The following is a 56,251-nucleotide window of genomic DNA, read 5'->3' on the forward strand; positions in this document are numbered from 1 at the left end:
CCGGTAGTAAGTCTGAACCGTCACACCGATTTGCCGAACGGCTTCCTGAACCGAGCTCCCTTGTCCTTGCAGCACCTCAACCTGTCGCAGCTTCAGCACGATGTCCTCGGGCTTCTCTCGTTTGCCTGACATCTCGTCGTCCTCCTGAAAACGGGATATTCCTATCCCAAAAGGTGGACCACTTCAGTGGGGGCACTCCACAGAGCTCCCTCGGGTTGCCGTCCAGCTGCAGCACCAGCGCCTTCGCCCAGTTGTAATAGATCTTGTCACCGAAGGACTGGCTATCATTTGTCGCGATCAATTCGGGGAAGAGGGCCGTGGCACCGCGCATGCGCATGTCGTCGACATGCCTTATAAAGCCCAGTTCTATCAGATGCGCGTGAATGGGAACCAGGCGCTCCGAGCTGAAGGTCTTGACCCCTCGGTGCATGTTGTCGCGGATGTGGTAGCAGGGAATGCCGTCGACGGACACGACATCACTGGGTTCCAGGCCGAGAACTTCCTCCCGCCGGGCGCCGCTGTAACCAGCCAGGATAGGCCCCCAGTAGAGCCCATCCGCCTTTACGATGTTGCCGCGCTCATGGCGCCGCGACGTTGACCTGCACCCCGTCCAGATCGGGTGACGGAAGACCCGCTGGAGTTCCGGCAGGGTGAAGGCTTCGCGCTTGTCGCGGTTGCGCTTGTCCTCCCGGACGCGGAGCAAACCGAGCTCGATCGAGTCCGAAATCGGGATGCTTTCGCTTTTGGCGAACTGGAAGATGAGCTTGAACCGGTCAAGGTGGCCGTTGATCGTGCGCGGCGAGAGCCCGACCTTCTTTTCGGGAAGATCCTCGGCGCGTGCCAGAAGCTCATCGATGGTTCTCTCCGCGTCCTTCGGGCTTTTCCCGTAGCTCGTCGGAAGGCGTTGCAGTACCGACTTGTAGAACTTGAGATGGCCCTGCGTGATACCCCGAACGTCGGTGACGCCCGTAGCCTTGATGAACAGGTGCGCCTGCGATGAAAGCTGCTTTCTGGTGTCTTCCTTGATATGCTCGCGGTCCTTCTCGGCGTTGATGCGCTCAACGAGTGCGACAATGTCCGGATCGAAACTGAACGCGGGCCTTTGGGTAGGGACTTGAGGCGGGACAGGTGCTTCGATCAGTGTGGTTTCCCCGGAGATGTGAAGGGGCTCTCGGGATTCGGTGTTCTCGGCAGCCGCGCCGTCGAGGATTTCCCGCGCAAGGGCGCGCGCTTGTTCAAGGCTCGGATCTTCTCGACTGTCAAATGCGGACCAAGCCGCGGCCTTTCCGGCCAGGAGCAGTTGCCGTAGATAGAGAACCGTTTCGGCCGCAGGATTTAAGGTCTCGCCTGTAGCCGTCTGAATGCTGTCCCGCGCGGCGCGACGCATCTTGTTGACGCCCGCCTCGGACAGCACGTCGCGCGACAGGATGCCAAGCATCGTCTCCAGCGACGCGATGTCTGTCTCACTCGAACCTTCGTTGAGTACGGTGCGTCGGTCGTGAGCGGAGAGCTCCGGATGCAGTCCCTTGCTCGCCAGGTGAGACCAGGCGCGCGCCGTCGCCCAATCGAGACGCTGGTCTTCTTCGGATGAGCCCACCGGGTCCATCCGGCTGATCATGCGCTGGCGCTCGATGCGGTCAAGCTCGCTGCGCACAACCGAGGTCAGCCAGGCCTTGGCCTGGGCGGGGGGCAGCTTTTTATCGGTGATTGCATCCAGCATCCGGTCGCACTCGTAGTTCAATCTGCGTGCGATGATACACGCGATCGACCGGTCCGTGGTGCGCAGAGACAGCTGCCAATGTCGGGTTTTTGTGGAAAACTCAGGCACGCGCCGACGCCAGCTCCAGGTGGAGCCGCGTTGCAGGAGGTAAGGGGTGGTTGCCAAGATGCGGCCTCCAGGCTTGGAGACGAGCGACCCGCATTTCAGGAACTTGTGCTACAGTGCTGTGTGACACTGTATTTGCCAAATTTAGCCTATTCCTTGATTATCAGGGGCTTAGGTGGTGAATTGGCTCCGGCGGTAGGGATCGAACCTACGACCAATTGATTAACAGTCAACTGCTCTACCGCTGAGCTACGCCGGAGTGTGGCGCTCGTATAACGGGGTCGTTTTCGGGCGTCCAGAGCGAAAACGACCCCAAGATAAAAAAATCAACTTTTGATGGCGAAGGTTGCTGTTTCCGACAGGTCGTTGATCGGGTGGACCGCGCCGCGCTGTGTAAGATCCACCAGATGAGAAAGCACATTGCGTTCGGCAGCAGGAAGCAAAGCAGCCGGCGTGTCAGTGTAGATCGCAAGGGTGAGGTCGGCAGCCGTGCAGGGGGCCTCGCGCAACCGGTCAAGGATGGCGGTCTCGCGTTGCCGGCGATGGGTGATGAGCCAGACGAGGCGGTCATGTGGATCGAGAATTGGCGCTCCGTGCCCCGGCAGGAATTGCGACCACTCGCGCTGTTGTAGCTTGTAGCAGGACAACATGAAATCCGTCAGATCTCCGTCCGGTGGCGACACCAGAGAGCTGGCCCAGCCCATGACATGGTCGCCCGAGAACAAGATGTCACCAAGCGCAAAACACAGGTGATTGCCGATGTGACCCGGGGTGTGGATCGCCTCCAATTGCCAGTCCGGCCCTGTCAGCATCGCGCCGTCAGCAAGGCGGTGGTCGCAGTCAAAAGTCTGATCTATCCCTTCACCGCCGCCTGCCAACCCGCGCGCGGCCAGATCCTGCATGATCGCACTGCGTCCCGCATCCGCGGTGCCGAAGGCGAAAACAGGCGCTCCGGTCTTGGCACGCAGCTGTGCCGCGAGAGGGGAGTGATCCAGATGGCTGTGCGTCACTAGGATATGCGAAATGCGCCGTCGCGGCCCGCAGGCGGAGAGGATCGCCGAGAGATGCGCCTCTGAGGCGGGGCCCGGGTCGATCACGGCCAGATCGTCTTCGCCAATCAGGTAGGTATTGGTGCCTCGGAACGTCATCGGCGAGGGATTGGGGGCAAGAATGCGGGTAACACCCGGAGCGATTGTTTCTGGTAAACCGGGTTTTGGGTTGAACCCATCTTTGGCTTGCGATCTGCTCATGACGTTCCTCCTTGAGGGGCGCTGTTCTGTCTTATCTGCTCCGCTCTAGGCTTAGTTATGAAGCTCTTTCGTCTCAAACACTATCTGCCCAAGCTCCCTACGGGGATTTATGGCCGTGCTGCACTGATCCTGCTGATGCCAGTGGTGGTGTTGCAGCTTGTGGTGTCCTTCGCCTTTATCCGGCGCGATCTTGAGGACATTACAAAGCAGATGTCGCAGACCATGGTGCGGGAGTTCCTGCTGATAGAGGATCAGATCCAGCTCTCAGCGACGCAGGAAGAGGCGTTGACGCGCCTGACGCCAGTGCTGGCGCCGCTGAATGTCGGGCTGCGTTTTCTGGACCCGACGGAGGCAGTGCCGGGTGATGAAATCCCATTCGAGGATTTCTCGGGCCGGGTAGTGCGGGAGGCCTTCACTATCGGCTTGCCCCGGTTCCAGTCGATCCAGCTGCCGCGGTCGCGGCCGGTCCGCATGGTCATGGAGAGCGACCTTGGAATGGTGGAGCTTGAATTCAGCCGGCGCCGCGTGACGGCCGCCGCGCCGCACCAGTTGATCGTCACCATGGCGGTCTTTGGGTTCATGCTGGTGATTATCGCAATGGCATATATGCGTAACCAGCTGCGCCCGATCAAGCGGCTGGCCGATGCGGCGCAGGCCTTTGGTGTGGGCCGTATGATCCCCTATCAACCGCGCGGCGCCACCGAGGTGCGGGCCGCAGGCGCGGCTTTCATCGACATGCGGGCGCGGATTGATCGGCAAATCGAGCAGCGGACGCTCATGCTGTCAGGGGTCAGCCATGATCTGCGGACCCCTCTGACCCGGCTGAAGCTCAGTCTTGCCATGCTGGATGAGGAGGAGGCAGAGCCAATGCTGCAGGACGTGAAGGAGATGGAGGATATGGTGGACGCCTTCCTCGACTTCTCACGCGGGGTGACGACCAGTGCAATGGAAGAAACCGATCCCTGCGCGCTGGTTGAGGAAGCGGTGCAAAGCTGGACCCGGCAGGGAAAGACCGTGCATCTGGTCGAGGCTGTGGGAAATCGTATGATCCCCCTGCGCGCGGCTGCTGTGCGGCGGGCGGTGGACAACCTGATCTCTAACGCGGTGCGCTACGGCACGCGGGCGCGGATCTCGGTGGCTGTTCTGCAGAAATCCCTGCGCATCCGGGTGGAGGACGATGGTCCCGGTATCCCTGCCGAGCTGCGCGGTGACGCAATTCGCCCCTTTACCCGGCTCGATCCTTCTCGCAATCAGGATCGTGGCACAGGTGTCGGGCTCGGTCTGGCAATCGTGGCGGATATCGCGCGCGCTCATGGTGGAACGCTGCGTCTGGGCACCAGCGAAGAGCTGGGCGGACTGCAGGCGGACATCGTGATCGCGCTTTGATCGCGCCACGTCAGACAGGGGCCGGTTGTGTCGCAGGGCGCAACGCCTGAATGCCGGATGACACTGGAAGGGGCGGTGGTGGGAGATCAGAGATTCGAACTCTGGACCAAAGCGTTATGAGCGCTCTGCTCTAACCGCTGAGCTAATCTCCCACAGGCTGGTTTATAGAGTCGTTCCACAGGCCTCGCAATCCGTCCCGTGCAAGAAATTTGCCGCATTTGCGCTTCTGCACTCAGGCCCGCCGGCACTCTGTCCGCGCCGTCCTTGGGTCCAGGGGGCAGGTCGCGCGCTTGTGTCTTATGCGGCGCTATCCGGTGACGGCATGGAGGTGCGGGGCAGGGCGCTTGCGGTGGATGTCGTCGAGGCGCGCAACAATCCCGTCGATCACCAGATCCCGACGCCTGTCGACACCATGGCGCGACGGGTAGACGGCAAAAATGTCCTTTTGCGGCGCCGACCAACCGGGCAGAACTTGCTCAAACACTCCCTCGGCCAGCATGTCCTGAACAAAGAACAGCGGCACCCTGGAATAGCCCGCCCCGTTCGTAACGGCATGCTGGATCAGATCCGGGTCATCGGCGGTAAAGCCGACGCGAACCGGCGCAAGGACTTCGGTGCCGTCGCGGGTCAGCGGAAAGAACCCTTTGGTCTGTTCTTCATGGTGCTGGATGAATTTGAGACGCTTCAGATCTTCCGGGTGCTCGGGCCTGCCCATGCTGTCCAGATAGGCGGGTGTCGCCAGCAGGACGGTTTCCATTGTGGCAATGCGACGGCCAACGCCATCTGTCTCTCCAAGCCGTCCGGTGCGGATGGCAAGGTCGTAATTCTCTCGCACCACGTCCACCAGCCGGTCCTCAACGCGGACAATGATGTTCAGGTCGTCATGATCCCGATCCAGGTCGAGCAGCATCGGACCGATCAAATGGCGCCCGAGGAAACTGTTCACACTCACCCGGAAGTCACCGGAAAAACTGTCGTTCAGCTGATCGAGCTCAGCAGTCATCCGGTCAAATCCGCTCAGCAGCCCTTGGGCGTGAGCATAGATAAGCTCGCCGGATCGCGTCGCCCGCACCCCTTGTGCGGTGCGGTGCAGCAGCTGATGACCGATCAGGCTTTCCAGCTGCTTGATCTGCTGGCTGATGGCCGATTGCGTCATGTCACGACGTTGCGCGGCCCGGTTCAGGCTGCCTTCGTCGAGGGCCACAATCAGCGTTTCCAGAAGCGACAAACGATCCATGAATTTCCCTATCAGAGATGCTAATAACCCCTATTAGATGATGCTGGCTGTGGGGCACCAGCAAAAACGCCTATTTCCCAATCATGCGCAATCAGCGCCAATCAGGATATCGGAGCCACTTATGACTTTTTCTCGCCGAACGTTGTTGAAAACCCTTGGTGTTGGCACCGCATCGCTGGCGCTGCCGACGCTTTCCACAATGGCGCAGGCCGCCCCAGCCGGACCGGCGCCTGTCTTGCATCAATTCCGCTTGGGGGATGCCACGATCACGGCGTTGCTTGACGGTCATCTTCCGGTGCCGGCCACGATGTTCACCGGATATGATGCGGCGCGTGCGCAAGAGACTCTGGAAGGCAGCTTTTATCGCGAAGGCGCTCAAGGGCTGGAGATCCCGGTGAACGGCTATCTGGTCGAGCGCGGCGGCAAATATACGCTGGTCGATACAGGCACAGCACAGCTGATGGGGCCGGATCTCGGTGGTCTGATGGCGGCGCTGGCGGCGACCGGAGTTGGTGCCGGCGATATCTCGACGATCCTGCTGACCCATATGCATCCTGACCATGCCGGAGGTCTGCTCGCAGCGGACGGCAGTGCTGCCTTTCCTAATGCGGAGCTGGTGGTCGCCGAGACCGAATGGGACTTTTGGTACGATGATGCGATCATGGCATCGGTCGACGAGGGCAGCCGTGGATTCTTCCAGATGGCACGCGATGCGGTGGCACCCTATGCGGACCGGAAAAAGCCGTTCACGGGCGAGGTCGAGGTTGCGCCCGGCTTTACCGCCATGCCGTTGCCGGGGCACACGCCGGGGCACAGCGGCTTCATGCTGGACGCGGGTGATGAACAATTGCTGATCTGGGGCGATGTGGTTCACAGCACCGCATTGCAGTTCGCCAATCCGGACTGGACCATTCCCTTTGACACCGATCAGCCGCTGGCGGCCCAGACCCGCAAGGCGATGTTTGATCGGGCTGCGGCCGACCAGCTTCTGGTGACTGGCATGCATCTGGATTTCCCCGGTTTGGGGCGGGTGGTGCGGGATGGTGCGGCCTATGCCTTCCATCAGGCACCGTGGCAGTTCGGGCTCTGATCCGACGTCCTGATCGCTGTAGTTTGCAGTGATCGATCAAATACCCCTCCCATTGTGCAGATTTGTGCAGGGGGAGGGGTGCATTCCCTAGTTTCCTTCACCCGTCCTATAGGCTAAATGCTCGTCAACCATTGCGAAGGAGCCAAGCGATGACCAGCGGCAAGAACGGGTTGACCTATGCGGATGCAGGGGTGGACATTGATGCGGGCAACGAACTTGTGGACCGGATCAAACCGGCTGCAAAACGGACCAACCGTCCCGGAGTGATGAGCGGCCTGGGTGGATTTGGCGCGCTGTTCGATCTCAAGGCCGCCGGATACGAGGATCCGATCCTCGTGGGCGCCACCGACGGGGTGGGCACCAAGCTGCGCATCGCCATCGACACCGGCCATGTGGACGGCGTCGGCATCGACCTTGTTGCCATGTGCGTCAATGATCTGGTGTGTCAGGGCGCGGAGCCGCTGTTCTTCCTCGACTATTTTGCCACCGGCAAGCTGGAAACAGATGTTGCGGCGCGAATCATCGAAGGCATCGCCGAGGGCTGCGTGCGGTCGGGCTGTGCGTTGATCGGCGGCGAGACCGCCGAGATGCCGGGCATGTACCCCAAGGGTGATTTCGATCTGGCAGGCTTTGCCGTTGGCGCGATGGAGCGCGGCAGCGCGCTGCCAGTTGGTGTCGAAGCAGGCGATGTGCTGCTTGGTCTTGGCTCCGACGGGGTGCATTCCAACGGGTACTCGCTGGTGCGCCAGATCGTGAAATACTCCGGCCTTGGCTGGGACGCGGACAGCCCGTTTGGCGAGGGCAAGCTGGGCGAGGCGCTGCTGGCCCCGACGCGGCTGTATGTCAAACAATCGCTCGCCGCGGTGCGTGCTGGTGGCGTGAATGCCTTGGCGCATATCACCGGCGGTGGCCTGACCGAGAACTTGCCGCGCGTCCTGCCTGAGGGGCTTGGTGCCGATATCGATCTCGGTGCGTGGGAGCTTCCCGATGTCTTCAAGTGGCTTGCGGAAACGGGCGGCATCGAAGAATCCGAGATGCTGAAGACCTTCAACTGCGGCATCGGCATGATCCTCGTGGTCAAGGCGGACCGAGCTGAAGCGCTGACTGAGCTGCTGGCGGGAGAGGGCGAGCGCGTTTCCCGTCTGGGCACCGTGACCGCGGAAGAGGGCGTGCGCTATACAGGCGGGCTGCTGTGAGCGACAAGAAGACCGTCGCCATTCTGATTTCCGGCGGGGGCTCCAACATGGTGACCCTCGTCGACAGCATGCTGAATGATCCCGACCACCCCGGCCGGCCCTGTCTGGTGCTATCGAACAATGCGGATGCCGGTGGTCTGACCAAGGCGGCAGAGCGGGGCGTGGCCACAGCTGTGGTTGACCATCGCCCCTTTGGCAAGGATCGGGCCGCATTCGAGGCGGAGCTGGTCAAGCCGATCCTGAACGCGGGCGCCGATGTGGTTTGCCTGGCTGGATTCATGCGTGTTCTGACCGCCGGCTTTGTCAGCCAGTTCGAGGGGCGGATGCTCAATATCCATCCCTCTCTGCTGCCAAAATACAAAGGGCTTCATACCCACGCCCGTGCGTTGGAAGCTGGCGATGACCGTCACGGCTGTACCGTGCATGAGGTCACGCCGCGCCTAGACGATGGTCCCCTGTTGGGGCAGGCGGAAGTTCCGGTGCTGCCTGGCGATACGCCGGAGGATCTGGCGGCCCGTGTTCTGGTCCAGGAACACCGTCTCTATCCCGCAGTTCTGGCGCGCTATTTGCGCGGGGAACACGCGATGTTGCGGCTGAGCTGACACGGCACGGTGTCTTGTCGCAGACAGGTGTTTGCAACCGGTGCGTCGTCGTCGTATCAACGGGGTGCCCGAGCGGTAGAAACCCTAAAAAAGACGCTATTGATGAAAACTCTTACAACCACCGACGAACTGCGAGCCTTTTGTGAAGAGGCCGCGAAGCATCCCTACGTGACGGTGGATACCGAGTTCCTGCGCGAACGGACCTATTATTCTAAACTCTGTCTGCTGCAGATCGCCTTTGCGGGTGATGGTGAAACAGATGCCGTTCTGGTGGATCCGCTATCTGCAGAATTGTCGCTGGAGCCGCTCTACGACCTGTTCCGCAATGAGAATGTGGTCAAGGTGTTTCACGCGGCGCGTCAGGATCTGGAAATCTTCTGGGTCGATGCGCAGGTGTTCCCAAAGCCTCTGTTCGACACTCAGGTCGCGGCCATGGTCTGCGGCTTTGGCGAGCAGGTGGGCTATGAAACTCTGGTGCGCAAGATCTGCAAGCAGGGTCTGGACAAGACCTCGCGCTTTACCGATTGGTCGCGCCGTCCGCTCAGCGATGCGCAAAAGACCTATGCGCTCGCGGATGTTACCCATTTGCGCCAGATCTACGAGCACCTGCGCAAGGAGCTGGACAAGACGGGGCGCAGCCATTGGGTTGCCGAAGAGCTGCAGGTGCTGACCGATCCGGCCACCTATAACGTACAGCCCAGAGAGGCGTGGCGCCGGGTCAAGACCCGCACCAACTCCGGTCGGTTCCTGGCTGTGGTGCGCGAATTGGCAGCCTTCCGCGAAGAATATGCGCAGAGCAACAACGTGCCGCGCAACCGGGTCTACAAGGATGATGCGCTGGTCGAGCTGGCCTCGACGAAGCCCAGTTCAGGGTCTGACCTGAGCGGCTCTCGTCTGTTGTTGCGTGAGGCGCGCAAAGGAGCGATCGCCGAGGGCATTCTGAAGGCCGTGGCGCGCGGCGTGAACTGCCCGCAGGACGAGATGCCGCAACCGGATCGGTCGCGCGAGAAGATGCAGATCAACGGAGCATTGGCAGACTTGCTGCGGGTTCTGCTGAAGGCCAAGACCGAGGCGTCCGGTGTCGCGGCAAAGCTGATTGCCCCCTCGTCGGACCTTGATGCGATCGCCGCGGGAGAGCGGGACGTTCCGGCGCTTCAGGGATGGCGGCATGAAGTGTTTGGTGCAGATGCGCTTCGTCTTTGCAACGGTGAAATCGCCTTGGCTGCCAAGGGGCAGATGGTCAAAGTCGTCAATATCTGACGCTCATATCACTTTAAATCACAAAAAAACGCGCCCAGTGAGGCGCGTTTTTTGTATCGAATTGTTCAGGGCTCAGCTTTGTCAGCGCCGGGTTTCGCGGGCGTTTTCCTTACCGATCACCCGCAGCACACGCACGCCTGCAAGATCCTGGTTCGACAGGCTGACAGCGGCGCGAATGGTGCGGGTTGCTGGCGTGCCACGATAGGTGGCGTTCTTGGGGTAGTTCACCCGGAAGGTATATTCCAGCCGCCCCGGTTCCTGTGTGATGCTAGGGACCAGCTGCGCGTCATAGGCGCCATTGCGGGCGGCTTCACCTTCTACCGTGAGGATTGCACCAACCGAGGTGCGCTCGATCCGCATGTCCTTGATCACCGCGATCGGCAGGCTGTTGTCGACCTCTTCATCATCGCCGCGCCCGAGCAGGTTCACTCTTTCCTCTTCCTGTGGAATCAGGGGGTTGAGGTTTTCGTCGGTCTCAACCGGGGCCTCGCGAGAGTTGCCGAACCAGTTTGTCGGGTTGACGCGGGAGTCACGCCAGCCGCCGCAGGACGACAGGGCCAATGTGCTAATCAAGAGGGCGCCGAGAGTAATACGCATGAATACCTGCCGCAGTGAGAGTTACTTGCAAATGTGACTACCCGATTGAAGCGGCGTTGAAAAGCGGTTGAAAACCCTTCGATGCTGGCCTAGGTCCGATCTGTTGCCCCTGCACAGCGAGATGAGGATTGCCATGGCCAGCGCCGCCTTTGAGGAAATCGTCGATGACTTCGAGTTTTTTGAGGATTGGGAAGACCGCTATCGTCATGTAATCGAGCAGGGCAAGGCGATGCCACCGCTGGAGGATGCGCTGAAAGTGCCCGCAACCAAGGTGGACGGCTGTGCCAGTCAGGTCTGGCTGCATCCGCAGATCAGCGATGGAAAGTTCTACTTCGATGGTGATAGCGATGCGATGATCGTGAAGGGGCTGATCGCGCTGCTGCGCAAGCTCTACAACGGTCTCACCATGGCTGAGGTTCTTGCGGTTGATGCGCGCGCCGAGATGGAGCGCCTTGGCCTGAACGATCATCTTTCCGCGCAGCGGTCCAATGGGCTGCGCGCGATGATCGAGCGTATTCGCGAAACCGCCGCCGCGCAGGTCCGATGACCCTGGTTGCCATTGCGGCGTCTTGGGCAAGGCGTCTGTGATGCCTACTACAGTAGTCTAGTCAGAAGTAGATCGCTGTGCCGCCCAGCTGGTGAGCGTGCTCTGCAGATCGCCGTATCCGGTGTGGCGATGCTGAAACGCCAGCCCCATGCGGTCGGCGCAGACGCGGGCTTTCTCCACAAGCTGCGGGTCGGTGACCTGTGACTGATAGACCAGCGTCGTGTAGTTGCCAAAGATCATGTCACGCAGCTCGGGGTTCTTGTCGAGGCCCATCGGGCGCCAGATAAAGGCGTCGAACTGTTTCACCAGGAAATCGGTCAGGTAGAAGGCAGTGATCTCGCCTGCTTCTGTACGCTCTGCAAACTGCGCATTGCCTTCGAAGAACGCATAGCAATGCGGGCCGGGGACCATCTCCACGCCCAGTTCGGCGCATTTCTGTTCCAGCAGGCCGCCGGTGCCGCAATCGGCATAGACCACGTAGATCTGGTCATAGACCGCACGATGGGTTTCTACCGCGGCCTCCACATGGGTGACGATCTGATCGGGGTAGAGGTGCAGCTTGGCCGGCAGGCAGGTCAGATCCATGTGATCGAGACCGTTGAGCGCCTTGATATCCAGGATCTCACGCGCGAGCGCGCCACAGGCGATCAGCAGGATGCGTCCAGTCTTGCGTTCTGGTGCGGCCAGGCCGTCTTCCGACAGGCTATGCGCATCCAGGGTCTTGCCACGGGGCAAGGGAAGGGCGGCCCGTTGCGTGAGCCGGGCCGCCCGGCCGCGTCGCTGGGACGCGGCAGACATATCAGGCGGTCATGGCGTTGTGCTTGCGCGCCACGTATTCCTTGGCGGTTTCCACGGCTACGGCCGCATCGCGGCAATAGGCGTCGGCGCCAATGGCCTTGCCGAACTCCTCGTTCAGCGGCGCGCCACCGACCAGCACAATGTAATCATCGCGCTTGCCCTGTTCGATCATCGTGTCGATGACGACTTTCATATAGGGCATGGTGGTGGTCAGCAGGGCGGACATGCCGAGGATGTCTGGCTGGTGTTCTTCAAGCGCCTCAAGGTAGTTTTCCACCGGGTTGTTGATGCCGATGTCGACCACCTCGAACCCGGCGCCTTCCATCATCATGGAAACGAGGTTCTTGCCGATGTCGTGAATGTCACCTTTCACCGTGCCGATCACCATGGAACCCATGCGCGGCGCGCCGGTCTCTGCCAGCAGCGGTTTCAGGATGAACATGCCGCCCTTCATGGCGTTGGCGGCCAGCAGCACTTCGGGCACAAACAGGATACCATCGCGGAAGTCGGCGCCCACGATGGTCATGCCGCCCACGAGTGCTTCGGTGAGGATCTTGTAGGGCGCCCAGCCGCGCGACAGAAGGATATTTACCGACTCTTCGATCTCTTCCTTGAGACCGTCATAGAGGTCGTCATACATCTGTTGGACCAGTTCCTCGTCATCGAGTTCTGAGAGGATGATGTCTTCTTCTTCCGACATATCTGTATTCCTTAGCTGACGGGCGCGCCCGGTTTGGCCGTTCTTTATTGTTTTGTGACAGATGCGACGATCTGCACTGTTTCGATTGCGACACTGGTGCGTTTCGAACCGACCAAACCGATGAAAGCGATGCGATTCTAGGGGCGGTTTTGCATGATTTTGTTCGCTTATCCTTGTTTGTTCTTTATTTGTTCTGGTTCGTGTGCCATATCAACATTATGCACGACAATGGTTCCCAAAATCTCAAACGTCGCAAATCGCGCGCTGCGCTTAGCAATGCGGCAGGACGCTTCGATCTGGGGCGCGAAGAGGTCGACGACGGCTGGCATCAGGAGGAGGCTGTGACCTCCGTTGCGACAGAGATTCGCTGCGAGATGGCCCGCAGCCTGATCTCCTACAACCGCTCGCCGGATCTGCCATTCGACCGCTCGATCAATCCCTACCGGGGGTGCGAACACGGCTGCATCTATTGTTTCGCGCGACCCAGCCATGCCTATCTCGGGCTCTCACCCGGGCTTGATTTCGAAACTCGGCTTGTGGCGCGGCCGAACGCGCCGGAGGTGCTGCGCAAGGAACTGTCTGCCCGCAGCTACAAGGTCGCGACCCTGGCGATCGGCACCAACACCGATCCCTATCAACCTTGTGAGCGGGATCACGGCATCATGCGCGCCTGTCTGGAGGTGCTGCGGGAGTTCAACCACCCGGTGGCCATTGTCACCAAGGGCACCTTGATCGAGCGTGATATCGACATCCTGTCCGACATGGCCGCCCGTGGGCTGGTCCGGGTTGGCGTCTCTGTCACCACGCTGGATGCAGATCTGTCGCGCCGGATGGAGCCGCGGGTGCCGGTGCCCGCGCGCCGTTTGGCGACGATCAAACGGTTGAGTGATGCCGGCATTCCGGTGCGGATCATGACGTCACCCCTGGTGCCGGGGCTGACGGATCACGAGTTGGAGGCGTTGCTCGCTGCCGGGGTAGAGGCCGGGGCGGATGCGGCCAGCTGGATCATGCTGCGCCTTCCGCGCGAGGTGTCGGGGCTGTGGCAGGACTGGCTTCAGGAACATGAGCCCGGTCGGGCGGAGAAGGTAATGGCCCGCCTGCGCGAGATGCATGGCGGCCGTGACTATGATCCGCGTTGGGGGCAGCGCATGCGGGGCGAGGGCGAATATGCCGAGGTGATTGCGCGCCGGTTCAAACTGGCCTGTGCCCGGCTTGGGCTGGCTGAAAAGGCGGAGCCGCTGCGGAGTGATCTCTTTGCCAAACCGGCACAGGCGGGCGACCAGCTCAGCCTGTTTGGCTAGGTCCGGTTTGGTGGGTCAGGCAGGCAAGAAATAAGGGCCGGACTTGCGTCCGACCCTTTCGGGAGTTCGAAATTCGGCTGGATCAGCTGCGCCGACGACCACGGCGGTTGCGTCGCTCGCTGCCATCGTTTGCGCCCTCTTCGGTGCCATCATTGGCAGAGGTGAAGGGGCCCAGCACCTCGACGATCCGCTCCAACGTGGGACGTTGTTCGCCGCGGGGCCGCGTGTCGAGCGCCTCGCGCATCTTGCGCAGGTGGTCCGGCATGGTGCCGCAGCAGCCGCCGATGATCTTGGCGCCAGAATCCCGCGCCAGCACGGCGTATTCGCCCATCAGTTCTGGCGTGCCGTCATAGTGGATGTGGCCGTCGACGTATTTCGGAATGCCCGCGTTCCCCTTCGAGATGATCGGACGCTCCGTGCCCTGCGCGGCAAAGCCCAGAACGGTACGCAGGATGTCCGACGCGCCGGTGCCGCAGTTGGCGCCAAAGGCCAGCGGCGGCTGTTCGTAGCCTTCGACCAGCTTGGCCAGATCGGCGGAGGTCACCCCCATCATGGTGCGCCCGGCGGTGTCAAAGCTCATGGTGCCACACCAGGGCATGTCGGCCAGTTTGAAGGCCTCTGCGGCGGCGGCAAATTCCTCCGGCGCGGAGATCGTCTCCAGCCAGAGCACATCAACGCCGCCTTCTTTCAGCGCGTCGGCCTGTTCGTGGAACATCTCTACCGCCAGCGCATGGCTCATCTCGCCCACGGGCTGCATGATCTCGCCAGTGGGGCCCACAGACCCGGCAACGGCGATTTTGCGCTCAGCGGTGTCGGCGACCTCACGGCCCAGCTCGGCGGCCACGCGGTTCAGTTCACGCACCCGGCCTTGGGCATCATGCAGTTTCAGACGCGCGGCCGTGCCGCCGAAACTGTTGGTGAGGAACAAATCGCTGCCCGCATCAACAGAGCCCTTGTAGAGCGCTTTGATCTTTTCCGGCTCATCGGTGTTCCACAGCTCTGGCGCGTCGCCGGACTGCAGGCCCATGTTGAACAGGTTGGTGCCGGTTGCCCCGTCGGCCAGCAGCACATCACGGCTCTCCATGAGGTCGAGGAAACTATTGCTCATCTTGGTATCCACTTACCAGGTCAGTGCCGAGGGGCCACATGCCCTCTGCAGGATGGGTTCATCTGTCACGCAGAGCGTTTTCCCGCAACTGCATTTTCGTCAAGTTCTACATGAGGTGCGCGCATGATCATGTCCGGCTGCGGCATCTCGATCTCCGGGCGCGCCGGGCGATGGACGAGTCGGATCATCTCCGCCAGCGCGAGAGCCAATTGCGGCCAGGTTGGTGCCGCAATGTAGCGGGGTTGCCAGCTGGGGGCAAAGCAGGATTTGAACTGCCGCAGGCCCCGGTCGAAACGGTCTGCAAACCTGTGATCGGGCACGGCGGCAAGCGACAAACGCGTGACACCGGCATCTCGGGCCGTCTCAATGGCGGCGCGCAGCAGCGCATGACAGGTGCCATCCGGCGCTCCCGGCAGCTGGCGCATCAAATCGAGACACCACTCGTCCGCCGCGCGGTGAAAGGTGATGAACCCGATCAGACGTTCCTCCTGCCACGCCAGAAACGTCATCTGAATCGCCACATACCCGGGTTCGAACTGCCCCATGGTGGTACCACGTGCGCAGCCATGTTGCCGGGTCCAGGCGTGATCGACCTCGGCCATATCGTGCAGGGGCAGGGTGCTCCATGCAGGTTCGACCCGCAGGCCTGCCTTTTCAGCGTTGCGGAGCTTGCGTCTCAGTTGGCGAAAGGAAGATCCTTTGTCAGAGAACTCTGATGGGTCAAGAATGGCATCCTGTGCAATGCGCAGCACCTTCCACCCTTGTTGGCGGGCGGCGATTGCCAGTCGCGCGCTGCATTTATAGAGGCAGGCGGCTGCATTGCGCGCGCGGGCATGGCGGTTGAGCGCATCGGGGATTTCAGGCCTGCGCCCGCTTATTGGGTCAAACAACACGGCCGAGATCTGCGGCGTGTCCAGCATGGCCACCTGATTGAGGCCAAAGGCCATGACGTGACCGCCGTTCTGCAAGATCACCCCGGTTTCCGCCTGCGGGCGGTCAAAGGGCTGGCTGGCGGCAGGACGGACGTCTGAGCCAAGCAAGTCTTCCTCGTCTTCTGGCTCAGCCGCCAGGCCTTGCCGCATCAGCGAAGGCCAAAGCAACAGCGCCCCCGCGAGCGCCGCAGGTATGGCATAATAGACCAGGCGGAAGGCCAGCAATCCAGCAACCAGCGCCGCAGGCTCCGCGCCCGGCAGCAGCGCCAGCATGGCCAGCTCCAGCGGGCCGGCGCCACCGGGGGAGGACGAGATTATTGCCAGCCCCAGCGCCAGAAAATAGGCAGGCAGCAGCGCGGCCAGTTCGATCCCATGCCCCGAGGGCAGCAAGAACCAAAGCGCGATCCCGGCAAAGCCGACATCCATTAGCGTCCAGAGCATAAGGGCGAGGATTGCTTGTAGGGACGGCGGGCGCAGTCTTAGTCCACGTAGCCGCCATTCCGGATGCAGGAAGCACAATGCGCAGGCAAGGGTCGCAAGTATCAGTATGCCAAGACCCAGCCCGCGCAGCGCCAGGGATGGCGCGATCAACAGCAGCGAAAGTCCGCAGATCACCGACAATGCGGTCATGAAGGTGATCCCGACAAAGGCAGTCAGCTGAGCTGACTGCAACGGGGACAAGGGCGAAAGCAAGCGCCAGCGGGCAAAGGACCCCGACAGCAAGCCAAACCCGACAGCCTGAGAAAACGCGATCGAGGCCATGCCGGCGCGCCGTGCCACCGGAGCGTCAAAGTTGGTGCGCAGATGCCGGTGGGCGACAGCATCATACCGTCCAAGTGCCCAGAAGCTGAGCGCAGTCGCTCCGAACGCGCCAATCCAATTGGGCAGCGGAACCTGCCGCACCAGCGTTATCAGTTCCGGCAGGCCCGGTAGATCCGCGTGGCCCGCCAGCGTTATCAGGCAGGCCACCATGATGCCAAGCGGCGCAATCACGCGCAGGAGGTTTGCAACGGTCTGTTTGCGCGTGGTGCGTGAAGTCATGTCAAGCGTCCGCCAGATGAGCAGACATCGCCGGTCGCGTACCACCGTGATATCTGTCGGGTCAGGGTCAGACGGACATGCCCTGTGCCGTGTTCTGGGGCGGGTCCGTCGGGGTCAGGGAACCGTAGGGGAGACTTCTTCCGCCACCTGCAGCATGAGCGCCGTCATCTTCTCCCGGATCGCGCCACGATCAACCTTGCCCTCAAGGTCGCGGGTCAGCTTTTCCAGAACATCTTCCTCTCCAGGTTCTTCCAGATCGGCGATGATGACGGTTTGGGCATAGGCTTCTGCCGCTTCATCCCGGTGCCCCAACAAACCCGCAGCCCAGAGGCCAAGCAACTTGTTGCGGCGCGCCTCAGCCTTGAACTTCAGTTCGGCATCATGCGCAAATTTGTACTCGAACGCCTTCTCTCGGTCGTCAAAGGTTGTCATTTTCGGTCCTTCCCACAGTGAGCGATGCCGGGGCCGATGCTGAACGGTGTCTGGCCCCGTATGCCAGTCTACCACATCAGTGGTCGGGATCGCTTTCACATCTAGGCAAGGAGTGCGGCGTGCCATTCTGTGCACTGGAACCGCAGCCCCGAGTCCCACCACGGGAGGCCGGATATCCGCAGACATCCGTATCTGGTTGAAGTCAGCCTAGCCTGCGTTCTTGAAGAAAGCGTCAACGCAAAGGGAGAGAATGGCTGCAAATTTGGCCAGCCCTGCTGAATTGCGTATATTTGACGCTCGCGTCCTGCTCGGGGAGGAGACGTCTAGGCAGGTAATCCGATCACGACTGGCGGCGCGCTTGCGGGACGTGCCCCCTTGCACTAAGAGAACGCTACGGATCGGGGCAGATTCCCGGTGGTCCATACCGAAAGGCTCTCCATGGCGCGGCGCAAGAAGATTTACGAAGGCAAGGCAAAGACTCTTTATGAAGGGCCCGAACCGGGTACGATCGTCCAATACTTCAAGGACGACGCCACGGCCTTCAATGCCGAAAAGCACGACGTGATCGAGGGCAAGGGTGTCCTGAACAACATCCTGAGCGAATTCTTCATGCTGGGTCTGGGGCAGATCGGTGTGCCGACGCATTTCCTGAAACGGCTGAACATGCGCGAGCAGCTGGTGCGCTCCTGCGAGATCATCCCGCTGGAAATCATCGTGCGCAACTATGCCGCCGGCAGCCTGAGCAAGCGCCTGGGCATCGACGAGGGCACGCAATTGCCCCGTCCGATCGTGGAATATTGCTACAAGGACGACGACCTTGGCGACCCGCTGGTCACCGAGGAGCATATCGCCGCCTTTGGCTGGGCCAGCCAGCAGGACATGGACGACATCCTGAGCCTGGCACTGCGGGTCAATGATTTCATGTCCGGCGTGATGCTGGCCGTGGGCATCAGACTGGTAGACTTCAAGATCGAAATCGGCCGCGTTTACGACGGAGATTTCCAGCGTCTTGTGATCGCCGACGAGATCAGCCCTGACAGCTGCCGCCTGTGGGACATCAAGACGGGTCAGAAGCTCGACAAGGACGTGTTCCGCCGCGATCTGGGCAGCCTGACCGATGCCTATACCGAGGTGGCCCGCCGTCTGGGCGTGATGCCGAACAACCCACCAGCGCCGGGCAAGCCTCAGCTGGTGAACTAAGAGATTTCGCCCGCAAGGTCTGCTCAGTCGGTCTTGCGGGTTTTTCAATAGCGCAACAGGGCAGGGCGCTTGTGCTCCCGCCCGCAGGAACTTGAGGAAAGACGCGATGAAGGCACGGGTGCATGTGATGCTGAAGAACGGAGTTCTCGATCCGCAAGGAGAGGCCGTGCTTCACGCGCTTGGCGCGCTTGGCTTTGATAAGGTCGAAGGCGTGCGTCAGGGCAAGGTGATCGACCTGGAGCTGGCCGAGGGCGCCACCGAGGCGGATGTGACCGAGATGTGCGAAAAGCTGCTCGCCAACACCGTGATTGAATCCTACAGCGTCGAGATCCAGTGATGAAGGCCGCAGTCGTCGTCTTCCCCGGATCCAACTGTGATCGTGATCTGGCCGTGGCCTTTGAACAGGCCGGTTTTGACGTCTCCATGGTCTGGCACAAGGACAGCCAGCTGCCCGAGGGTGTCGACATCGTCGGCGTTCCCGGTGGGTTCTCCTATGGTGACTACCTGCGCTGCGGCGCCATTGCGGCACAATCGCCGATCTGCAAGGCCGTGGTCGACCACGCCGAGCGGGGCGGCTATGCGCTGGGTGTGTGCAACGGCTTTCAGATTCTGACCGAAACCGGCGTGCTGCCGGGGGCGCTGCTGCGCAACGCAGGTCTGAAGTACATTTGCAAAACCGTCGATCTGGCCGTCGCAACCTCTGACAGTGCCTTCACTCAGGGCTACAACGCCGGGGACGTGATCGGAGTGCCGATTGCCCATCACGACGGCAACTACTACGCCGATGACGCCACCGTTCAGGCGCTGAAAGATCAGGATCGCATTGCCTTTACCTATGTCGACAACCCCAATGGTTCGATTGACGATATCGCGGGCATCCTGTCGGAAAACCGTCGCGTTCTTGGCATGATGCCGCACCCGGAACGGGCAGCGGATGAAGGCCATGGCGGCACTGATGGCACGGCAATGTTCCGCGCATTGTCCGGCCTGCTGACGGACGCCTGACTTGAGCCTCAGGGGCGGTAAACCTACTGTTGCAGCATGACAGCCCCTGAGGAGACCTCCGGCGCCAAGCCGTCCGCGCCCCGCGCGCGCCACAGCAAGTCCCGCACTTTGCGCTCCCGGACGATTTCGTGGCGAGTCCGCATCGCGCTGGTGGTGTTCATGGCTGTTGCCGGGGCAACTGTCTGGTTCACCAACACGACGCTGACCCACAGCTTTACCGAAACCACCCGAAACCGAGCTGAGCTGCGTCTCGCGCTCTATTCAGGCAATCTTGTGAGTGAGTTGCGCCGGCACGCCATCGTTCCGCAGCTGCTGTCACGGGATCAGGCGCTGATCTCTGCGCTACAGAGCCAGGATTTCTCTCTCTCCACCCAACGTCTGATATCTTTCGTTGACGAAATCGGCGCCGCCTCGATCACGTTGATGGACCGCGACGGGCGCACGGTGGCGGCGACGGACCGTATTCGGCTGGGAGAAACCTACCGCAACGCACCCTATTTCGTGGAGGCCATCCGGTCCAATTCCACTGTGTTTTCGGTCATCCCCCGCGAGGTGCGAGGATATCAGTTCACCTACTCCCGGCGGCTGGTGGACAGCAGCGGGACACTCGGCGTCATCATGGTCGAGGTGGATCTGCAGAAGTTTGAACGCGCCTGGGCCGGGATTTCCGACGCCGTCATGGTGGCTGACAGCACTGGCACCGTGGTGCTCGCGACAGAGGCGCGCTGGCGCGGGCTGTCCGAGGCCGAGGCGCTGAAGGAACAGACCCCCGAGGGCGCCATTCAGCGCGCCATTCGCGCCACTGCGGATTGGACCGCGCTGCCGACCGATGTCTACCTGCAGGGCGAGGCGGTGATGCGGCTGGAGACCCGCGTGCCGTTTCAGGGCTGGCGGATGATGTCCTACACCACCTATGATTCGATCCGCGAGCAGGTGAATGCGGTGATTGCGCTCGAAATCATGGGCTTCGCGATCCTTCTGGCGCTGGCCTTCTATGCGCTGAGCCGCAAGACGGCGCTGAGGATGGCATTGTTCCAGCGCGAGTCGGCGGAGCTTCGCGTGTTGAACACCCGCCTGCAGCGGGAAATCGCCGAACGGGAACGCGTGCAAGAGACCCTCGCGGTGGCCGAACAGAGCCTCGCGCAGAGCTCGAAACTGGCCGCCTTGGGCGAGATGTCCGCCGCCGTCAGCCACGAGTTGAACCAGCCTCTGGCCGCGATGAAGACCTATCTCGCGGGGGCACGGTTGCTGCTGCAACGCAACCGCCCGGAAGAGGCGCTGTCCTCCTTCGGCCGCATTGATGACCTGATCGAGCGCATGGGCGCGATCACACGGCAGTTGAAATCCTACGCCCGCAAGGGTGGTGACGCCTTCAGCCCAGTAAACATGGGCGATGCGCTGGCCTCCAGCCTGTCGATGATGGAGCCGCAACTGCGTCAGCGCCATGTAAAGATCACCCGTATACTTCCGGACGAACCGGTCTATGTCATGGCAGACCGTATGAGATTGGAACAGGTTATGGTGAACCTCTTGCGCAATGCGCTGGATGCCACCAAATCCGTTGAGGAACCGGAGGTGGAGATTCTGCTCGCCGCCGGAGAGACCGCGACGCTCACGGTTCGGGACAATGGCGATGGCATTCAGAATTTCGACAGTCTGTTTGAGCCGTTCTATACCACTAAGCAGCCCGGTGACGGGGTTGGTCTGGGGCTTGCTATCTCCTCGGGGATCGTGAACGACCTAGGCGGTCGCCTCACGGCCCGCAACGCAGAGGCGGGCGGTGCGGTGTTTGAAATGCAACTGCCGATCCTTGTGGACGGCATCGAGGCCGCTGAGTAGGCGGCACGACGTGGAGGGCAACTTATGGCACAGGCCATGAAAATTGCGATTGTGGATGACGAGCAGGACATGCGTCAGTCGATCAGCCAATGGCTGGCATTGTCCGGTTATGACACCGAGACTTTTGCCAGCGCGGAGGATGCGCTGAAGACCCTCGGGCCGGATTATCCGGGGATCGTGATTTCCGACATCAAGATGCCGGGCATGGACGGGATGCAATTCCTGAAAAAGCTGATGGGCTCCGACAGCTCCTTGCCGGTGATCATGATCACTGGCCACGGGGATGTGCCGATGGCGGTCGAGGCGATGCGTGTCGGCGCTTTCGACTTTCTGGAAAAACCGTTCAACCCAGACCGCATGTCGGAACTGGCCAAGCGCGCCACAGGTGCGCGTCGCCTGACGCTGGACACCCGCGCGCTGCGCCGTGAACTGTCCGATGGCGGCCAGATCATGAAGAAGCTGATCGGCACCAGCCCTGTGATGGACCGACTGCGCGAGGATATCCTTGATCTCGGCCAGGCGGACGGCCACGTTTTGATCGACGGCGAAACCGGCACAGGCAAGACGCTTGTGGCCCACGCGCTGCACGCTGTCGGCAGTCGGGCGGGCAAGAAATTTGTTCTCGTGTCCTGTGCGGCGCTTGAGGAAGAGGCGTTGGCCAAGCGGCTGTTCGGCCCGATGCAACCTGACGACAGCATGCTGCCCGCGGTTGAAGAAGCGCGCGGCGGTACGCTGGTACTTGAGGATGTGGAGGCGTTAAGCGAGCCGCTGCAGGCAAAGCTCCTGAGCTTCATCAACGAACAGGGCATTCCTGGCGAGACCCGCATCATTGCGATTTCCAATCTGCAAGAAGCTGGCAAGACGTCAGAAGATGTGCTGCGCGCCGATCTGTTTTACCGGTTGGCCGCGCTGCGGATCACAGTGCCGCCGCTGCGCCAGCGTGGCGAGGATATCCTGACGCTTTTCACCCGTCTCAGTGAACAGTTCTCCGAAGAATATGGGTGTGACGCGCCACAGGTGACCGCTCAGGAAGCTGCACAGCTTCTGCAGGCGCCCTGGCCGGGCAACGTGCGTCAGCTGATCAATGTGGCGGAACGTGCGGTGCTGCAATCGCGTCGCGGCTCCGGCACCATCGCGTCGCTGTTGATGAGTGACCACGAGGATATGCAGCCGGTGATGACCACGGAGGGCAAGCCGCTCAAGGAATATGTCGAGGCGTTCGAACGCATGCTCATCGACAATACCATGCGCCGTCACAAGGGCTCCATCGCGTCGGTGATGGATGAGCTGTGCCTGCCCCGTCGGACACTGAACGAGAAGATGGCCAAATACGGCCTGCAGCGCTCCGACTATCTGGGCTGACAAGAGGACGACTCGCATGCCTGCCGCATATCTTTTTGACATGGATGGTCTGCTTCTGGATACGGAGCGGCTGACCATGGAGGGGTTTCTTGACTGCGCGCCGCTGGTGCAGCGGGACGCGGCAGAGATGCGGGCCTTTTTCACCACGCTCGTCGGGCTGACGGCCCGGCGTAGCCAGCATCTCATGGCGGAGTTCTGCGGGCCGGAAGCCGACCTCGACGCGATTTCTGCTCACTGGGAGCGCAGTTGCGAGCGGAGGCTGGCGGATGGTGTGCCGATCAAGCCAACCGTTGCGGATACTCTGGCCGGGTTGAGCGGGCAGGGCGTGCAGATGGCAGTTGTGACCTCCACCGACGGCGCCCGGGCACGGCACCATCTGAAGCGGGCGGGGTTGCTGGCGCATTTCAGTTTTGTACTCGGCGGTGATGAGGTGAGTGCGACCAAGCCCGATCCCGCACCCTATCTGGAGGCTGCGGCCCGGTTCGGCTTCGACCCCAAGCTTTGCGCCGCCTTCGAAGACAGCGACCACGGGCTGACCGCCGCTGCCACTGCAGGGTGCTTTGCGGTGCAGATCCCTGATCTGCGACCACCCGGTCGTCCCTTTCCGCAATTGGGTCAGGCATTCGCCAGCACGTTGCAAGACGCGGTGACGCATGCGCAGGGGCATTTCCAGCAGCGGTGCCGGGCGTCTGCGCCATCAGTTTGACGTAAAATAATAGATGTCATGAGTGTTGCACGTCATTCAGCGACATCCGTTAACCTTGCCTTGGAAATTTGCAGCTAGATCGTAAAATCGTGTTTGCAGCGGTCCGGCGCAGAATGACCATTGTCATTACCTATCCACAGGCCTTATGCTAAATGAACGAACGCTGCATCTGTTGGCGTTCATACATGAAATTTTTTGTCCTCCTGTCCGACCGGCCAACGCCGGGGCAGACTGACAGACCAGTTCGTCTCGCACTTTGCGAGGCAGAAGAGTGCCTGCTTTGATGAGGCCGAAACCGGCCAGGTCGAAGAGGAAATAACGGGCAGGGATCGGGATAGCCCCACCTGTCGGAGAAGAACCGCGATGACGCGCGCGAGACTATTGAGTACAAAAGCAGGTTTTCCGCTCTTATGCCGGAAATCCCCTTTGTGCACCACATGGTCCGCGACGCAGTCGAAAATCGCCCTGACAAGACACCACCCACAACATGTGCGTCCACCCGGACCTGATGCAAGGGCAGGGGCAATCGTCTCTGGACCCGTGCATCCCGACCGGTGGCGGCCTGTGCTGGCATGGTGCAATCTAAGGACTAATGGCGAAGAAAATGCTGATCGACGCCACCCACGCGGAAGAAACCCGCGTCGTGGTGGTGGATGGAAACAAAGTTGAGGAGTTCGACTTTGAATCTGAAAACAAACGCCAGCTTGCTGGCAATATCTACCTCGCAAAAGTAACCCGCGTCGAACCATCGCTGCAGGCGGCTTTTGTGGACTATGGCGGCAATCGCCATGGGTTCCTTGCCTTTTCGGAAATCCACCCGGACTATTATCAGATCCCCGTTGCGGATCGTGAAGCTCTGATGGAAGAGGAACGCGCTTACGCCGAGGCTCTGCGCGCCCGCGACGAAGAGGACGACGAACCGAAGCCGAAGAAACGCTCCCGTTCGCGCAGCAAGACCCGCGCGGAACGATCGAAGACGACAGATGTGGTGGAAACCCGCGAACCCGCGGCGTCCAACGGTGAAATCTCCGGAATGGAGACCATCGACCTCACTGATGAGCAGGTTGATCTGACGGATGTACCAGAGGCGACATCGCCGATGGAAACCGTGGCAGAGACCCCGGTCGAAGAGCCTCAGCAAGACACAGCCGCGACGGATGCCTCCGACGACGGTGATCTGGCGTCGGATGTTGCATCCGCCGAGGATGCAGATGATGTCGAAGGCGACGACGCTGCGGACGACAAATCCGAAGACACATCCAAGTCTGCGAATGCCGCTGACAAGGATGACAGCATCGAGTCGGTTGCCGATGATGATGATCACGAAGACATCCGCCCGCCGCGCAAGCCGCGTCCCAAGCGCTACAAGATCCAGGAAGTCATCAAGGTCCGTCAGGTTCTGCTGGTGCAGGTCGTCAAGGAAGAGCGCGGCAACAAAGGCGCGGCGCTCACCACATATTTGTCGCTGGCCGGTCGCTACTGCGTCCTGATGCCCAATACCGCGCGGGGCGGTGGCATCTCTCGCAAGATCACCAACGCCGTCGACCGCAAGAAGCTGAAAGAGATCGCTGCCGAGCTGGACGTGCCCAAGGGCGCGGGCCTGATCGTGCGCACCGCTGGTGCCAAGCGCACCAAGGCGGAGATCAAGCGGGACTATGAATACCTGCAGCGCATGTGGGAGCAGATCCGCGAGCTGACGTTGAAATCCATCGCGCCGGCCAAGATCTATGAAGAAGGCGACCTGATCAAACGCTCGATCCGCGATCTCTATAACCGCGAGATCGATGAGGTTCTGGTGGAAGGCGAACGCGGCTACCGTATCGCCAAGGACTTCATGAAAATGATCATGCCGTCCCACGCCAAGAATGTGAAAAACTACCAAGATCAGATGCCGCTGTTTGCGCGCTATCAGGTCGAAACCTACCTTGGCGGCATGTTCAACCCGACCGTGCAGCTGAAATCCGGCGGCTACATCGTGATCGGTGTGACCGAGGCGCTGGTGGCGATCGACGTGAACTCGGGCCGGGCCACAAAAGAGGCTTCGATCGAGGATACCGCGCTCAAGACCAACCTTGAGGCCGCCGAAGAGGTGGCACGTCAGCTGCGTCTGCGCGACCTTGCCGGTCTGATCGTCATCGACTTCATCGACATGGACGAGCGCAAGAACAACGCCGCCGTCGAAAAGCGTATGAAAGACAAGCTGAAGACCGACCGCGCCCGTATTCAGGTGGGTCGTATCTCGGGCTTTGGTCTGATGGAAATGTCGCGCCAGCGTCTGCGTCCCGGCATGATCGAGGCAACGACTGCGCCTTGCCCGCATTGCCATGGCACCGGTCTTATCCGCTCCGACGACTCCATGGCGCTGTCGATCCTGCGTCAGATCGAGGAAGAAGGCACCCGCCGTCGGTCCCGTGAAGTGCTGGTGAAATGCCCTGTGGACATCGCCAACTACCTGATGAACCAGAAGCGCGAGCATATCGCCCAGATCGAGGCCCGCTACGGTCTGTCGGTTCGGATCGAAGGGGACGTGACGCTGGTCAGCCCTGATTTCACGCTTGAGAAGTTCAAGACCGCCTCGCGCGCCATTCCGGTGGTGTCCAGCCCCGTCGTGTCAGTTGATGCGTCCATCATGGATCAGATCGACGCGATTGAAGAGCCGGAGGAAGAGGTCGAGGTTGCGCCTGCGCCGGTAGAGGCTGAGGTCGAATCCGAGGCTCGGTCCGAAGAGAGCGAAGGCGAAGCCAAACCCAAGCGGAAACGTCGGCGTCGTCGTCGGAAAAAATCCGGCAATGGTGAGAACGGTCATGAGAGCGGTGAGAACGGCTCTGCGAACGGTGACACGTCTGAGCCGGCGAAAGAGGCCAACACGCAGGACGAGGCCAACACGACTGCTGATCCTGCTGCCGATGGTGAGCCCGAGGCCGATGCGGAGCCGAAGAAAAAGCGGACCCGCACCCGGACACGCAGCCGCACGCGCAAGAAAGTGGAGGCCGAGGCGGATCAACCCGTAGCTGCTGATGCCCCTGCGACCGCTGAAGCTGATCGCGCAGAGGCACCCGCCGTCGCAACCGAGGTGACGCCGAGCGTTGCTGCCACGCCTGAAGTTGCAGCCGAGGTCGACGCACAGGATGCACCCGTTGCGGCAGCGCCCGCGACAGCACCTGAGCCAACACCCGCGCCAGAGCCGCAAAAAGCGCCCGAGCCAACCGCTTCGGAAGTACCGACGCAAGAGGCACCGGCGGAGCAGGCAACGGCACCCGAGGTCACGTCAGAGGCGCAGCCCGCCCCTGCGGCACCGCAAGCCGAGGACGCGCCGGTTGCTGCTGCACCGACCGTAGCCGAGACAAAGCCGGAGCCGGTCGCGGCGCAGCCAGAACCTGCACAGTCGCAAAAGCCCAAGCGTCGTGGCTGGTGGTCTGTCGGCAGCTGAGGCTGACACAACGACATTGAAAAAGGCGGCTCCAAGCAGGGCCGCCTTTTTTGCTTTCAGTTCACATTTCTGAGATTAGCGCGCGCCCTTGCGGATCAGATAGACCTGATGCGCGCCATCTTCTTCCATCCCGATAAAGCCATGTCCGGCCTCGGCACAGAAATGCGGCACGTCTATGATGGCTGCCGGATCATCGGCCAATACGCGCAGCACACCGCCGTCGGGCAGAAGTTCCAGCCGCTTGCGGGCCTTGAGGACGGGGAGGGGGCAGAGGAGGCCGATGGCGTCCAGCGTGGCGTCAAAATCTGTCATGTGGTCCGAAATAAGCCGCGTGTTACAGCCTGTCCACAAGGATGTGACATCCCGTGCAGGTGACGGCGTCAGAGGCTTCGACTAAGTAGGCGATATGTTTGGAATCGAGATCATCGACGCGAGCCTTCTGCCCGCCATGTTCGTTGCCCTTGTCGGGGGCATCATCAGCTTTCTGAGCCCGTGTGTGCTGCCGATCGTGCCGCCCTATCTGGCCTATATGAGCGGGGTGACCATTGGTGAGATCCAGGGCACTGCCGCCGCCCGGCGCAAGGCGATCCTGGCGGCGATGTTCTTTGTGATGGGGCTGTCGACGGTGTTCCTGCTGCTGGGCTTCACCGCCTCGGCCTTTGGAGCCTTTGTGCTGCAGAATCAGGAGCTGTTTGCCAAGGCTTCCGGCCTCGTGGTGATTGTCTTTGGTCTGCATTTCCTGTCGGTGTTCCGCATTCCGCTGCTGGACCGCGAGGCGCGGATGGAGACCGGAGATGCGGGTGGTTCCGTCCTTGGTGCCTATGTGCTTGGGCTTGCCTTTGCCTTCGGCTGGACGCCTTGCATTGGACCTCAGCTGGGCGCAATCCTGTCGCTAGCCGCCTCAGAGGCCTCTGTCAGCCGGGGCACCATCCTACTTGGCGTCTATGCGCTGGGGCTTGGTGTGCCTTTCCTGCTAGCGGCGATCTTCCTGACCCGCTCCATGGCGCTGATGAACCGGATCAAGCGGCACATGGGGCTGATCGAGAAGGTCATGGGTGGACTGTTGCTGATCGTCGGCATCATGCTGGTCACTGGCCTGTTCACCAGCTTCTCCTTCTGGCTGCTGGAAACCTTCCCGGCGCTGGCGACCCTCGGCTAACCGCTGGAAATCACACTCTTACGCTTGCCGCAAAGCTGCGCTAGGCTCTGATCAACATTGATCGGGGCCACATATCGGGCATGAGCAGCAACGCCACGACATCAACGGTGCGCAGCCGCCGGGTGTTCTATATTCCGGGCTACGACCCGTTCCACCCCCGCCGCTACCGCGAACTCTATCGCAGCGAGGGGGCGGAGCAGGCGCAGCTGTCGGGCTACGCGCTGACCCTCACTCCGAAGACCACCAAGGGCGCTTACGGCTGGCATGTCTCGGCGGAGATCGAAGGCGCGCAGGTGGAGACTGATGTGGAGGTGCTGGTCTGGTCCGATATCGTCAAGCACAGCATGAACAGCTCCATTGCCGCGACCTATCTGCAGCTTATGCGCACCGCTTGGACCTACATCGCCTCCGGCGCGCTGTGGCGGCTGATGCGGCTGCGCAAGGGGCCGGTGATTGCGGCGCTCTATCCGGTGGTGATCCTCTTGGTGCAGGCTTTGCTGGCAGCGCTTTTGGGATGGATTGTGGCCTGGGCTGTCGGCGCGTTGTCGGGGCATCTGCCGCTGCCTGCGCCGCTGATCTGGATCGCGCAGATGCTGGCCGGGGCAGGGGCGGCGGTGGCGCTTCTGCGCGGGTTCAAGGCCCGAGACAACAAGCTGTTTGTCTACTACCTGATGCATGACTACGCCTATTCGGCCGTCCTGCGCGGGCAGAACCCACCGGAGCTGGAGGCGCGTATGCAGGTGTTTCGGGCGGCCATTCGCGCCGCTCTGGAGGACAACAATGTCGATGAGGTGCTGGTGGTCGGTCATTCCTCCGGCGCCCATATCGGCGTGTCGGTGCTGGCGGATCTGCTGCACGAGGGCCTGCCCGCAGAGCGCCCCAGCCTCAGCTTTCTCAGCCTCGGGCAGGTGGTGCCGATGGTGTCCTTCCTGCCGCGCGCCACCCGCCTGCGCCGCGACCTGAGAGAGATGTCGGTGCAGGGGCAGATCCCGTGGTATGACGTCACCGCGCCGGGTGACGGCTGTGCCTTTGCGCTCTGTGATCCGGTTGGGGTCACCGGCGTTGCGCCAAAGGATCAGCGCTGGCCCATCGTGTTTTCCGCTGCCTTCACCCAGACCCTCAGCGCCGCGCGCTGGCAGGCGTTGAAGCGGCGTTATTTCCGGCTGCATTTCCAGTATCTCTGCGCCTTTGACCACCCGAAGGACTATGACTATTTCCGCATCACCGCCGGGCCGCAGACCCTCGGCGACAGGCTGCAGAACAGGGCGCATTCCCGCTCCCGGCTGGCGCGTCCGGTAAACCGCTTCCGCTCGATGGATCCGCGATGAATCTGCGCCCGCCCAAACCCCCGGCCCGGCCTGACAAGGTCTCGCTCTGGCGCTATCTGAAGCTGTTTCGCGCCGATATCCTCTCGGCCCAGCCGCAGCGGCTCTATCGGGCCTGGATGGCAGAGTTCCGCACGCCGTTTTTCCGCTCCTATCTGGTGAACCAGCCGGATCTTCTGGATGTCATCCTCAAAGAGCGCCCGGATGCGTTCCCCAAATCAAACCGGGTGGGCGAGGGGCTGCGGCCTCTTCTGGGCAATTCCGTCTTTCTGACCAATGGCGAGCCCTGGAAACGCCAGCGCCGCATCATTGACCCCGCCTTTGAAGGGGGGCGGCTGAAGGAGACATTTCCTGCCATGCTGGCCGCAGCCGAAGCCGGGGTGGCGCGGCTGGCGCCAAAGGCAGATGGCACCCCGCTGGAGATCGAGGCCGAGATCTCTCATATTGCGGCGGATGTGATTTTCCGCACCCTGTTCTCGATACCCATCGAACATCAGGTCGCGACGGAGGTCTTTGCCCGCTTTCGCGCCTATCAGCAGGCGCAGCCGATCCTGAACCTTGCGGCCTTTGTGCCGCTGCCGCGCTGGATTCCGCGCCCCTATCCCAAGGGCACTCGCGCCAATGCGGCCCATATCCGCCGCCTTATCGCCAGCCTGACCGAGGCCCGCATGTCGGAGATCGCCGCCGGCACCGCACCGCAGGATCTAGCCACCAAGATCATGACCACAGTTGATCCGAAGACAGGCGCAGGGTTCGATACCGAGGAGATGGTCGATCAGGTGGCGATCTTCTTTCTTGCGGGGCATGAGACCAGCGCCTCGGCGCTTGGCTGGGCGCTCTATCTGATGGCGCTTTATCCCGACTGGCAGGAGAAGGTCGCGGCGGAGGCAACAGAACATGGCACCGAGGAGTTCGCCGCCATCGCGCGTCTGCGGATCACCCGCGACGTGTTCCGCGAAACACTGCGGCTTTATCCGCCGGTTCCGATGATGGTGCGCGAAGCCACATGTCCCGAGCGCTTTCGTGATCGTGACATCCCCAAGGGCGCACAGATGGTGCTTAGCCCCTGGCATCTGCATCGCCATGAGCGGTTGTGGGACCGTCCGGACGACTTTGACCCCGCGCGCTGGCAGACAGAGGCTGGCAAGACCTGTGCCCGCAGCGCCTATATGCCGTTCTCTGCCGGGGCGCGGGTCTGTACCGGGGCCGGGTTTGCCATGGTTGAGGGCGTGTTGATCCTCGCCCACCTGCTGCGCCGCTATCGGGTCGAGCGGCTCGAAGGCCACGATCCGCAGCCGGTGGCGCATCTGACAGTAAGGTCGAAAAACGGGATCTGGCTGCGATTGACGGAGCGCTGATGTGGCTCAGCGCGCGGCTTCGGCCTTCAGCGCCTGCAACACATAGAGCCGGATCGCCGAGGCCAGTCCGCAATCGGTACCACGCTCTTCGTCGATCTCGGCTGCCAGTTCATTGATCGCACGGTCCTGATTGGCAGCGAGACGTCTAAACTCCGCCCAGAACGCATCTTCCAGCGACACCGAGGTCCGATGCCCGCGCAGGGTCAGAGAGCGTTTTTGCGGGCGCTCGCCAATCATCGGGGCGGGTTTTCTCTGCGTTGGCGACGCTTCATGGCGTGTCACTCGTCTCCATGGTCCAGTTTGTGCTGGTCAATGAGGGTTTTGTCGCGTGCCTCATCGGCCTTGTCGCGGGCCTTTTCGGTCTTGGTTCGACCATATTTGACAACGTTCTGATCCGCGCGGGCCTTTTTCTCGGCCCGCGCTTTTTGTTTCCGAAACCGGTTCAGATTGACCGGTTTTCCCATCACTTCGCTTTCGGGCCGATCATCTGCTCAGGGCGAACGACCTTCTCAAAGGTTTCTTCGTCCACAAAGCCAAGTGCGATTGCCTCTTCCTTCAGCGTGGTGCCGTTCTTATGCGCGGTCTTCGCCACCTTGGTGGCGTTGTCGTAACCGATGGTCGGCGCCAGTGCGGTCACCAGCATCAGGCTCTCCGTCATCAGTTTTTCGATGCGCGGCTCGTTGGCCTTGATGCCGTTCAGCATCCGCTCGGTGAAGCTGTCCGCGGCGTCACCCAAAAGCTGGATGGATTGCAACAGGTTATAGGACATCATCGGGTTGTAGACGTTGAGTTCAAAGTGACCCTGAGAGCCTGCAAATTTGATCGCGGCGTCATTGCCCATGACGTGTGCGGCCACCTGCGTCAGCGCCTCGGCTTGGGTCGGATTCACCTTGCCCGGCATGATCGAGGAGCCGGGCTCGTTTTCGGGCAGCACCAACTCGCCCAGACCAGAGCGCGGGCCGGAGCCCAGGAACCGGATGTCGTTGGCGATCTTGTAGCAGCTGCCAGCGATGGTCGCGAGCGCGCCGGAGAGGAACACCATGGCGTCATGGGCGGCCAGCGCCTCGAACTTGTTCGGCGCGGTCACGAAGGGCAGGCCGGTGATTTCGGCCATGTTTGCAGCGACTTCCTCGCCCCAGCCCTCAACCGTATTGAGGCCGGTGCCGACGGCGGTGCCGCCCTGCGCCAGCTCATAGATGCCGGGCATTGCCGCTTCGACCCGCGCCAGACCTTGACGGATCTGATGCGCGTAGCCGCCGAATTCCTGACCCAGTGTCAGCGGCGTGGCGTCCTGCGTATGGGTGCGGCCGATCTTGATGATGTCCTTGAACTCTTCCGCCTTGGCCTCCAGCCCTTCGGCCAGTTTGGTCAGGCCCGGCACCAGAACGTCGCGCACGGACATTGCGGTGGCGATATGCATTGCGGTGGGGAAGGTGTCGTTGGAGGACTGCCCCATGTTGCAGTGGTCGTTCGGGTGCACCGGATCCTTGGAGCCGACCACGCCGCCGAGGATTTCGATCGCGCGGTTTGCGATCACCTCGTTGGAGTTCATGTTGGACTGGGTGCCGGAACCGGTCTGCCAGACCACCAGCGGGAAGTTGTCATCGAACTTGCCTTCGATCACCTCACCGGCGGCCTGAATGACCGCATCGCCGATCTTGGCGTCGAGCTTGCCGGAGGCCTTGTTGGCCATGGCGCAGGCCTGCTTGATCACGCCCAGTGCGCGCACGATGGCGACGGGCTGTTTTTCCCACCCAATCGGGAAATTCATGATCGAACGCTGAGTCTGTGCCCCCCAATATTTATCGGAAGGGACCTCAAGCGGGCCAAAGCTGTCGGTTTCGGTGCGGGTGTTCGACATTGTGTCTGTCTCCGTCGCTGGTTCGGCCACCTGGATCGATAGGTGGTATACTGATGTATGCCGTTTACCCGTGCTTGCCGTCGGACGCAAATGTCTTGCGCGATCAGCGTGGATCGCTACGGGCCTCGGGCGATGGTATACTGCCCCAAATCCGCAAGTGCCATTGCCAGTTTGGGTTAGATGCATAGATTACACTGAAAGAGAGTCGCCAGACCGCCCCCTCAACAGGAGCTCGAACCCCAGATATGCGCAGGACTGTGATCAGCCAAACCCGGACCATGCCTGACATCAGACGTGTGACCCTATGGTGCCTCGTCGGGCTGAGCGCCCTTCTGCTTGCGATTCAGCCCGCGTTTGCCAGCGATACATTGCGCCGCTTCGTCGGAGAATACTCCGGCACCGCACAGGTCGAGCAGCTCGATGGCTCGGTTGAACAACGGGACATGAGTGTGGCCATTCGTGAAACCAGAAAGGGCTTCGAAGTGCAGTGGAGCACCGCGATCCAGCGGGCGAGTGGCGAAGAGAAGACCAAGACCTACAAGATCGAATTCCAGCCCACCGAGCGGAATGGAGTCTTTGCCGCAGCCATGAAGACCAACGTCTTTGGTCATACCGTCCAGATGAATGCGATGAAGGGCGAGCCCTTCGTCTGGGCGCGAGTGATCGACAAGACGCTGACGGTGTTCTCGCTCTATGTTGCTGAAAACGGGGATTATCTCATGCAGCAGTATGACCGGACCCTGGCCGACGGCGGATTGGAGCTGGACTTCTCACTCCACCGGAACGGGATGCCGTCGCGCAAAGTATCGAGCTTTCTCACCCGCGACTGAGCGGATACCGCGTGGGTGAAACGCACAGTGCTGCACATATAGAAAACGGCGCCGTGGAAAGATCCGCAGCGCCGCTTTTTTTAACTGTTTATCGTGCTTACTTGCGAAAGCTGTCGAGGGACACCACATCCGCATCCTTCTTGGCGTCGGATGTGTCGTCACTTTCCTCCTGCTCATCAGGCAGTTCGCCTGCGATCTCCAACGGGGGCAGATCCTCGTCGTCGTCCTCGCTGGTGCTTTCGAACCGCAAACCAAATTCGACAGACGGATCGACAAATGTCTTGATCGCGTCATAGGGAATATACAGTGGCTCCGGCGCGTCACCAAAGTTCAGCGTGATCGCAAACCCTTCGTCGGTCACGTCGAGATTGTCGAACCAGTGTTGCACAACCACGGTCATTTCACCCGGGTAGCGGTCAGACAGCCAGTCGGCAAGTTCCGCGTCCGGATGTGATGTGTCGAACGTGATGAAGAAGTGATGAGCCCCCGGCAAGCCATTCGCAGCAACATCGTCCAGGACATTGCGGATCAGGCCACGCATGGCACGATGCATCAGGTTTCCATAGTCGATCTGACGGGACATCGTCTCACCTTTTGTTATTGGCAGGTATGGCCACGGCAGCGCCGCCCCGGCATCACACCCGTTCCTCTCCAGTTTTGGACCTATTTTGAGGGCATTGCAAGCCAAGCTGGCAGTCTTTAGCCAAGCGTGAAGCCATCGGCAATCAGCCCGAGACATGCCATTGCCGCGAGCAACCACAAGATGCGTCCCCGCAGGGCGAAGGCAACCAAGGGCGCCAATACCGTCAGGGCCAGGGCCCGCACCTCTATGCTGTCGACAGCTGGAACGGCCAGCGAAAGCGGACCAAACTGGAGCTCTGTCTGACGACTGAACAGCAGATGCAGCAGGAACCATACCGAGAGGTTGAGCATCATCCCCGCAACAGCTGCGGTGATCGCCTGCAACGCTCCGCGCAGGCGCGGCTGGTGGGTCAAACGCTCCACGTAAGGAGCAGTGGCAAAAATCCACAGGAAACACGGCGCAAATGTCGCCCAGAGCGCCACAATACCGGCGGCCAGGCCCAGAACCGCGCCGCCTGTCTGGACGCCCGCGAGCATGGCGACAAATTGTGTCACCAGCACCAGCGGTCCGGGTGTGGTCTCTGCCAGCCCCAGCGCGTCGATCATCTGGCCGGTGCTGATCCAGCCATGGGTGCTGACCACGGTCTGTGTCATATAGGCCAGAACCGCATAGGCCCCGCCAAAGGTCACCACGGCCAGTTTCGCAAAGAACCAGCCGATCGTGGCCAGGAACTCGGCGCCGATCAGGCTCAGCCCCAATAGCGGCAGCAGCCACAGCGCGGTCCAGATGACGATGGTGCGCCAGTGATGTGCCGGAACGGCGCGTGCGGGCGACACGCTGTCCTCGGCTTCTGGAACCCGCGTCAAGCCGATCAGCGCGGCGCCGAACACAACCAGTGGAAACGGCAAGTTGAATGCAAAGATTGCAAGGAACCCGCCCAGCGCCAGCAGCCAGGCGCCTGTGGAGTGGAGCGCCTTGCGGGAAATTCGCCAGAGAGCCTGCATCACGATGACGACCACCGCCGCCTTGATCCCGAGAAACGCCGCCTGAACCGTCGGCAGCGTGCCGAAGGTCACGTAGAGCCAGACCAGTGCTGCAATGACGAACGCCCCGGGCAGCACAAACAGGCTGCCCGCCAGCAGGCCGCCGCGGATACCGCGCAATCGCCAGCCCGCATATGTGGCAAGCTGCATGGCTTCGGGGCCTGGCAGCAACATGCAAAAGGACAGGCCGCGGAGGAATTGCTCTTCACTCAGCCAACGGTGTCTGTCGACCAGTTCCCGGTGCATCAGCGCGATCTGCGCCGCTGGTCCCCCGAAGCTCAGGAGGCCGATCAGACCAAAACACTGAAACAGAACGCCCCATGAAGGCGCGAGATGCGAGGGAGGAGAAGTTTGCGTCATGACACCGCTCAGGTCATTTCGAGTCTCGCCCTTGTAGCAGAGCGGAGCACGCTCACCAGCGATATGGCAGCGGACGCACAACAAAAAGTATCAATGCGACAAGGATGTTCTCGCACGCAGGTATCAAAACGCAGACGAGGTCCGGATCACCGGAGCGGCCTCATTCGACCCAGGTCAGGCGCTCGCCGGTCATGCAGACGGGCAGGGAGTCCGTGGGCAGCTGGCCCAGCTGTTCGAACATCCGCAAGTAGTCGAAATCAGTGTAGAATTCGACAAAACGGCCGTTGCGCACCCGGACGGTCACATGCCCCGTAAAGTCAAGTTTCTGAGCATGACTGTGGCCTACGCCATTGACCCTGACCCGCACCATCGCGAGATCACCTTCGTCCATACTGTGAGTGATGGTGACATGTGCCTGATCCAGCAGCGCCTTCATCGCCGTCACCACTTCCTTGTAGTCCACGCCAGGCGAAACAACGGAATCCAAAGATCCGTTGAACACGACATCTGGGTCAAGAAGCTCGTCGATGACGGCGAGGTTATCCTTGTTCCAGACCTCTTCGAACCAGTGGTGCAGCAGCGCGCTGTTTTTCATTTTCGGTGCATTTCATAAACTGACAATTGCGGAAGGCGCCTCCTACAGGTCTGCGCCCGGAAAAGTCGAGAGCGAACTGTCGATATTCCGTAAGTATAGCGTGAAATCTCGATCATAGGACATAAAATTCCCGACCAAATTGTCGAGATTTGAAGCTATCCAACGTAAAATCAGATTTCGTATTCTCAATGTCAGAGGGTATAAAGTGCAGGTTTCTGTTGCCAGGTACCTGCGAACCCCGCCTTACGCTGCTAGGCACAAGGACTTAAGTTCGGTTCGACTCGAACTGCTTACGCAGCCAGAGCAACCGGAGCACGATTGTCGTTTGCAATTGTACTGTTTTCGCCGGTAACGGTGGCAGACAGCCGAGACAAAGCTAACCCCTTTAGACGTCCGTCGATCCTATTTCGGCCCCACAGTCCTGATCGCTATCCCCAAACGAAGGATGCAGCCAGTGGTAGGTTGGTGGAGCCGCCGGGTACCGCCCCCGGGTCCGATCCGTTTATTACGAGCGCGTTTATGTCCATAGTTCCCGAAGGAACAGAATGAATATAGGCGAGGTGGGGACGGAGTTAAAGGGGGAAATGACGCGCGATTGTGCGGTCTCTGTCCGGCGTGCTGTGCGAAAGATAAAGAGGTTCAGCGCTTTGTGGCGCGTCGTGCAAACACATCGGCGGCCAGTTTTCGGGTTTCTTCCTCAAGTGCTGTAAGCCCTGTTACGGCGTCTTCGCCCGCACCAGCCTCGATGGCATCGGCGATGCGGGCGTGCAGTGCCAGAATGGTGGCGCGGTCACGTGCGGTGAAGGTGATCATGTTCATCAAAGGCTGCATTGCCTCCACCGACCCGGCCAGCTGATAGGACAGCACCGGGTTATGGGCGCCGTCCACCAGAGCCCGGTGAAAGGCGACGTCGGAGGCGCAGAAGGCCTCATCGGTCAGGCCCGGCTGGCCTTGGCGAAAAATCTCGGCGCGCATGGTGGCCAGCTGGTCGGCACTGCGACGCGCAGCAGACAGCGGCGCGCAGGCGCGTTCCAGCGCGTAACGGGCCTCGCAGGCGGTATCAAAACTGACCGCGTTCATACTCAGCAGCAGCGTCGAGGTGGTGATCTGCTGGCTGTAGGCGTCCTCGAAACTGAGGCGGTTGACAAAGGCCCCACCGGTGGCGCCGCGCTGGGTGCGGATCAGGGACTGCGCCGCCAGCCGTTTCAACCCTTCGCGCACCGTGGCGCGGGAGACCTGGAACTGTTCCGCTAGCTCCGCCTCCGAAGGCAGGCGTTCATCCACGATTAGATCGCCGGAGATGATCGCATCCCGGATGGCGCCGGCGATCTGCGCAGAAAGATCCGCGGTGCTGTTGGGGTCGATCTTCATCGCGTTGTGCCCTCACGTCAGATGGGGTCGGTGGAAAAATCATTTGTCAGACATTTAAAAGTCTGACATTTGATTCACAAGGTAATTCGACTCGCATCGATAGGGGGAGGCCCGTGAAAACGCCATGCTGAAAGCGCGCCTGACACAAAGCATTCGCCAGATGACCGGCCTGCATTGGCTGATGTTGTTCGGCGGCATACTGCTGGCTTGGGGTGCGCTTTTCGCCATGTCGGTGCCCAGCGATCTGCGTGCGGCGGGCGCGATCTACGGCGCGGAGTTCTGGCTGCAGCTCTGCACCATGACGCCGGATGCGGCAGGCGCGGCAAAGATGGTGCTGATGTGGGTGCTCATGTCGGCCGCGATGATGGCCCCCACGGCGCTGCCGGCCTTTGCCACCTATGACGACCTCGGCCAAACGGCAGAGGGCACGCGTTTTGGCGATCTGGTCTTTGGCTATCTTGCTGTGTGGGTCGGCTTTTCGCTGCTGGCGGCGGGAATGCAGATGCTGCTGCTGCGGGCGGATCTGGTCAGCGTCTTTGGCGACAGCCGCTCTGGGATCCTGTCCGGTGGCCTGTTGCTGGTCGCAGGCGCCTATCAGTTCACGCAGCTGAAGGAGGCCTGCCTGTCCAAATGCCGCCGCCCGCTGGTGTTTTTCATGCAGCATTGGGAGGAGGGCCCCCTGCGCAACGGGCTGCGGCTTGGCGCGGTGTGTCTGGGCTGCTGCTGGGCGCTGATGCTGCTGGCGTTTGTCGGCGGGGTGATGAACCTCGCCTTCATGGGGCTGGCAACCCTGTTCATGGTTCTGGAAAAACTGCCCGAGATCGGACGCTGGCTGACCCGCCCAATGGGGGCGTTGCTGCTGCTGTCCGGCACTTGGGTCATCGTGACAACATTTTAGAGGGAGGAGACACATCATGGCGAGCGATCAGGTGATGACCGCAGAACAGGGCGCAGCCGCGCCGAAGAAGACAGGGCAAGAGATCCCACCCTGGGCGATCAAGGGCGAGTTGATTTTGAACTGCAACTGCACCGTCTTTTGCCCCTGCGTGGTGTCGCTGGGCAAACATGCCCCCACCGAGGGCTATTGCCAGGCCTGGGCCGGGGTGCGCATCGACGAGGGGCATTTTGGTGACACGGATCTGTCGGGTCTCAACGTCGGGCTGATCCTGGAGATCCCCGGCCTGATGGCGCGCGGCAACTGGAAGGCGGCGGCCTATATCGACGACCGCGCCAGCGAGGACGCCTATGACGGGTTGATCGATATTTTCTCCGGCAAGGCGCGGGGCACCACCGGCTTGTTCAAGGTGCTGGTGAGCGAATTCCTGGGCGCCGAACGCGCCCCCGTGACGTTTGAGACCGAGGGCAAGACCCGCCGGCTGATCGTGGGCAAGCAGATCCACGGCGAGGTGGTGCCGGTGGGCGGCGCCGACAGCGAGCAGGACATCGTGGTCACCAATACCGAATACTGGATGGGCCCCGACATCACCGTCGCCACCGCCACCAAGGGCCGGGTACGTGCCTTTGGTCGGGTCTGGGACTTTGACGGCCGCTCTGCGGAGATCTGCCAGATCGACTGGAAAGGTCCACGTTAAGGTGACACCGGGCGGCGGCCAGACTGGCGCGCCGCTCATCCCCACACTCGTGCCATGAAAGGGATCGCCATGGCCGTTATTCAACCCAATATCTCCCTGTCCCGACGCCTGCGCCGCACCCCGTTTTCCGACGGGGTCGAGGCGGCAGGTGTGAAAGGCTACACGGTCTACAATCACATGCTGCTGCCGACGGTGTTCGACAGCGTCGAGGCGGATTATCACCACCTCAAACGGCATGTGCAGGTCTGGGACGTATCCTGCGAACGTCAGGTGGAGCTGCGTGGCCCCGATGCGGGACGCCTGATGCAGATGCTCACCCCGCGCGATCTGCGCGGCATGATGCCCGGTCAGTGTTATTATGTGCCCATCGTGGATGAGACCGGCGGCATGTTGAATGACCCGGTCGCCGTCAAGCTGGCCGAGGACCGCTGGTGGATTTCCATTGCCGACAGTGATCTTCTCTATTGGGTCAAGGGCATCGCCAATGGCTGGCGGTTGGATGTGCTAGTGGATGAACCGGATGTTTCGCCGCTGGCGATACAGGGACCCAAGGCCGAGGATCTGATGGCCCGGGTCTTTGGCGAGACCGTGCGCGCAATCCGTTTCTTTCGCTTTGGTGTCTACCAGTTCGAGGGCCGCGACATGGTGGTGGCGCGCTCGGGCTATTCCAAGCAGGGCGGGTTCGAGATCTACGTGGAGGGCGGCGATATCGGGATGCCGCTTTGGTCCCGCCTGTTCGAGGCGGGCGCCGATCTGGAGGTGCGGGCGGGCTGCCCCAACCTGATCGAGCGGATCGAGAGCGGTCTGTTGAGCTATGGCAACGACATGACCGACGACAACACGCCGCATGAATGCGGGCTGGGCCGCTTCTGCAACACCCATACGGCGATCGGCTGTATCGGCCGTGACGCCCTGTTGCGGGTCGCCAAGGAAGGCCCGGTGCAGCAGATCCGTCCCATCGCCATCAGCGGCGAGGCGGTGCCGCCCTGTGACCGGTTCTGGCCGCTCTATGCCAATGGTCGCCGGGTGGGACGGGTGTCCTCGGCCACCTGGTCGCCGGATCACGCCACCAATGTCGCGATCGGCATGGTGAAGATGACCCATTGGGACGCGGGCTCTCGCGTCGAGGTCGAGACACCGGACGGCATGCGCGATGCGACCGTCCACGAGACATTCTGGAATTAACGGGAGAGATCAACATGTTCAAAGCACTGGTGATGACGAAAGACGCAGACAGCGGCAAGGCCTCTGCGGCCATTGAAGAGCTGAACGAGGATCAGTTGCCCGACGGTGAGGTCACTGTTGCGGTCGACTATTCCACCGTGAACTACAAGGACGGCCTCTGCCTCAGCGCCAAGGGCGGCGGCTTGGTGCGCAATTATCCCCATGTGCCGGGGATCGATTTTGCTGGCACCGTGAAGGCATCTTCGGATGATCGCTACAAGTCGGGCGACAAGGTGGTGCTGACCGGCTGGCGCGTGGGCGAGGCCCATTGGGGCGGCTATGCGCAAAAGGCGCGCGTGAAGGCTGACTGGTTGGTGCCGCTGCCCGACGGGCTGGATGCGCGTCAGGCCATGGCCGTGGGCACTGCTGGTTTCACCGCCATGCTCGCCGTGATGGCGCTGGAAGATCACGGGCTGACGCCGGGGCAGGGCCCGGTGCTGGTGACCGGGGCTGCCGGTGGCGTCGGCTCGGTTGCTACCGCGATCCTTGGCCATCTGGGCTATGAGGTTGCCGCCGTGACGGGCCGTCCGGAGACGGGCGACTACCTCAAGAGCCTCGGCGCCACCCAGATCGTACCGCGCAATGAGCTCAACGAGACCGTCAAACGCCCGCTTGAGAGCGAAAACTGGGCAGGCTGCGTCGATGCGGTTGGTGGTGACATGCTGGCGCGGGTGCTCGGGCAGATGAAATACGGCGCCTCGGTCGCCGCCGTCGGCCTTGCCGGGGGGGCGGCGCTGCCCGCCACGGTGATCCCCTTCCTGCTGCGTGGTGTGAACCTTCTGGGCATCGATTCCGTGATGCAGCCGTTCGAGAACCGTCAGCGCGCCTGGCAACGCATTGCAACCGACCTGCCTATGGACAAGCTGGAGGCCATGGTGCAGCCGGCAACATTGTCCGATCTGCCAAAACTGGGCGCGGATATCCTCGCCGGTCAGGTCAAGGGCCGCGTGGTTGTCGATGTGAACGGCTGACCCGCCCACAGGGACACGGATCTCACCTCGGCCCACGGGCCGGGGCGCGCGTTGCGTCGGGTTAAAGCGTCGCAATTCTTCGTTTCTAGGCTTGATCTTATGGCGTGAACTTGCACTCTCTGTCGCGAACATTCTGGAATAGAGACGAGAGACGCCATGGATATCGACTTTGTCCGAAATCAGTTTCCGGCCTTCGCGGAACCCTCGCTGCAGGGGCAGGCGTTTTTCGAGAACGCAGGCGGGTCCTACACCTGTCGTCAGGTCATCGACCGATTGATGCGCTTTTATACGCAGCACAAGGTTCAGCCCTACGCCCCCTACGCCGCATCCGAGGCGGCAGGGGCAGAGATGGATGAGGCGCGCAATCGGCTTGGCGCGCTGCTTGGCGTGCGTGCACAGGATGTGAGCTTTGGCCCCTCGACGACCCAGAACACCTATGTTCTGGCGCAGGCCTTTCGGCAGTTCCTGCAACCGGGCGAGAAGATCATCGTCACGAATCAGGATCACGAAGCAAATTCCGGCCCCTGGCGTCGATTGGCGGAGGCGGGGATCGAGGTCGTGGAGTGGCAGATCGACCCGGCCACCGGCCACCTTGATCCGAACGCGCTAGAGCCGCTGTTGGATGAAAGCGTGCGGCTGGTCTGTTTCCCGCATTGCTCCAACGTGGTGGGCGAGATCAACCCGGTGACCGAAATCACCGCATTGGCCCATGCCGCCGGCGCCTTTGTCTGCGTCGATGGCGTGTCCTACGCGCCGCATGGTTTGCCGAATTTGGGTGAGCTTGGTCCGGATATCTACCTGTTTTCCGCCTATAAGACCTATGGGCCGCATCAGGGTATTATGGTCATCAATCCAGCACTGGCCGAGATCCTGCCCAACCAGGGGCACTATTTTAACGGCGATGTTCCTTACAAACGTTTCACGCCTGCAGGTCCGGATCATGCGCAGGTCGCCGCCTGCGCCGGCATGGCGGACTACTTCGAGGCATTGGCAGATCACCATGGTGCATCCGACCTTCGGGGCGCGGCAGTGGGAACCTTCGTGCATGACCTGATGCGCGAGCGTGAGATTGCGTTGCTTCAGCCGTTGCTCGACGCGGTGAAGGGTCGCAATGACCTGCGCCTGCTTGGCCCCTCGGTTGCGCAAGATCGCGCTCCGACTGTCACATTGGCCCTGGGGCGCAGCGCTGAACCGGTGGCACGGCAGTTGTCCGAACATGGCATCATGGCCGGTGCGAGCGATTTCTACGCCGTGCGTGCCCTGTCTGCGATGGGGGTCGACCCCGCGCAGGGCGTGCTGCGGCTGAGTTTCACCCATTATACCAGCGAGTCGGAGGTGACAGGGCTGATCGAGGCCCTAGATCGCGTCCTGTAACGTTCGGACGATCAAGGGATATGACTGACCATGGCTGACACCCGACCGGTGATCTGGTGGATCCGGCGCGACCTGCGCCTGCGCGACAACCCGGCCCTGAGCGCCGCATTGGCGACGGGTGCGCCGATCATCCCGCTCTACATCCACGACCCGCAGGACGAAGGGTTGGGAGCAGCGCCCAAGTTCCGCCTTGGCCTTGGGCTGGAGCGGTTCGCCAAGGCGCTGGAAGGGCGCGGCAGTCGCCTGACCCTGCGCCGGGGCAAGGCGCTTGATGTGTTGCGCGACGTGATCGCAGAAAGCGGCGCCGGTCAGGTCGTCTGGTCCCGGCTTTATGATCCGGAGGCGATCAAACGCGATTCAGAGATCAAGGAGCAGCTCAAAGCCGCTGATATCACGGTGAAATCCACTGGCGGCCGTCTGATGTTCGAGCCTTGGACCGTGGCGACCAAAGAGGGCGGCATGTACAAGGTCTACACGCCGTTCTGGAAATCGGTGCGCGACCGCGGCGTTGATGATCTGATCGACGCGCCCGCACGCCTGGCCAAACCCGAGGAGTGGCCCAAAACCGACCGGCTGGCCGACTACTCCATGGGCGCCGCCATGCGCCGCGGAGCGGATGTCGTCGCGCCCTATTGCCGGGTGGGCGAAGACGCGGCGCTTGAACAGCTGGACGATTTCCTCGACGACCGCGTGGCGAGCTACAAGACGGACCGGGATTTCCCGGCGCGGGCGGCCACCTCAGAACTCTCGGAGAATCTGGCCTGGGGCGAGATCAGCCCCCACCGCATGTGGCACTTGGGCGCGCGCGCCATGGCGAATGGCAAACAGAGTGCGGAGCACTTCCTCAAGGAGGTGGTCTGGCGCGAGTTTGCCTATCATCTGATGTATCACTCTCCGCAGATCCTGACCCGCAACTGGCGCGAGGAATGGGACGGGTTTCCCTGGCAGGAGGATCCGGGCGAGGCCTTGTTGCGCTGGCAGCAGGGGCGGACCGGATATGATTTCGTCGATGCGGCGATGCGTGAACTCTATGTCACCGGCAAGATGCACAATCGCGCCCGGATGATCGTGGCGAGTTTCCTGACCAAGCATCTGATGATCCACTGGAAGCATGGCATGCAATGGTTCGAGGACTGTCTGGTTGACTGGGATCCAGCCTCAAATGCGATGGGGTGGCAATGGGTTGCGGGCTCTGGCCCCGATGCGGCCCCGTTCTTTCGCATTTTTAATCCCGATGGTCAGTTGGAGAAGTTCGACCCCAAGGGGCGCTATGTGCGCAACTGGATTGCGGAGGGGCAGTCTGATTGCCCGCGCACGGCGCTTGATTTTTACGACGCGATCCCGCGCAGTTGGGAGCTGGACCCCGACATGAAGCGCCCCGAGCCGGTGATCGACCTCAAGCGTGGGCGAGAGCGCGCGTTGGAGGCCTATAAGGACAGCCGAGACACAGGATGACCGTCGTCCGGACGATGTCTCCTAGATGAGGGATTGAGGCCACCCGTCCAGAGAAAACCCGTGTTGCCACTGGATTTGTGAAGACCCTGGGCCTACCGTGGGCCTCGATCAAGCAGCTTCGCAGGAACAAATACACGATGCCCACTGCAGCCCGCCTGGTGGCGGCATTTGCCCTTGCCGCCCTGGCTTTTGTCCTGTCGGGGCAAATCATGCCGCTGATGCCCGATGATACTGATTTTGGTTATTTCACGCATGTAAACATGGGCTTGGCGCTTGTTGTCGGCTGGCGCGTTATCGGCCCACGGGCGGGGCGTGGTCTGGTGCCCGGCATCAACAACGGTCTGACGGGCACCGCGGTTCTGGTGCTTCTGGCGCTGGTCCTGCAAGGCGCCGTAGAGATGTTCCGTCTTGCCAATCGGCATATCTACGACGGTCCGTTCGAGGCGTTGGCTGCGATTTTTACGATCGCGCTGGAGTATTTTTTCATCATGGCGGTCCCAAGCGTTGTGGTGACATTTGTGGTTGGTGGTGTGGTTGTTGGCCTCGCGACTGAAACGGCCAATAAACGCTGGAAATAATCGCTTTCGAGCAGGGGCATCCTGCGCGATAAATGTCTATGTTGCCGGAGCTGTTCGGCGGCCAGCGGTGCTTCGGTCGGGCGACATATGCAGTAAAGTCATCTCGTTCCAAGAATCGATGACGCGGGTGGACGACCGTACCTTTCAGGACAGGCCTTTGGTGACAGCGGCGCTCTGGCTGGCGCGTCACAGGGACCGTCTTCGCGCTGAATTCGGCTGACACCACGTGCCAGACCTGCGCTGAGCCTTGCGCGCCCTTGTGATCGTGCTTGGCCCCGGCTACATCAAAAGGGAACGAGCGAAAGGGACCTCCATGCGCATTGCACGCGATCTGGCCGATGCGGTCGGCCATACCCCTCTGATCCGTCTGAACAAAGTCAGCGAAGAGACCGGCTGCGAAATTCTTGGCAAGGCGGAGTTCTTGAACCCCGGCCAATCTGTCAAGGACCGCGCGGCGCTCTATATCATCAAGGATGCGATTGCCCGGGGCGATTTGAAGCCTGGAGGCACAATTGTCGAAGGCACCGCAGGCAACACCGGCATCGGTCTGGCGCTGGTTGGGGCCTCCATGGGCTTCAAGACGGTGATCGTGATCCCGGAAACCCAGTCCGAAGAAAAGAAGGACATGCTGCGTCTTGCCGGGGCGCAACTGGTCCAGGTGCCTGCCGCGCCCTATAAGAATCCGAACAACTATGTTCGCTATTCGGAGCGTCTTGCGGCCGAGCTTGCCAAAACCGAACCGAATGGCGCGATCTGGGCCAATCAGTTCGACAATGTGGCCAACCGTCAGGCCCATGTGGAAACCACCGGGCCGGAGATCTGGGAACAGACGGGCGGTAAGGTCGATGGCTTCATCTGCGCTGTTGGCTCTGGTGGCACCTTGGCCGGTATCGCCGAGGCGCTGCAACCCAAGGGGGTGAAGATCGGTCTTGCGGATCCAAACGGCGCCGCGCTTTATTCCTTCTACACCACCGGAGAGCTGGCGTCCGAAGGATCCTCCATCACCGAAGGGATCGGGCAGGGGCGGATCACCAAGAATCTGGAAGGTCTCAAGCCCGACTTCAACTATCAGATCCCCGACGCAGAGGCGCTGCCTTACGTTTTCGACCTGCTGCACGAAGAAGGACTGGTACTGGGCGGATCTTCGGGCATCAACATCGCCGGGGCCGTGCGTCTGGCCAAGGACATGGGGCCGGGCCATACCATCGTTACGGTGCTTTGCGATTACGGCACGCGCTACCAGTCGAAACTGTTCAACCCGGATTTCCTGAAGGAAAAGGGCCTGCCGGTTCCGGACTGGATGACACATAGCCCGGCCTCCATACCCGGCGTGTTCGAGGACAGCTGATCTCAATGACCGACTTGAAGAAACTCATCCAGGTCGGTCTGCTGTTGCTGACCTGCCTGCTGCTGCCGCTGGCGGCACTGTCGCAGACCGTTTCTGCGACCCAGACTGCAGAGAGTAGCGCGGGCCTTACGGAGGCCCGCGATCTTGCTCAGGATGCGGCCTCCGGCGCCCTGGGTGAGTATTACGAATCCTGGCAGCGCACTGCTGACCGGGCCGAACGCGTTCTTGACGCCAAGCGCGCCTCCAATGGCGCGCTGGAGGCGCTGCGGGTCGAACTGACGGGGTATCGTCAGCAGTTCTTGGATGCAGGCAACCAGAATGGGGACCGCCTCAAGACCCTGCGTGCCCAGATCGAAGCGCTGGGTCCAGTCCCGGAGGAGGGCAAGAGCGAGCCGGAGAACATTGCGAAGCTGCGTGAGGAACTGCAAAGTCAGCTCGCGACAGTGACAGCGCCGCAGGTGCTTGCGGATCTCGGCTACAGCCGTGCTCAGGGACTTATTACCGAGATTGACAAGCTGATCCGGGAGCGCGCGACACGCACGCTTCTGGAGCGGGTGCCGATGCCACTCAATCCAGAAAACTGGCCCGCCGCGGTTTTGGACGCGACCAAGGTTCTGGGCGCATTCTGGAATGAAACGGCGGACCTGATGGCTCAGGCCACCACCCGTGAAACCATCCGGTCGCGCCTGCCGGTGTTGCTGCTGCTGCTCGCAGGTTCCGTGTTGCTGCTGGGCCGGGGGCGCCACTGGGCCAAGAAAGCGGGTGCATATCTGCGAGAGTTGGGCTGGCGGGGCACCGGTGTGTGGCGCTTCATCGTATCGCTGTTGCAGGTCCTGCTGCCTTATTTGGGTACGGTGCTCCTGGTGCGGGCGATAGATATTTCAGGCGTTCTGGGCGTGCGCGGGACGTTGTTGTTGGACGATGCGCCGTTATGGTCGCTCATTCTGTTTGCCTCCCATTGGCTCGGCGAGCGGCTCTATGTCTATCAGCTCACCAACGAGCTGATCCCATTCGAACCGCGCGCTCAACGACAGGTCAGGGTGCTGCTGGTCTCGCTGGCGCTTGTGCTGGTTATGCAGCTGATACTGGGCCGCCTGGACACGATCGAGAATTTCGATGATGGCACCTATGCTGTCCTGAGCTGGCCTTTGATCCTGCTGGCCTCGCTGTTGCTGGTGCGGATGAATCGTATCCGTGTTCGTCAGCGTCGCGATGAGGACACTGAAATCGGCGAGGAAGATGACGAGGGCGCCATCGCCGTGGGCGCAAGCCGTGCGATGTCGCTGCTGCGCCGTCTGGTGTTTTGTCTCGCACTCATCGCGCCTGTGCTGGGGGCGATTGGCTATATCAATGCAGCGATTGCCATCATCTATCCTGTTATCCTGACACTCGCGCTGGTCACGACGCTCATGGTGTTGCAGCGGTTTCTGTCCGACATCTATGACTGGCTGACACGCAACAGCCAGGGGGCAGAGGACTCGCTTTTTTCGGTGATGACCGGCTTTGTTCTGGCGCTCCTGTCGCTGCCGTTCTTTGCCCTGATCTGGGGCGCGCGCACATCGGATCTGACAGAGCTCTGGTCGCGCTTCCTCGAAGGCTTCGACATCGGTGATACCAAGATCTCACCGACGATCTTCCTGACCTTCGTGGTGATCTTTGCCTGTGGCTATGTCCTGACGCGTCTGTTGCAAGGCAGCTTGCGGTCCTCGTTGCTGCCCAAGACCAAGATCGACCCCGGCGGGCAGAATGCGATCGTCTCTGGCGTTGGCTATATCGGCATTTTCCTCGCAGCATTGATTGCGGTGTCTACGGCTGGTCTTGATCTGTCGTCGCTGGCGATCGTCGCTGGTGCGCTGTCGGTCGGGATCGGCTTTGGCCTGCAGACCATCGTGTCGAACTTCGTCTCCGGGATTATTCTGTTGATCGAGCGTCCGGTCTCCAAAGGGGATTGGATCGAGGTTGGCGGGCTGATGGGCTACGTGCGCGACATCTCTGTGCGCTCGACCCGGATTGAGACCTTCGACCGCACCGATGTGATCGTGCCGAACTCCGACCTTATTTCCGGCACCGTCACCAATTACACTCGCGGCAATACCGTGGGCCGGGTGATCGTGCCGGTTGGCGTGGCCTATGGCACCGACCCGCGCAGAATCGAGCAAATTCTGATGGAGGTCGCCAAGTCCCATCCGATGGTGCTGATGAACCCGGCGCCTGCTGTGGTGTTCCAGGGCTTTGGTGCCGACAGCCTCGATTTCGAGATCCGCGCTATCCTGCGGGATGTGAATTGGGTGTTGTCGGTGAAATCGGACATGAACTACGAGATCGCCAAGCGTTTCGTCGAAGAGGGCATCGAAATTCCGTTCGCACAGCGTGATATCTGGATTCGCAACCCCGAGGCCCTGAAGGGCGAGGCAGGCCCGTCAGACACCGCGCCCGCAGAGCCAACCGGGGCGTCGCCAAGTCTGCCCTCACGCGAGAACACCCCGATAAAGCCGGATCTCGCGGATGTTTCGGTCGAGGATGGTGCAGAAGGCGATGCCGACCGCTGAGGCAGACCTGCCTCTTTCGGTCTAAACCACCCAGAACGCCGCTGCAGGAGCCTCCTGTGGCGGCGTTTCGTATTTGGCGCAGGGGCGGGCGCCATTGGCGGCTCTTGTCCTCTCCAAGGGCGTCGGCAAGCGCTTGATTCACTGCATGTTCACAGATGGTTAGAAGAAAACTGGGTGAGGGCAAAAAAACTGAACTTTTTGTCAGAAAGCCTATTGCAATCCCCTCCGTAATGCATCAAAAGTCGCCTCCACGGAGAGGTGGCCGAGTGGTCGAAGGCGCACGCCTGGAAAGTGTGTAGGCGGGAGACCGTCTCCAGGGTTCGAATCCCTGTCTCTCCGCCACTTGCCCCCGCGAAAGCGTTCTCCCGATCTGGCTGCGGCCGGATTTTCTCGTGTTTTCAAAGGGGTTTGTGGGACAGGCTGAACACCGCCGCAGCGTCTGTTGACCCTAAATCCGTGCTCTCTGGCCGATATTCTCCAGACCTCATGACTGCGCCGATTTGGTGAATTGTCTGCCAGCCCTTGTAATAATGTATTTTTCTGCGGCGCGACCTGAACACTTCGATCCCGGTCGCTCTCGGCGAGATGGAACAGAAATCGAACGTTCGCCGGTCCGTAGGTCTCGCGCCGTATGCCAGTTGCTGCGGTGCGGCACACGTCAAAATTCTGCAGGACGGGCGGACAGCCGCCATTCGCCGCATTCGCCGCCAAGGTCAGGTATGGGGTAAGCCGCTCTCCGCCGCGCTCTGCCACAGAGTTAGTTGAATAGACCTTGCGGCCTTTTGTTACGAGCCGTTCCCGGCTTTCAACAACGCGAACGCCTTAACCATCTGCGGCGGCGATGCCGAACCGCTTCCGGTAGGTGGCGGGCGCTGTGCCGACGAGCTTTTGGAAGATCTTCCGGAAGGCCGCAGGATCGGAGTAGCCGACATCCCAGGCGATGCGATCTACCGGGTCTAGCGTGCGCTCGAGGCTCTCGCGCGCCTTGGCGATGCGCACCTGCTGGATGTAGGCGTTGGGCCGGTGCCCGGTCGCGGCGGTGAACCGGCGCAGGAAGGTGCGTTCGGTCAGCCCGGCGACGGCGTGCAGGTCGGCCTGCTGCAGAGCCTCTGTGAAGTGCGCGTGGAAGTGGTGCTGCGCCCGGCGGATGGCCTCGTCGCCATGGTCGAAGCGCGGGATGAAGGCCGCGAAGGGCCGTTGGCTGGAGCGGGGCGGGTCGATCAGCAGGAAGCGCGCGGTGGCCAGCATAGTGGCGGGGCCGAGAAAGCGCTCGACGAGGGTAAGGCCGAGGTCGGTCCAGGCGAGTATGCCGCCCGCCGTCACGATGTCGCCGTCATCCAGCACCATCCGGTCGTCCGCAACGTCGATATCGGGAAACCGGCGGGCGAACTGCTCGGCGAAGGCCCAGTGGGTGGTGGCGCGCCGCCCGTTCATCAGCCCGGTTTCCGCCAGCACGAAGGCGCCCGCGCAGACTGAGCCCAGCACGGTGCCCTCGGCGTGCTGCCCGCGCAACCAGGCGGCGGCCACGGGGAACGGCTGCATGCGTTCGGGCATCACCAGGCTCGGCGGGGCGATGGCGTGGCTCAGTCTGTGCGGCAAGTCGGGGTGGCTGTCCCATGTGCAGGTCACCGCCTCATCGGACGCCTGCCAGTGCGAGACGCGAATGGCGCGCCGGTCGGCCCATTCACCGGCGATGCGGAAGAGATCGGTCATCCCGTAGATCGCCGAGAGCTGGCAGTCGGGGTAGATCAGCAGCCCGATCTCGGCCACGGGGGCGCCGTTCGGCTTTGATCGTGTCGTCATGCCTTCGGTCCCACTCGTAGCCCCAGATTATCCTGAGATCTGCAATTCCGCATCTCATTTTGTCCCGCTTATCGGAATGGCCCCGGGGCCGTAGCTTCGAGTCACAACGTAACCGGAGTGAAACCCATGCAATACTACCAAGTCTTCATCAGCGCCGAGCAGACCGCTCAGGCCTATCGCATCCTCGACGCGCTCATCGACAAGCAATTGGTCTTCGGCGGCCCCATTGTCGGCGGCCCGGCCAAGTTCCTGTGGAACTTCAAGGACAGCGACGTGCCCGAGAGCATGCGCAAGCCTAAGCTGCTCACGCTGGAGCAGGATTACAACTACATCATCAGCTACACCCGCGAGGATCTGAAGGAGGAGCTGATCGAAGTGGCCGAGGCCGCCTCGCTCGAGGAGGTCTGCATGATCTCCTTCCTGCCGATGGAAACCAATCGCTCCCTCCGCCTCCTGCTCGACGCCTCCTTTGAGGGCAAGGGCGAGCTGGCCGCGCCCGAGCCGGTGGATGCTCACCTTCGTGCCCAGCGAGCAGATCCCGTCGCGGACCAAGAGCTCCAACGGCGAGATCGGCACCCGCACCTGACAAGGCCCCCGGCGGAGCCCCCTCCGCCGGGCCGGCTCCCATCGGGCGGGGCGACCCCTGCCGGGAAACAGCGACTGCCCTCATTGTCAGTTTTGCCCCGAAGGTTGTCAGATTCGCCACGCCCGTTGATGCCGCGCCTTGTCTATCTCTGTCCACATCGAAACCGAAAGGACTGGCAATGACACCCGATCTCACATGGCGGGAAATTCTCAAGGGCGCAACGGCCGCGGCCGCGCTCCTCACCTTGCCGACCTCCATCCTGGCTCAATCAGAAGGACTGTTCACAATGGCTACGATCACCACCCGCGACGGCACCGAAATCTTCTACAAGGACTGGGGCCCGAAAGACGCCCAGCCCGTCGTCTTCCACCACGGCTGGCCGCTCTCCGGCGACGACTGGGACAACCAGATGCTGTTCTTCCTCGCCGAAGGCTACCGCGTCATCGCCCATGACCGCCGCGGCCACGGCCGCTCCGAGCAGGTCTCGGACGGGCACGACATGGACCACTACGCCGCCGACGTGGCCGATCTGGCAAAGGCGCTGGACCTGCGCGATGCCATCCACATCGGCCACTCCACCGGCGGCGGCGAGGTGGCGCGCTACGTTGCCAATGCCGAGCCGGGCCGGGTCGCCAAGGCCGCGCTGCTGGGCGCGGTGCCGCCGATCATGGTGGCCTCCGAGACCAATCCCGACGGCGTGCCGCTGGAGGTCTTCGACGGCTTCCGCGCCGCCCTGGCCGCCAACCGCGCCCAGTTCTTCCTCGACGTGCCCAGCGGCCCCTTCTACGGCTTCAACCGCGAGGGCGCGGAGGTCAGCCAGGGGCTGATCAACAACTGGTGGCGCCAGGGCATGACCGGCGGGGCCAAGGCCCAACACGACGGCATCAAGGCCTTTTCGGAGACCGACTTCACCGAGGATCTGAAGGCCATCACCCAGCCGGTGCTGGTGCTGCACGGCGAGGATGACCAGGTCGTGCCGATCGACAACTCGGCGCACAAGGCCATCAAGCTGCTGCAGAACGGCACGCTGAAGACATACCCGGGCCTGTCGCACGGCTTCTTCGCCACGCACCCCGATCTGATCAACGCCGATCTGCTGGCCTTCGCCCGCAGCTGACGCCGCGACGGGCCGCGCCCGCCCCCCGGCGCGGCCCGACATGACCCGAGACGACCTGACACAGCCCAACCCAACCTTCATACCGAAAGGACCGATCCAATAACCAAGTTCCAGAACCTTATCGCTGCCGCCGCCGCGGCAGCCGCCGTGGGCACCATCGGCACCACCGATGCCTCCGCCCAGACCCGCATCCCCGACGACCAGGCCATCCGCAACGTCGTGCTGGTGCACGGGGCCTTCGCCGATGCCTCCGGCTGGCGCGGGGTCTACGACGACCTCACCGCCCGCGGCTACAGCGTGACCATGGTGCAGAACCCGCTCACCTCGCTGGCCGATGACGTGGCCGCCACCAACCGCGCGCTGAACCGCCAGGACGGCCCGGCGATCCTCGTCGGCCACTCGTGGGGCGGCACGGTCATCACCGAGGCCGGCCTCCACCCCAATGTGGCCGGGCTGGTCTATGTCTCCGCGCTCTCGCCGGACGCGGGAGAGACCACCGCGCAGCAGTACGACGGCTTCACCTCGCCGCCCGAGTTCGTGCTCGACATCGGTGAGGACGGCTACGGCTACGTCGCGCCCGACAGCTTCCAGGCCGGCTTCGCCCATGACGTGAGCGACGCGGACGCCGCCTTCATGCGCGACGCCCAGGTGCCGATCAACATGGAGGTCTTCGGGACCATGCTGGAAAACGCCGCTTGGCGGACCAAGCCGAGCTGGGCGGTGATCGCCACCGAGGACAAGGCCTTCGCGCAGGAGATGCTGCACCACATGGCCGACCGCATCGGGGCGAAGGTCACCGAAGTCTCGGCCAGCCACGCCGTCTTCATGACCCAGCCGACGGTCGTGGCGGACACCATAGACGAGGCCGCACGCGAAGCTGTGGTGGAGGCCGAGTGAACTCGACTGTGACGTGTGCGAGGCGATCTGACTAACGACGATACCTCAGAGGCGGACAGGCCATGGTCTGTCCGTCCATCAGACGCCACGCCGAGTTCCAACCGCGGCTCTGTGCGCAATGGATGACGTGCGCTCAGAGACCGATACCCTCAAACATCTGAAGAGAGTTTCCAAAATGGATTATGAAAACGCGAACTCGCGGCATGATCTTGCTGTCGAAGAAAACCAGGCATCGTTGCGCCGCGCGCTTCGCACTGATTACGATTTCATTGTGTGCGGCGCCGGCTCCAGTGGTTCTGTGCTGGCGGCCAGGTTGGCAGCGGATACGAACGTGAGTGTCCTTCTCCTCGAAGCCGGTGGGGACGACGTCGCCGACTCCGTCCGTGACCCGGCGCAGTGGCCCCTGAACCTGGGGAGCGAGCGCGACTGGGGCTTTCTCGGTGAGCCGGCCGAAACACTAGGTGGCCGTCGCCTTCCACTCAGCATGGGCAAGGGGCTCGGCGGCGGCTCCAGCATCAACGTCATGGTTTGGGCTCGTGGACACAAGGAGGACTGGGATCACTTCGCTGCGGAGACCGACGACAAAGAGTGGGGCTACGAGTCTATTCTGGGTTATTACCGCCGCATCGAGGATTGGCAGGGTAATCCCGACGCACAAAGACGTGGCACTGGTGGCCCGGTGTACGTGGCGCAGCCAACCTCGCCCCAGCCGGCGGCTCATGCCATGATCGAAACGGCGCGACAGATGGGCATTCCGATTTTCGACTCCCCGAACGGAGAGATGATGGAGCGTCCCGGTGGAGCAGCCATTGCCGACCTGCGTATCCGCGACGGCAAGCGTGAATCCGTCTTCCGGTCATACACTTACCACGTGATGCATCAGCCCAATCTGACGGTTCTGACCGGAGCGCTTGTTTCGCGCATATTGCTGGCCGGCAAGACAGCGGTCGGCGTTGAGGTCGTGATGGACGGAAAGGCTCGCGAATTCCGGGCACGATGCGAAACCGTTCTTTCCCTCGGTGCGGTCCAGACGCCCAAAATTCTGATGCAATCCGGGATCGGCGCCGAGACCGAGCTGAAGCCGCACGGCATCAAGGTCATCGAAAACCTTGAGGGTGTAGGGCGCAACCATCAGGATCACCTCGCCTTCGGGTGCACCTGGGCCTATCACAAGCCGGAAGCCGTAGGCGGTGGCGGTTGCGAGGCAAAGCTTTATTGGCACAGCGACTCGAGACTGCGACAGCCCGACATCCTGCAATGCCAGCTCGAGTTCCCTGTGCCCGCGCCGGAGGAAGCCGGGATCGAAACGCCCGAGCACGGTTGGACGATGTTTGCCGGGCTCGCGCAGCCCAAGAGCCGCGGACGCCTCAGGCTCTCCGGTCCGCGTGTCGATGATGCCATCCTGATAGAACCCAATTCCTTGAGCGAACCCGAGGATCTGGCAGCAGCCTTCACTGCGGTCGAGCTCTGCCGGGAGATCGGCAATCACGCTGCCTTCGATCAATTGGTCAAAGCGGAGTCGGCCCCCGGGTCTCGTGACCGCAAGGCCATGGCCGAGTTCATCCGCAACTCGGCGGTGACCTACTGGCACCAGTCTTGCACCGCAAAGATGGGGCGAGACAGCATGTCGGTCGTCGATCATCAGCTCAAGGTCTACGGGATTGACAACCTGCGTATCGCGGACGCCTCCATTATGCCGCGCATTACGGTCGGCAACGCCATGGCGCCGTGCGTCGTCATCGGTGAGCGCGCGGGCGACCTGATTGGCAGGGAGCACGGATTGTCGACCACTTCTTCAGCGGCGCGGGAAGCCGTGGGGCCTGCCAGCTGAGACTCCGCCCAAGAACTGCCATCAACCAGATCGCTCGTGACAGCATTCAGCCTGCGTCACGGACGAGCAATCACACCGAGGAGCACATCATGAACATCCTGTACAAGACCTACGCCAAGGCAAGCGGAAGCGGCCGCGACGGCACCGCAACCATCGAGGACGGGCCCCTGACCTTGTCGCTGTCGACGCCCAAGGCCCTGGGCGGCCCGGGTGGCGAGGGCACCAACCCCGAGCAACTCTTCGCCAGCGGCTATGCGGCCTGCTTCCTCAGCGCGCTGCGCTTCATTGCCGGACGTCAGAAGCATAAGCTGCCCGAGGACACGAGCGTGACCGTCACCGTGGGCATCGGCCCCCGGGATGACGGGGCAGGCTTTGCCCTGGACATTGCGCTGGCCGCGAGCCTGCCCGGCCTCGATGGGAAGATCGCCTCGAAACTGGTGGAAGAGGCCCATGCCACATGCCCCTATTCGTACCTGACGCGTGAGGGTGCGCAGGTGCGGCTGAGTGTTGCCTGAGCCGCCTTCGCGGATCTCTTTGCAAGGGCACCGTGGGCTGGTCCGCTCCCGGTGCCTTTTTCATGACCCATATGCTCAACGCCCGCGGACCGAGCGGGCCAGCTCGCGGGCGAGGTCCACGAAGACCTTGAACGCCGCTGGCGGGTTTCGGCGGCTTGGGTAGTAGAGGCAGAGCGGGGACAGAGGCGGCGTCCACTCGTCCAGCACCCGCACCAGTCGCCCCGCGGCGATATCGGCCTGAACATCGGATTCCATGAAATAGCCGATCCCGACCGAGTCGAGCACCGCGATGCGCGCGAGGCTGGCCTCGTCGAGCGTGATCGGGCCATCGACATCCACCTGCACCGGCTCGCCTTCGGATTCGAACTGCCAGCGGAACATGCCGCCGTTGGGGAGCCGCGTGCGGATGCAGGCATGGGACAGCAGGTCGGCGGGAACGCGAGGCGGCTCGCGGCTGGCGAAATAGACCGGGCTTCCGACCACTGCGTAGCGGCGCGCGGGGCCGATCGGAATCGCGATCATGTCGCTTGGCACGAGCGGTTGGCTGCGGACCCCGAAATCGAAGCCGTCGGCGACAATATCCACGAGGTTGCCCTCGGTGACGACGTCCACGCGAACTTCGGGAAACCGGCGGAGGAACTCGAGGACCAGCGGCGCCAGGATCTCGCGCCCTGCGGTGGCGAAGGTGTTGATGCGCAGCGTGCCCGAGGGCGTTTCTTGCTGCGCGCGCACCGCATCGAGCGCCTGATGAATGTCACGGAGCGCGGGGCTGACCTGGTCAACGAACCTCCGACCGGCGCCGGTCAGCGATACGCTGCGTGTGGTGCGGTTGAAAAGGCGTACGCCGAGCTGCTCTTCCAGATTGGCGATGGCGTTGCTCAACGCACTCGTCGACATACCCATATCGAGTGCGGCGGCCCTGAAGGAGCCCCTACGGCTGATCGCCAGAACGGCATCGAAATCGGTCAGTTTGTAGATGGCCATTATCCTGAAATCCGAAATTCCGCATCTCATTTTGTCCAGGTTATCGGCATAACGTCAATGCCCTAGATTTGGCTCCATCAGCAACGGAATTGAGAAGA

51 protein-coding genes, 3 tRNA genes, 1 other RNA gene and 1 pseudogene are annotated in these 56,251 nt (G+C 61.7%); 33 read left to right on the top strand and 23 right to left on the bottom strand.

From position 1 onward, the window contains the following. The 4 genes and pseudogenes from CLV89_RS22920 to CLV89_RS12150 all read right to left on the bottom strand — a co-directional run. Positions 1–132: pseudogene (locus CLV89_RS22920) on the bottom strand (IS3 family transposase); the annotation flags it as partial. Further along, positions 77–1,885: a DUF6538 domain-containing protein gene (locus tag CLV89_RS12140; RefSeq protein WP_106163945.1), complete on the bottom strand. Its 1,809-nt coding sequence runs from the start codon at positions 1,883–1,885 to the stop codon at positions 77–79. The gene CLV89_RS12140 and the pseudogene CLV89_RS22920, both read right to left, overlap by 56 nt. Positions 1,886–2,009: 124 nt before the next feature. After that, positions 2,010–2,084 (bottom strand) — tRNA-Asn (locus CLV89_RS12145). A gap of 67 nt (positions 2,085–2,151) precedes the next feature. Beyond that, entirely contained in the window at positions 2,152–3,075 is a 924-nt protein-coding gene (locus tag CLV89_RS12150; protein WP_106163946.1) for an MBL fold metallo-hydrolase, read from the bottom strand. A 57-nt stretch (positions 3,076–3,132) separates the two neighbouring features. Here CLV89_RS12150 and CLV89_RS12155 point away from each other — a divergent pair, with 57 nt between their 5' ends. Beyond that, entirely contained in the window at positions 3,133–4,461 is a 1,329-nt protein-coding gene (locus CLV89_RS12155) for an ATP-binding protein (RefSeq protein WP_106163947.1), read from the top strand. A gap of 76 nt (positions 4,462–4,537) precedes the next feature. Here CLV89_RS12155 and CLV89_RS12160 read toward each other — a convergent pair. Next, positions 4,538–4,613, bottom strand: a tRNA-Ile gene (locus CLV89_RS12160). A gap of 155 nt (positions 4,614–4,768) precedes the next feature. After that, positions 4,769–5,698 (bottom strand): LysR family transcriptional regulator, encoded by a 930-nt coding sequence (locus CLV89_RS12165; RefSeq protein WP_106163948.1) that lies wholly within the window; start codon positions 5,696–5,698, stop codon positions 4,769–4,771. 121 nt (positions 5,699–5,819) lie between these two features. Between CLV89_RS12165 and rmmL the strand changes: the two genes are divergently transcribed. The 4 genes from rmmL to rnd all read left to right on the top strand — a co-directional run bounded on the left by rmmL (position 5,820) and on the right by rnd (position 9,846). After that, on the top strand, positions 5,820–6,788 hold the full coding sequence (rmmL, locus tag CLV89_RS12170; RefSeq protein ID WP_106163949.1) for a quorum-quenching N-acyl-homoserine lactonase RmmL: 969 nt from the start codon (positions 5,820–5,822) through the stop codon (positions 6,786–6,788). Between the two features lie 149 nt (positions 6,789–6,937). Then, complete coding sequence (gene purM / locus CLV89_RS12175; protein WP_106163950.1) at positions 6,938–7,984, top strand: phosphoribosylformylglycinamidine cyclo-ligase; 1,047 nt, start codon at positions 6,938–6,940, stop codon at positions 7,982–7,984. After that, a complete protein-coding gene (purN, locus tag CLV89_RS12180) occupies positions 7,981–8,586 on the top strand; it encodes a phosphoribosylglycinamide formyltransferase (protein WP_106163951.1) in 606 nt (201 codons plus the stop codon). Before purM ends, purN begins: the two co-directional genes overlap by 4 nt. 102 nt (positions 8,587–8,688) lie before the next feature. Next, positions 8,689–9,846: a ribonuclease D gene (gene rnd, locus CLV89_RS12185; RefSeq protein WP_106163952.1), complete on the top strand. Its 1,158-nt coding sequence runs from the start codon at positions 8,689–8,691 to the stop codon at positions 9,844–9,846. An 81-nt stretch (positions 9,847–9,927) separates the two neighbouring features. Here rnd and CLV89_RS12190 read toward each other — a convergent pair whose 3' ends face one another. Continuing rightward, complete coding sequence (locus CLV89_RS12190) at positions 9,928–10,443, bottom strand: hypothetical protein (protein WP_106163953.1); 516 nt, start codon at positions 10,441–10,443, stop codon at positions 9,928–9,930. Positions 10,444–10,576: 133 nt separating this feature from the next. Here CLV89_RS12190 and CLV89_RS12195 point away from each other — a divergent pair, with 133 nt between their 5' ends. Beyond that, complete coding sequence (locus CLV89_RS12195; RefSeq protein ID WP_106163954.1) at positions 10,577–10,990, top strand: SufE family protein; 414 nt, start codon at positions 10,577–10,579, stop codon at positions 10,988–10,990. A 57-nt stretch (positions 10,991–11,047) separates the two neighbouring features. On the opposite strand, the gene CLV89_RS12200 is transcribed toward CLV89_RS12195, so the two are convergent. After that, positions 11,048–11,788, bottom strand: a complete 741-nt coding sequence (locus tag CLV89_RS12200; RefSeq protein WP_106163955.1) for a DUF1638 domain-containing protein — start codon at positions 11,786–11,788, stop codon at positions 11,048–11,050. A gap of 1 nt (position 11,789) precedes the next feature. Further along, complete coding sequence (locus tag CLV89_RS12205) at positions 11,790–12,488, bottom strand: corrinoid protein (protein ID WP_106163956.1); 699 nt, start codon at positions 12,486–12,488, stop codon at positions 11,790–11,792. Between the two features lie 218 nt (positions 12,489–12,706). Between CLV89_RS12205 and CLV89_RS12210 the strand changes: the two genes are divergently transcribed. Then, positions 12,707–13,789 (top strand): PA0069 family radical SAM protein, encoded by a 1,083-nt coding sequence (locus CLV89_RS12210; protein WP_106164119.1) that lies wholly within the window; start codon positions 12,707–12,709, stop codon positions 13,787–13,789. A gap of 82 nt (positions 13,790–13,871) precedes the next feature. On the opposite strand, the gene bmt is transcribed toward CLV89_RS12210, so the two are convergent. From bmt to CLV89_RS12225, 3 genes are all read right to left on the bottom strand, one after another. Then, positions 13,872–14,897 (bottom strand): betaine--homocysteine S-methyltransferase, encoded by a 1,026-nt coding sequence (bmt, locus tag CLV89_RS12215; protein ID WP_106163957.1) that lies wholly within the window; start codon positions 14,895–14,897, stop codon positions 13,872–13,874. Between the two features lie 65 nt (positions 14,898–14,962). Beyond that, positions 14,963–16,870, bottom strand: a complete 1,908-nt coding sequence (locus CLV89_RS12220; RefSeq protein ID WP_106163958.1) for a phosphatidylglycerol lysyltransferase domain-containing protein — start codon at positions 16,868–16,870, stop codon at positions 14,963–14,965. A gap of 114 nt (positions 16,871–16,984) precedes the next feature. Then, positions 16,985–17,302: a DUF1476 domain-containing protein gene (locus CLV89_RS12225; protein ID WP_106163959.1), complete on the bottom strand. Its 318-nt coding sequence runs from the start codon at positions 17,300–17,302 to the stop codon at positions 16,985–16,987. 438 nt (positions 17,303–17,740) lie between these two features. Here CLV89_RS12225 and purC point away from each other — a divergent pair, with 438 nt between their 5' ends. The 7 genes from purC (at position 17,741) to CLV89_RS12260 (ending at position 26,844) form a co-directional block, all read left to right on the top strand. Continuing rightward, a complete protein-coding gene (gene purC / locus CLV89_RS12230) occupies positions 17,741–18,502 on the top strand; it encodes a phosphoribosylaminoimidazolesuccinocarboxamide synthase (protein WP_106163960.1) in 762 nt (253 codons plus the stop codon). Positions 18,503–18,608: 106 nt separating this feature from the next. Beyond that, positions 18,609–18,839 carry a phosphoribosylformylglycinamidine synthase subunit PurS gene (gene purS, locus CLV89_RS12235; RefSeq protein WP_106163961.1) on the top strand — a complete coding sequence of 77 codons (231 nt, stop codon included), beginning with the start codon at positions 18,609–18,611 and terminating at the stop codon, positions 18,837–18,839. After that, a complete protein-coding gene (gene purQ, locus CLV89_RS12240; protein ID WP_106163962.1) occupies positions 18,839–19,507 on the top strand; it encodes a phosphoribosylformylglycinamidine synthase subunit PurQ in 669 nt (222 codons plus the stop codon). Before purS ends, purQ begins: the two co-directional genes overlap by 1 nt. 36 nt (positions 19,508–19,543) lie before the next feature. After that, positions 19,544–21,346, top strand: coding sequence for a sensor histidine kinase (locus CLV89_RS12245; protein ID WP_106163963.1), 1,803 nt, complete (start codon positions 19,544–19,546; stop codon positions 21,344–21,346). 24 nt (positions 21,347–21,370) lie between these two features. Continuing rightward, positions 21,371–22,708 (top strand): sigma-54-dependent transcriptional regulator, encoded by a 1,338-nt coding sequence (locus tag CLV89_RS12250; RefSeq protein WP_106163964.1) that lies wholly within the window; start codon positions 21,371–21,373, stop codon positions 22,706–22,708. A gap of 16 nt (positions 22,709–22,724) precedes the next feature. Then, on the top strand, positions 22,725–23,414 hold the full coding sequence (locus tag CLV89_RS12255) for an HAD family hydrolase (protein ID WP_106163965.1): 690 nt from the start codon (positions 22,725–22,727) through the stop codon (positions 23,412–23,414). Between the two features lie 592 nt (positions 23,415–24,006). Then, the gene (locus tag CLV89_RS12260; protein ID WP_106163966.1) at positions 24,007–26,844 is read left to right on the top strand and encodes an Rne/Rng family ribonuclease; all 2,838 of its coding nucleotides are present in this window, start codon (positions 24,007–24,009) and stop codon (positions 26,842–26,844) included. A 75-nt stretch (positions 26,845–26,919) separates the two neighbouring features. Here the strand turns inward: CLV89_RS12260 and CLV89_RS12265 are convergent, their stop codons facing one another. Beyond that, entirely contained in the window at positions 26,920–27,156 is a 237-nt protein-coding gene (locus tag CLV89_RS12265) for a sulfurtransferase TusA family protein (RefSeq protein ID WP_106163967.1), read from the bottom strand. Positions 27,157–27,250: 94 nt separating this feature from the next. On the opposite strand from CLV89_RS12265, the gene CLV89_RS12270 reads away from it, so the two are divergent. The 3 genes from CLV89_RS12270 (at position 27,251) to CLV89_RS12280 (ending at position 30,686) form a co-directional block, all read left to right on the top strand. Continuing rightward, complete coding sequence (locus CLV89_RS12270; RefSeq protein ID WP_106163968.1) at positions 27,251–28,003, top strand: cytochrome c biogenesis CcdA family protein; 753 nt, start codon at positions 27,251–27,253, stop codon at positions 28,001–28,003. Positions 28,004–28,083: 80 nt separating this feature from the next. After that, on the top strand, positions 28,084–29,331 hold the full coding sequence (locus CLV89_RS12275; protein WP_106163969.1) for a hypothetical protein: 1,248 nt from the start codon (positions 28,084–28,086) through the stop codon (positions 29,329–29,331). Further along, a complete protein-coding gene (locus tag CLV89_RS12280) occupies positions 29,328–30,686 on the top strand; it encodes a cytochrome P450 (protein WP_106163970.1) in 1,359 nt (452 codons plus the stop codon). The genes CLV89_RS12275 and CLV89_RS12280 overlap by 4 nt, the downstream gene beginning before the upstream one ends. Positions 30,687–30,692: 6 nt before the next feature. Here CLV89_RS12280 and CLV89_RS12285 read toward each other — a convergent pair whose 3' ends face one another. From CLV89_RS12285 to fumC, 3 genes are read right to left on the bottom strand one after another with little or no spacing between them, the layout of a single operon-like run. Continuing rightward, positions 30,693–30,923 (bottom strand): ribbon-helix-helix domain-containing protein, encoded by a 231-nt coding sequence (locus tag CLV89_RS12285; RefSeq protein WP_106163971.1) that lies wholly within the window; start codon positions 30,921–30,923, stop codon positions 30,693–30,695. Between the two features lie 41 nt (positions 30,924–30,964). After that, positions 30,965–31,150 (bottom strand): DUF4169 family protein, encoded by a 186-nt coding sequence (locus CLV89_RS12290; protein ID WP_106163972.1) that lies wholly within the window; start codon positions 31,148–31,150, stop codon positions 30,965–30,967. After that, complete coding sequence (fumC, locus tag CLV89_RS12295) at positions 31,150–32,547, bottom strand: class II fumarate hydratase (RefSeq protein WP_106163973.1); 1,398 nt, start codon at positions 32,545–32,547, stop codon at positions 31,150–31,152. Before fumC ends, CLV89_RS12290 begins: the two co-directional genes overlap by 1 nt. Positions 32,548–32,825: 278 nt before the next feature. On the opposite strand from fumC, the gene CLV89_RS12300 reads away from it, so the two are divergent. Continuing rightward, positions 32,826–33,377 (top strand): hypothetical protein, encoded by a 552-nt coding sequence (locus tag CLV89_RS12300; protein ID WP_243394995.1) that lies wholly within the window; start codon positions 32,826–32,828, stop codon positions 33,375–33,377. A 97-nt stretch (positions 33,378–33,474) separates the two neighbouring features. Here the strand turns inward: CLV89_RS12300 and CLV89_RS12305 are convergent, their stop codons facing one another. The 5 genes from CLV89_RS12305 to CLV89_RS12325 form a co-directional block, all read right to left on the bottom strand. Next, on the bottom strand, positions 33,475–33,960 hold the full coding sequence (locus CLV89_RS12305; RefSeq protein WP_106163975.1) for an SspB family protein: 486 nt from the start codon (positions 33,958–33,960) through the stop codon (positions 33,475–33,477). 116 nt (positions 33,961–34,076) lie between these two features. Continuing rightward, positions 34,077–35,363 carry a chromate efflux transporter gene (gene chrA, locus CLV89_RS12310; RefSeq protein WP_106163976.1) on the bottom strand — a complete coding sequence of 429 codons (1,287 nt, stop codon included), beginning with the start codon at positions 35,361–35,363 and terminating at the stop codon, positions 34,077–34,079. Between the two features lie 160 nt (positions 35,364–35,523). Further along, positions 35,524–35,958, bottom strand: coding sequence for an ester cyclase (locus CLV89_RS12315; RefSeq protein ID WP_106163977.1), 435 nt, complete (start codon positions 35,956–35,958; stop codon positions 35,524–35,526). A gap of 204 nt (positions 35,959–36,162) precedes the next feature. Beyond that, positions 36,163–36,539: a transfer-messenger RNA gene (gene ssrA, locus CLV89_RS12320) on the bottom strand. Positions 36,540–36,597: 58 nt separating this feature from the next. Continuing rightward, a complete protein-coding gene (locus CLV89_RS12325; protein ID WP_106163978.1) occupies positions 36,598–37,329 on the bottom strand; it encodes a FadR/GntR family transcriptional regulator in 732 nt (243 codons plus the stop codon). 124 nt (positions 37,330–37,453) lie between these two features. Here CLV89_RS12325 and CLV89_RS12330 point away from each other — a divergent pair, with 124 nt between their 5' ends. The 10 genes from CLV89_RS12330 to CLV89_RS12375 all read left to right on the top strand — a co-directional run bounded on the left by CLV89_RS12330 (position 37,454) and on the right by CLV89_RS12375 (position 48,762). Further along, a complete protein-coding gene (locus CLV89_RS12330) occupies positions 37,454–38,227 on the top strand; it encodes a DUF2182 domain-containing protein (protein WP_106163979.1) in 774 nt (257 codons plus the stop codon). A gap of 34 nt (positions 38,228–38,261) precedes the next feature. Next, positions 38,262–38,921 (top strand): DUF1326 domain-containing protein, encoded by a 660-nt coding sequence (locus tag CLV89_RS12335; protein ID WP_106164120.1) that lies wholly within the window; start codon positions 38,262–38,264, stop codon positions 38,919–38,921. Positions 38,922–38,990: 69 nt separating this feature from the next. Then, entirely contained in the window at positions 38,991–40,106 is a 1,116-nt protein-coding gene (locus CLV89_RS12340; protein WP_106163980.1) for a dimethylsulfoniopropionate demethylase, read from the top strand. Between the two features lie 14 nt (positions 40,107–40,120). Further along, on the top strand, positions 40,121–41,116 hold the full coding sequence (gene acuI, locus CLV89_RS12345) for an acryloyl-CoA reductase (protein ID WP_106163981.1): 996 nt from the start codon (positions 40,121–40,123) through the stop codon (positions 41,114–41,116). A gap of 156 nt (positions 41,117–41,272) precedes the next feature. After that, positions 41,273–42,490 carry an aminotransferase class V-fold PLP-dependent enzyme gene (locus tag CLV89_RS12350; RefSeq protein WP_106163982.1) on the top strand — a complete coding sequence of 406 codons (1,218 nt, stop codon included), beginning with the start codon at positions 41,273–41,275 and terminating at the stop codon, positions 42,488–42,490. A gap of 30 nt (positions 42,491–42,520) precedes the next feature. Beyond that, positions 42,521–43,945: a cryptochrome/photolyase family protein gene (locus CLV89_RS12355; RefSeq protein WP_106163983.1), complete on the top strand. Its 1,425-nt coding sequence runs from the start codon at positions 42,521–42,523 to the stop codon at positions 43,943–43,945. A gap of 137 nt (positions 43,946–44,082) precedes the next feature. Continuing rightward, positions 44,083–44,523 (top strand): TrgA family protein, encoded by a 441-nt coding sequence (locus CLV89_RS12360; protein WP_106163984.1) that lies wholly within the window; start codon positions 44,083–44,085, stop codon positions 44,521–44,523. A gap of 313 nt (positions 44,524–44,836) precedes the next feature. Then, complete coding sequence (locus tag CLV89_RS12365) at positions 44,837–45,871, top strand: cysteine synthase A (protein WP_106164121.1); 1,035 nt, start codon at positions 44,837–44,839, stop codon at positions 45,869–45,871. A 5-nt stretch (positions 45,872–45,876) separates the two neighbouring features. Next, positions 45,877–48,420 carry a DUF3772 domain-containing protein gene (locus CLV89_RS12370; protein ID WP_106163985.1) on the top strand — a complete coding sequence of 848 codons (2,544 nt, stop codon included), beginning with the start codon at positions 45,877–45,879 and terminating at the stop codon, positions 48,418–48,420. 252 nt (positions 48,421–48,672) lie between these two features. Further along, positions 48,673–48,762, top strand: a tRNA-Ser gene (locus CLV89_RS12375). 480 nt (positions 48,763–49,242) lie between these two features. Here the strand turns inward: CLV89_RS12375 and CLV89_RS12380 are convergent. Continuing rightward, positions 49,243–50,223 carry a GlxA family transcriptional regulator gene (locus CLV89_RS12380; protein WP_106163986.1) on the bottom strand — a complete coding sequence of 327 codons (981 nt, stop codon included), beginning with the start codon at positions 50,221–50,223 and terminating at the stop codon, positions 49,243–49,245. Between the two features lie 126 nt (positions 50,224–50,349). Here CLV89_RS12380 and CLV89_RS12385 point away from each other — a divergent pair, with 126 nt between their 5' ends. From CLV89_RS12385 to CLV89_RS12405, 5 genes are all read left to right on the top strand, one after another. Then, positions 50,350–50,991 carry a hypothetical protein gene (locus tag CLV89_RS12385; protein WP_106163987.1) on the top strand — a complete coding sequence of 214 codons (642 nt, stop codon included), beginning with the start codon at positions 50,350–50,352 and terminating at the stop codon, positions 50,989–50,991. Then, on the top strand, positions 50,988–51,926 hold the full coding sequence (locus tag CLV89_RS12390) for an alpha/beta fold hydrolase (RefSeq protein ID WP_106163988.1): 939 nt from the start codon (positions 50,988–50,990) through the stop codon (positions 51,924–51,926). Before CLV89_RS12385 ends, CLV89_RS12390 begins: the two co-directional genes overlap by 4 nt. Positions 51,927–52,073: 147 nt before the next feature. Continuing rightward, entirely contained in the window at positions 52,074–52,823 is a 750-nt protein-coding gene (locus tag CLV89_RS12395; protein ID WP_207796923.1) for an alpha/beta fold hydrolase, read from the top strand. A gap of 175 nt (positions 52,824–52,998) precedes the next feature. Continuing rightward, entirely contained in the window at positions 52,999–54,654 is a 1,656-nt protein-coding gene (locus tag CLV89_RS12400; RefSeq protein WP_106164122.1) for a GMC family oxidoreductase, read from the top strand. A gap of 89 nt (positions 54,655–54,743) precedes the next feature. Next, positions 54,744–55,169 (top strand): organic hydroperoxide resistance protein, encoded by a 426-nt coding sequence (locus CLV89_RS12405; protein ID WP_106163990.1) that lies wholly within the window; start codon positions 54,744–54,746, stop codon positions 55,167–55,169. A gap of 75 nt (positions 55,170–55,244) precedes the next feature. Here the strand turns inward: CLV89_RS12405 and CLV89_RS12410 are convergent, their stop codons facing one another. Next, complete coding sequence (locus CLV89_RS12410) at positions 55,245–56,153, bottom strand: LysR family transcriptional regulator (protein WP_106163991.1); 909 nt, start codon at positions 56,151–56,153, stop codon at positions 55,245–55,247. Positions 56,154–56,251 lie beyond the last annotated feature (98 nt).

The organism is Tritonibacter scottomollicae, assembly GCF_003003215.1.
Taxonomy (GTDB): domain Bacteria; phylum Pseudomonadota; class Alphaproteobacteria; order Rhodobacterales; family Rhodobacteraceae; genus Epibacterium; species Epibacterium scottomollicae.

Excerpts from the sequence above, each read along its gene's own strand:
- CLV89_RS12305 (WP_106163975.1), bottom strand. The coding sequence starts at position 33,960 with ATGTCCCGTCAGATCGACTATGGAAACCTGATGCATCGTGCCATGCGT.
- CLV89_RS12300 (WP_243394995.1), top strand. The coding sequence starts at position 32,826 with ATGCCTGACATCAGACGTGTGACCCTATGGTGCCTCGTCGGGCTGAGC.
- CLV89_RS12200 (WP_106163955.1), bottom strand. The coding sequence starts at position 11,788 with ATGTCTGCCGCGTCCCAGCGACGCGGCCGGGCGGCCCGGCTCACGCAA.
- CLV89_RS12400 (WP_106164122.1), top strand. The coding sequence starts at position 52,999 with ATGGATTATGAAAACGCGAACTCGCGGCATGATCTTGCTGTCGAAGAA.
- CLV89_RS12355 (WP_106163983.1), top strand. The coding sequence starts at position 42,521 with ATGGCTGACACCCGACCGGTGATCTGGTGGATCCGGCGCGACCTGCGC.
- CLV89_RS12315 (WP_106163977.1), bottom strand. The coding sequence starts at position 35,958 with ATGAAAAACAGCGCGCTGCTGCACCACTGGTTCGAAGAGGTCTGGAAC.
- CLV89_RS12270 (WP_106163968.1), top strand. The coding sequence starts at position 27,251 with ATGTTTGGAATCGAGATCATCGACGCGAGCCTTCTGCCCGCCATGTTC.
- CLV89_RS12325 (WP_106163978.1), bottom strand. The coding sequence starts at position 37,329 with ATGAAGATCGACCCCAACAGCACCGCGGATCTTTCTGCGCAGATCGCC.
- CLV89_RS12335 (WP_106164120.1), top strand. The coding sequence starts at position 38,262 with ATGACCGCAGAACAGGGCGCAGCCGCGCCGAAGAAGACAGGGCAAGAG.
- CLV89_RS12210 (WP_106164119.1), top strand. The coding sequence starts at position 12,707 with ATGCACGACAATGGTTCCCAAAATCTCAAACGTCGCAAATCGCGCGCT.
- purC (WP_106163960.1), top strand. The coding sequence starts at position 17,741 with ATGGCGCGGCGCAAGAAGATTTACGAAGGCAAGGCAAAGACTCTTTAT.
- chrA (WP_106163976.1), bottom strand. The coding sequence starts at position 35,363 with ATGACGCAAACTTCTCCTCCCTCGCATCTCGCGCCTTCATGGGGCGTT.
- bmt (WP_106163957.1), bottom strand. The coding sequence starts at position 14,897 with ATGAGCAATAGTTTCCTCGACCTCATGGAGAGCCGTGATGTGCTGCTG.
- CLV89_RS12390 (WP_106163988.1), top strand. The coding sequence starts at position 50,988 with ATGACACCCGATCTCACATGGCGGGAAATTCTCAAGGGCGCAACGGCC.
- CLV89_RS12195 (WP_106163954.1), top strand. The coding sequence starts at position 10,577 with ATGGCCAGCGCCGCCTTTGAGGAAATCGTCGATGACTTCGAGTTTTTT.
- CLV89_RS12370 (WP_106163985.1), top strand. The coding sequence starts at position 45,877 with ATGACCGACTTGAAGAAACTCATCCAGGTCGGTCTGCTGTTGCTGACC.
- CLV89_RS12225 (WP_106163959.1), bottom strand. The coding sequence starts at position 17,302 with ATGACAACCTTTGACGACCGAGAGAAGGCGTTCGAGTACAAATTTGCG.
- CLV89_RS12265 (WP_106163967.1), bottom strand. The coding sequence starts at position 27,156 with ATGACAGATTTTGACGCCACGCTGGACGCCATCGGCCTCCTCTGCCCC.
- CLV89_RS12350 (WP_106163982.1), top strand. The coding sequence starts at position 41,273 with ATGGATATCGACTTTGTCCGAAATCAGTTTCCGGCCTTCGCGGAACCC.
- CLV89_RS12275 (WP_106163969.1), top strand. The coding sequence starts at position 28,084 with ATGAGCAGCAACGCCACGACATCAACGGTGCGCAGCCGCCGGGTGTTC.
- CLV89_RS12150 (WP_106163946.1), bottom strand. The coding sequence starts at position 3,075 with ATGAGCAGATCGCAAGCCAAAGATGGGTTCAACCCAAAACCCGGTTTA.
- CLV89_RS12245 (WP_106163963.1), top strand. The coding sequence starts at position 19,544 with ATGACAGCCCCTGAGGAGACCTCCGGCGCCAAGCCGTCCGCGCCCCGC.
- CLV89_RS12405 (WP_106163990.1), top strand. The coding sequence starts at position 54,744 with ATGAACATCCTGTACAAGACCTACGCCAAGGCAAGCGGAAGCGGCCGC.
- CLV89_RS12290 (WP_106163972.1), bottom strand. The coding sequence starts at position 31,150 with ATGGGAAAACCGGTCAATCTGAACCGGTTTCGGAAACAAAAAGCGCGG.
- CLV89_RS12205 (WP_106163956.1), bottom strand. The coding sequence starts at position 12,488 with ATGTCGGAAGAAGAAGACATCATCCTCTCAGAACTCGATGACGAGGAA.
- purS (WP_106163961.1), top strand. The coding sequence starts at position 18,609 with ATGAAGGCACGGGTGCATGTGATGCTGAAGAACGGAGTTCTCGATCCG.
- CLV89_RS12410 (WP_106163991.1), bottom strand. The coding sequence starts at position 56,153 with ATGGCCATCTACAAACTGACCGATTTCGATGCCGTTCTGGCGATCAGC.
- rmmL (WP_106163949.1), top strand. The coding sequence starts at position 5,820 with ATGACTTTTTCTCGCCGAACGTTGTTGAAAACCCTTGGTGTTGGCACC.
- CLV89_RS12165 (WP_106163948.1), bottom strand. The coding sequence starts at position 5,698 with ATGGATCGTTTGTCGCTTCTGGAAACGCTGATTGTGGCCCTCGACGAA.
- CLV89_RS12285 (WP_106163971.1), bottom strand. The coding sequence starts at position 30,923 with ATGATTGGCGAGCGCCCGCAAAAACGCTCTCTGACCCTGCGCGGGCAT.
- CLV89_RS12385 (WP_106163987.1), top strand. The coding sequence starts at position 50,350 with ATGCAATACTACCAAGTCTTCATCAGCGCCGAGCAGACCGCTCAGGCC.
- CLV89_RS12220 (WP_106163958.1), bottom strand. The coding sequence starts at position 16,870 with ATGACTTCACGCACCACGCGCAAACAGACCGTTGCAAACCTCCTGCGC.
- CLV89_RS12280 (WP_106163970.1), top strand. The coding sequence starts at position 29,328 with ATGAATCTGCGCCCGCCCAAACCCCCGGCCCGGCCTGACAAGGTCTCG.
- fumC (WP_106163973.1), bottom strand. The coding sequence starts at position 32,547 with ATGTCGAACACCCGCACCGAAACCGACAGCTTTGGCCCGCTTGAGGTC.
- CLV89_RS12255 (WP_106163965.1), top strand. The coding sequence starts at position 22,725 with ATGCCTGCCGCATATCTTTTTGACATGGATGGTCTGCTTCTGGATACG.
- CLV89_RS12190 (WP_106163953.1), bottom strand. The coding sequence starts at position 10,443 with ATGCGTATTACTCTCGGCGCCCTCTTGATTAGCACATTGGCCCTGTCG.
- CLV89_RS12260 (WP_106163966.1), top strand. The coding sequence starts at position 24,007 with ATGGCGAAGAAAATGCTGATCGACGCCACCCACGCGGAAGAAACCCGC.
- CLV89_RS12330 (WP_106163979.1), top strand. The coding sequence starts at position 37,454 with ATGCTGAAAGCGCGCCTGACACAAAGCATTCGCCAGATGACCGGCCTG.
- CLV89_RS12250 (WP_106163964.1), top strand. The coding sequence starts at position 21,371 with ATGGCACAGGCCATGAAAATTGCGATTGTGGATGACGAGCAGGACATG.
- CLV89_RS12360 (WP_106163984.1), top strand. The coding sequence starts at position 44,083 with ATGCCCACTGCAGCCCGCCTGGTGGCGGCATTTGCCCTTGCCGCCCTG.
- purM (WP_106163950.1), top strand. The coding sequence starts at position 6,938 with ATGACCAGCGGCAAGAACGGGTTGACCTATGCGGATGCAGGGGTGGAC.
- CLV89_RS12380 (WP_106163986.1), bottom strand. The coding sequence starts at position 50,223 with ATGACGACACGATCAAAGCCGAACGGCGCCCCCGTGGCCGAGATCGGG.
- CLV89_RS12155 (WP_106163947.1), top strand. The coding sequence starts at position 3,133 with ATGAAGCTCTTTCGTCTCAAACACTATCTGCCCAAGCTCCCTACGGGG.
- purQ (WP_106163962.1), top strand. The coding sequence starts at position 18,839 with ATGAAGGCCGCAGTCGTCGTCTTCCCCGGATCCAACTGTGATCGTGAT.
- acuI (WP_106163981.1), top strand. The coding sequence starts at position 40,121 with ATGTTCAAAGCACTGGTGATGACGAAAGACGCAGACAGCGGCAAGGCC.
- CLV89_RS12340 (WP_106163980.1), top strand. The coding sequence starts at position 38,991 with ATGGCCGTTATTCAACCCAATATCTCCCTGTCCCGACGCCTGCGCCGC.
- rnd (WP_106163952.1), top strand. The coding sequence starts at position 8,689 with ATGAAAACTCTTACAACCACCGACGAACTGCGAGCCTTTTGTGAAGAG.
- CLV89_RS12365 (WP_106164121.1), top strand. The coding sequence starts at position 44,837 with ATGCGCATTGCACGCGATCTGGCCGATGCGGTCGGCCATACCCCTCTG.